Genomic DNA, 57,671 nt, shown 5'->3' on the forward strand with positions numbered 1-57,671 from the left:
TGAGGAAATGTAACATAGCGCACAAATATAGATTTAAAATCTTGTTGATATACAATCAACAAGAGCAAGAATTGAATAATAAATTCCCAAATATTGAGGGTGAGCATGATTAAGAAAATCGGTGTTTTAACAAGTGGCGGTGACGCACCTGGTATGAACGCAGCAGTTCGTGGTGTTGTTCGTACAGCGTTGTCTGCTGGTATCGAAGTTTACGGCATTTACGATGGCTACCTAGGTCTGGTTGAAGATCGTATCCAGAAGCTAGATCGCTCTAGCGTATCTGACGTGATCAACCGTGGTGGTACTTTCTTAGGCTCTGCACGTTTCCCTGAGTTCAAAGAAGTTGAAGTTCGCCAAAAAGGTATCGAAAACCTGAAAAAACACGGCATTGAAGCACTTGTTGTTGTCGGTGGTGACGGTTCTTACATGGGTGCGAAGAAGCTGACTGAAATGGGTTACCCATGTATCGGTCTACCTGGCACAATCGATAACGATATCGCTGGTACTGACTACACAATCGGTTACCTAACTGCACTGAACACAGTTATCGATAACATTGACCGTCTACGTGATACTTCATCTTCACACCAACGTATCTCTATCGTTGAGATCATGGGCCGTCACTGTGGTGACCTAACTCTAATGTCTGCGATTGCTGGCGGTTGTGAATACATCATCACACCTGAAACGGGTCTAGATAAAGAGCAGCTTATCCAAAACATCCAAGACGGTATTGCGAAAGGTAAGAAGCACGCAATCATCGCGCTTACTGAGTTAATGATGGATGCAAATGAGCTAGCGAAAGAGATCGAAGCAGCAACGGGTCGTGAAACTCGTGCAACGGTTCTTGGTCACATCCAACGTGGTGGTCGCCCAACAGCATTCGACCGTGTATTAGCTTCTCGCATGGGTAACTACGCAGTTCACCTACTTCAAGAAGGTCACGGTGGCCGTTGTGTTGGTATCGAAAAAGAGCAGCTTGTTCACCACGATATCATCGACTGTATCGAGAACATGAAAAACCCAGATCGTTCAGACCTATTCAAGGTTGCTGAAGAGCTATTCTAAGCCGATCTTGGTCTAAAAATGTAAAGAGCCGCTGCGTTGTCAGCGGTTTTTTTTATGCCTGAATATTAGAAAGTTAGGCTTGGATGACAGGCAATAAAAAAAGGCCAACCTAAGTTGACCCTTTCTTCAATTTAAACTGAGAAGTCTAAATTAAGCTTTTGCTTTAGCTGCTGCTTTAGCGATAGCTGCGAAACCAGCTGCGTTAAGAGCTGCACCGCCAACTAGAGCACCGTCGATGTCTGGTTGTGCGAAGTAAGCTTCAGCGTTTTCTGGCTTAACAGAACCACCGTATTGGATGATTACTTGCTCAGCTACTGCTGCATCTTTTTCAGCGATCATTGCACGGATAGAAGCGTGGATGCGTTGTGCATCTTCAGCTGTTGCTGCTTTACCAGTACCGATAGCCCAGATTGGTTCGTAAGCGATGATTGCGCCGTTTAGTGCTTCAACGCCGTAAGCGTCGATAACTGCGTTGATTTGACGTGCACATACTGCTTCAGTTTCGCCAGCTTCGTTTTGCGCTTCAGATTCACCGATACAGAAAACTGGCTTCAGGCCGTTCTCTTGTAGGAATTTGAATTTCTTAGCAACGAACTCGTCTGATTCGTTGTGGTATTCACGACGCTCAGAGTGACCGATGATGATGTGAGAAGCACCGAAGTCTTTCAGCATTTCTGGAGACATGTCGCCAGTGAAAGCACCGCTGTTGTTTAGGTCAGTGTTCTGTGCACCTAGGATGATTTTGTTACCGCCTTCTGCGATAAGACGCTCAGCTAGATCGATGTAAAGTGCTGGTGGAGCTACTGCTACGTCTACACCTTCAACGCCTTCAAGTTCAGCGTTAAGACCAGTTAGCAGCTCAGTTACCATTGCTTTGCTACCGTTAAGTTTCCAGTTACCCATCACTACAGGACGACGCATAGGAATATCTCCGTATTTAATCAATTAATGTAAAAAATCTTCGTAAGAATATAACAGATAAAACGCGTTAGATCATGATTGTGGTCATGTCTTTATGGGATCTTATCGATTGGTCAGAGTAGATAATAGACAGATATCAGTGATCCAACAGACAGAATAATAGTGAACTCCTCGGATTTTTCACGGTTAATTGATATTAAAGGACAAACGATTGCGTGAAGAATAGGAAGTAACCATGCCAAATTTAGTTCTTGAGTACTCAAACTCGGTGGATGAGCGAGTGAATGTACAAGGTTTGCTAGAAGATCTCCATCAAGTTGCATTACACTGTGGATTGTTTGATGCGCCTTCTGTCAAATCTCGTTCTCTGCGTTGCCACAATTGGTTGGTAGGGGAAGAGGACGACAGTGTGGACTTTATTCATATCAGCTTCGAGTTACTTTCTGGCCGCACTGATGAGCAGAAAAGAGAACTGTCACGAGCATTGATGGTGGTGCTGCAAGAGCAAGCAAGCCATGTAAGAAGCCTGACAGTGAACATCCGCGATATGGACATCAACAGTTTTCAAAAAGTGATTAATTAAATTTTTGCAGCCCTTTTTGGCCGCATCCCAAATTAGAGTGTATTTAAGATGTCGATGAAAGAGTTACTGTTTTCCTTCCAAGGAAGAATCAGCCGTAAAACCTACTGGATTTGGAACGTATTTTACTACGTTGCGATTACTGGCTTTGCCTCCGGTATCTCTGTGTTGTTCCCAGCATATTCATACATCTTATTGCCAATATTCTTGCTGATGCTGGTGGTTCCTGATCTGGCAGTTACGGCAAAACGCTGGCATGACCGCAATAAATCAAATATGTGGCTGCTGTTGAATGTGCCTTTAGTTTTAGGACGTTTGGCATCACCAATGGCGACACCAACCGCTGAAACTGTATCGCCAATTCATATGGTGGCGACGGTCGCTGCTTTGGTATGTGGCCTGTGGATTTTGGTTGAGTGTGGCTTTTTGAAAGGCACTGAGGGTCGTAATGATTACGGTGACGAACCGCAGTAGCTTGCAGAGATGCATTAAGTTAAAAAGTGTTAGGAAAGAAAAAGGAGGCATATCGCCTCCTTTTTTGTATCAGGTTCCCTAAGGGTTAGTCGGTGTTTCTTGGTTTAAATGCAATGATGGTAGCTTGTGGTGGCTCAGGGTTAGAATCGTTGCCCTGAAGCGCTTCCTGAAATTTACACACCTGACAGCGCAACTCCCGCATTAAGACAACGTTGGTTTGATGAGGGTTTTTACAGCGACTGACCACTAAGTCGATATGGCTCTGTTGAGCGCGCAGCCTGTCCTGCATGATGTGAGAGGCAGAACAAATCATCTGTTCGCACATATCTTGCTTGAGTTGGTTGAACGCATTCGGATCTCGCTGAGCAAGTTCAACCAATTCATCGAAAGGGGGCAGTTTGAGATCGGGTTGAGGATGTCCCATCTTTCTTTCCTTAGTGATGCATCGTGAGTGAGATACTTTAAGCTTAAGAAAGAAATCTGGTTATTTTTTGTTCGGTTTGTGTTCTTCTCAAATTTGAGACAGCAATAGTCGATAGCGCTAAAACGGAATCACAGTGTATGTACAGCGACGTTCACCCGCAATAATGTGTTCGGAACGACTGATATTACAGTCATTTTTAAGCAGTTCGGTAAACACATTTAGCTCTGATTGGCACAAGCTAGGACAGCGTGTTGCGGCTTTACAGATAGGGCAGTGGTTCTCGATCAAGACATAGTGATCGCCTTCGTCGTGCAGCTCGGCCATGTAGCCTTCATCTTCACGCAATTGAGTGAGGGTTTGGAGCTTGCTAAGAAGGTCATCACAATTGACTAAGGCTTGTTGATACTGCTTTAGGGTCGATTGCTCACGCTCTGCAGCGACTTTGGCTAGGCCTTCTTTTCCAAACAGATTCTCAACGGCATCGATAACTTGAATGGTCAACTCGCCATGACGATCAGAGAATTGACTGTGTCCTTGTTGGGTTAGAGACCAGTGACGCGTTGGGCGACCAACTTTTACCTTAACGTCATGAAACGCCAGAATACCATCATCTTCTAGGCTTTGGAGATGCTGCCTTGCACCCATGGTGGTCATGCCAAACTCTTGTGCGAGCTGCTTAGCAGTAACGGCTCCATGGCGCTTAATGGTGTGTAAAATTCTGTCGCTTGTTTTCATACTATCCCTACCTCATGAACACTACTATTATGAGGCAAGGCATTTATAAAGCAAACCATTTACTATAGCCACTTGACAGCATCGTTATAAAAAGAAAAGGCCAGCATTAAAGTGCTGGCCTTGAACAAAGTTTACGTGGTGGTCGTTATTAAAGAATGTGACCGATCACTTCTGGGTCTTTGCGCTCAAGGTAGTGAATCGACTTGATGCGACGAATTGTACGACAGCGGCCACGAATCAGCAGAGTCTCTGTGGTTGCAATGTTGCCTTGGCGAGTGATGCCCTCTAGCAGATCACCTTTAGTGATGCCCGTTGCCGAGAATACGACGTTATCGCTGCGCGCCATGTCTTCCATCTTTAAAACCACACCTGCAGTTACGCCCATTTCAGCACAACGCTCAAGTTCCAGTTCACCGTGCTTACGGTTCTCTTCGTTGTCACCTTTCACTTCATGACGTGGCAGCAAACGACCATGCATGTCGCCATCTAGTGCGCGAATTACTGCTGCTGATACCACACCTTCTGGCGCGCCACCGATGCAGTACATCACGTCCACTTCGCTGTCAGGCATACAAGTTAGAATAGAAGCGGCGACATCACCGTCTGGCACAGCAAACACACGCACGCCCATCGCCTGCATTTCTGCGATCACTTGGTCGTGACGAGGTTTAGCTAGCGTGGTTACCACAAGCGTATCTAGAGATTTGCCCAGTGCTTTAGCGATGTTCTCTAGGTTCTCTTTTAGTGGCTTTTCTAGGTCGATAGCACCTTTAGCTCCAGGGCCAACAACCAGTTTTTCCATGTACATGTCAGGCGCTTTTAAGAAGCTGCCTTTTTCACCCGCTGCTAGTACAGCCAGTGCGTTTGACTGGCCCATAGCCGTCATACGTGTCCCTTCGATTGGGTCAACGGCGATATCAACGGCATCACCACCAACACCGACATTCTCACCGATGTATAGCATCGGAGCATCATCGATTTCGCCTTCACCAATCACGATTTCACCGCTGATTTCGGTTTTGTTGAGCAGGCTGCGCATGACTTCTACTGCGGCACCATCGGCAGCGTTTTTATCACCACGGCCAAGCCATTTATAACCTGCTAGTGCTGCACCTTCAGTGACACGAGAAAATGCCATTGCTAAATCGCGTTTCATGCGGACTCCAAAATTTTCAAAGGGGGAATAGAAATTTCGCGGCGGATTTTACCATAGTTCAAAGGAAACGTTTGCTTTTTTGCTTTTGTGGCTTTGCTTACGATCAAAGCAGAGCTGAAATTTTGAAATATTCACTGAAATAATCAGTTAGGTAATAGTGCTGGCACAATTAACGTCAATATTCGGTAAAAAGCGATGTTTTTTTCATCGAATGGCGCAAAATATCGAAGATATAGAGTGTTTATCCGTGCTCTGCTGAGTAGAATGGGGCAATAAGTGGAGTGAACCTTCAACATCAAATGGATAACTTAAAGGTAGGCCAGAATGTCTTTTGAAGTACTAGAGCAACTAGAAGCAAAAATTCAAACAGCAGTTGATACTATTGCACTTCTGCAAATGGAAGTAGAAGAGCTAAAAGAAGAGAAGCAGCAGCTAGCGACAGAAGCTGGTGAGCTAAAAGCAAGCCGTGAAGAGCTAGAGCAAAAAACTCAGCAAATGCAGCAAGAGCATGCAGCATGGCAAGATCGCATTCGCAGCCTACTAGGCAAGATGGACGAAGTTGAGTAATCCACTTTTGCTGCGATAAACGCTGATGAAAAAAATGCCCGCTCTGTTAGCGGGCATTTTTGTATCAACTATTCGTTTTCATCGTCTTCAGCATCAAGCTCAAACTCTACATCGAGTGGCTCTGGTGACAGAATGATACCGGTGTTATCGGCATAGAGGTAATCTTCAGGTAGGAAGCTAACACTGCCAAAGTTGACTGGAACATCGACTTCACCAACGCCATCTTGTACAGCGCCAACTGGAATAGAAGCAAGGGCTTGAATACCTAGGTTCATATCTTCTAGTTCGTCTACTTCGCGAACGCAGCCATACACCACGATACCTTCCCACTCATTGTCTTCGGCCAACAGTGCTAACTCGGCATCAATCAGCGCTTTACGCAGTGAGCCACCACCATCAATCAACAACACACGACCCAAGCCGTCTTGTTCTAGCACAGAGCGGATCAGCGCGTTGTCCTCGAAACATTTGAGTGTCGTGATCTGTCCAGCAAAGGAGGCTCTTCCACCAAAGTTGCTGAACATCGGCTCTACGACATCCACTTGGTCTAGATAGATGTCGCACAGTGCTGAAGTGTTGTATTCCATTCGCGTACCTTTTGAACAATGAGCTTACTTTGAGTATATCGGTGCTCGATCCCTTTGCAATGATTAGTCTGAATTATGTCAATAGAGTTTGAGCTACAACAACACCAGCAAACAATAAGTTAGTCACCAGAGAGCATTTGACGATAACTGGCATCATAGGTGCGATTTGTGCGGGTTTGTCCGTATCCCAAACCGCCTTACCATGTTTGTAAACGGTGATGATGCTCAGTGAAAACGGCAGGCTAATCCAAGCGGGCTTATCTTGAATAAGCAGGTAGCTAGCGAAAGCAATCACTGCCACGCTCAGGAGGACAAAATGATACTGCTTGGCTTTGCGCTGTCCTAGTCGAACTGCCATGGTGCGTTTACCACACTCACTGTCGTTTTCGATGTCACGCATGTTGTTGATGTTTAGTACGGCCACCGCCATCAAGCCACAGCCCAAAGCGGGTAAGAATAGGCTTGGTTCGATGTGCCCTGTGTGCAGGAAGTAAGTTCCGGATACACCAAGCAGACCAAAGAAGATGAATACTGACAGGTCGCCTAAGCCGATATAACCATAAGGCTTGTTACCGACGGTGTAAGCAATCGCTGCTGCAATCGCCAGCACACCCAGACCGATGAAAGAGAGAATACTCTCAATAGAGGATAGGGCGTGGAAAATTAAGATAAGCCCAGCAATCATGGTAAACACAATGTTTAGGATGATGGCTTGCTTCATTGTTGCGGCTGAGACAGCACCCGACTGCATCGCCCTCATTGGGCCTAGACGTTTATCATTGTCGGTGCCTTTTACCGCGTCGCCATAGTCATTGGCGAGGTTGGAAAGGATCTGCAGTAAGGTCGCGGTGAGAAAAGCCAACAAAGCAATGGAGAGAGAAAACTGATCGCTAGCGAACGCTAAGCTACTTCCTGTAAGAATAGAGACGAGTGCGAGAGGCAGAGTTTTTGGTCGTGCGGCATCAAGCCAAATCAGTAGAGATTGTTTCATCGTAGGTCTATTTGTCGTTGTAAGGACACTGTGTCATACCGTATTTCGAGTATACGCTCATTTTTTAGGTAATAAAAAGCCCACTCGAGAGTGGGCCTTGAAATCGGTTATCAGCTTGCTGTTTCTTTGCGTTAGAGCAACAAGTTGGATATTTTTGTGCTACAGAATGAAGCGGCTTAGGTCTTCGTCTTCAACGAATTCGCCTAGCTTAGACTTCACGTAACCTGCATCAATCACTAGCTTGCTGCCGGCTTTGTCTGTCGCTTCGAATGAAATCTCATCCATTAGACGTTCCATTACCGTGTGTAGACGACGTGCACCGATGTTCTCAGTGGTTTCGTTAACTTGCCATGCTGCTTCTGCGATCTGAGTGATGCCGTCTTCAGTGAACTCAACGTCCACCTCTTCTGTCTTCATTAGAGCGATATACTGCTCAGTCAGAGACGCTTTGGGCTCAGTCAGGATACGTTTGAAGTCGTGGCTTGATAGCGCTTCAAGTTCAACACGGATTGGTAGACGGCCTTGTAGCTCAGGGATCAGATCCGATGGCTTAGCCACTTGGAATGCGCCTGAAGTAACAAACAGGATATGGTCTGTTTTCACCATGCCGTGCTTAGTCGATACTGTGCTACCTTCGATAAGAGGCAGTAGGTCACGCTGAACGCCTTCACGAGACACATCTGGACCCGAGCTATCACCACGCTTACAGATCTTGTCGATCTCATCGATAAACACGATACCGTTGTTCTCAACGTTGTAGATTGCGTTCTCTTTCAGCTCTTCTTGGTTAACAAGCTTTGCCGCTTCTTCTTCAGTCAGTGCCTTGAATGCGTCTTTGATTTTCAGCTTGCGCTTTTTCTTAGTATCACCAGCAAGGTTTTGGAACATGCCTTGTAGCTGGTTGGTCATCTCTTCCATGCCTGGAGGCGCCATGATTTCAACGCCCATCTGCGGTGCCGCAACATCGATTTCGATCTCTTTGTCGTCTAGCTTACCTTCACGCAGTTTTTTGCGGAAAATCTGACGCGTGTTTGATGAGCCTTCATCAGCTTGTTCGTTTTGGCCCCAAGCGTCACGAGCAGGTGGAAGAAGGGCATCAAGGATACGCTCTTCAGCTTGCTCTTCAGCGCGGAATTTTACTTTCTCCATCGCTTGTTGGTGAGTCATCTTGATCGCAACGTCGGTCAGGTCACGGATAATGGTCTCTACTTCTTTACCCACGTAGCCGACTTCAGTGAACTTGGTCGCTTCTACCTTGATGAAAGGTGCGTTTGCAAGTTTCGCTAAGCGGCGAGCAATTTCAGTTTTACCCACACCGGTTGGACCGATCATCAGAATGTTCTTAGGAGAAACCTCAACACGCAGGCTCTCTTCTAGCTGCATACGGCGCCAGCGGTTACGTAGGGCGATAGCCACAGAGCGCTTCGCATTTTCTTGGCCAATGATGTGGCGGTTCAGTTCATGAACAATTTCACGAGGGGTCATTTCAGACATGTCTATTCCTTAATTCTTGAATCACTGTTGGGTGCGATATTGGTTTGAGTCTTATTCCGGCTTCGGTAGCTCAACGGTGCTTTCTAGTTCTTCAACAGTGTGGTGATGGTTGGTGAATACACAGATGTCGCCAGCAATGGTCAGTGACTTCTCTGCGATTTCACGTGCATCTAAATCGGTATTTTCTAGTAGTGCTGTCGCCGCTGCTTGTGCAAAGTTGCCGCCTGAGCCAATTGCGATTAGGTCATGCTCTGGTTGCACTACGTCACCGTTACCAGTGATGATCAGAGATGCTGTCTCATCGGCAACAGCCAATAGGGCTTCTAGTTTGCGCAGAGCGCGATCGCTACGCCAATCCTTCGCCAGCTCAACGGCAGCTTTGGTTAGGTGGCCTTGGTGCATTTGCAGCTTGCTTTCAAATTTTTCGAATAGCGTGAAAGCATCTGCCGTACCGCCAGCGAAACCTGCCAGTACTTTATTATTGTATAGGCGACGTACTTTACGGGCATTGCCCTTCATTACGGTGTTGCCTAGAGATACTTGTCCATCACCCGCGATGACGACTTTATTATTACGACGTACAGATACAATGGTAGTCACGAGTAGGGCCTCTTTATCTTTTTATCTTTGGGTATAAAAACAATATGAGGATGGCCTGCTGAGAATTCAAGTTGCCATGGTAGATGTAGGGCAATTTATACCGATAGGGCAGTAGAAAACGGTGGGGGCTCAAAAAGCAGAAAACCTCCGAAAGCGGAGGTTTTCATTACGGAATCTATTGGTCTTTCCAAATCGCACAAGGTTCGATTTTGGCTCTTTGTAGCTTATGGCGATCACGCTCAGCATCACGCTTAAGTTTGTAAGGGCCAAGTACCACACGGTACCAGCTGCTGCCTTCTTTCTTGCGGATATCGCTTGAGATGCCCTGGAAGGCGATGTCGAGTTTACGCGCTTCAGCTTGAGCGGATGTCTTGTAAGCGCCACATTGCATGATGTATGGCACTTTAGAAACCTCTTGCTCTTTGGCTTTCACTTCAACTTCGCGGCTTGGTAAGGTCTCTACGTAATCCCACTTTTCTTCGGGTGGAGGCGGGATAACCTTAGCTGGCTTAGGTTTTGGTTTGGGCTTAGTCACCACAGTCGGCGGTGGTGGCTCAGGATCATTGCTCAACAGATACAAGCCGTAGCCAAAGCCACCGGCCAGTAAGATCGCCAAAAGACCACTGCGCCATGGTTTTCGGCGAGGGGCAGGTTTTTTAGCCGTGCGTTTATTTCCACGACCGCGCTTTACATAATCTCTATTAGCCACAAGTCTTTCAAATGTTGGTGATTCTGCACCCATGGTAATCCAGAATGCGCGAGGATAATAGTGTAGAAATGGAAGCGGCACATCAAAATGTGCCGCAGATTTATGAGTCTATTTTCAGGGGTTAAATGCGCGGTGGCGCCGTACTTCCACGAACGACCAGTTTCGCTTCAAGCAGACGAGAACCGGCTTGAACATCATTACCTTTGAGCATATCAAGCATCATCAGCATCGCCTGACGTCCAATCTCGTAGCGAGGCTGAGAAATCGTCGTCAACGGTGGATCGCAGTATTGTGCGAATTGAATATCATCGAAGCCGACAATAGATAGATCGTGCGGAACGCGCAGACCTAGCTTCTTCGCTTCTTGAATCGCACCAATTGCCATCGCGTCATTGTGACAGAAGATAGCAGTTGGTTGTTCTGGCAGTGCAAGTAGCTGGCGAACCGCTTGAGTACCCGCTTCAAAGGTAAAGTCACCGACCGTGCTGTAGGCTGGGTTCATGGTTACTCCTGCACGGCGCAGGGCTTGCTGATAGCCTTGTTGGCGGAATTGACAGAGAGTCGCTGATGTTGGGCCTGAGATTTGAGCGATGCGCTTGTGACCCAGCTGAGCAAGGTAGTTTACTGCTTCAAATGCCGAGGTCAGGTTGTCGATGTGTACCGTTGGTAGCTCAAGTTCTGGAGCGAATTCACACGCCATAACCATTGGTGGCAGGTTTTTCTGCTCTGCTTTGCTAACATCGAATGGGTGATCAGTTCCGAGGAGTAGCATACCGTCGGCTTGCTTGGTGAAGACCAAGTTTACAAACGAGCTCTCACGTTTTTTCTGCTGTCCGCTATCACCTAGAAGAACCAAGTAGTCGTTTTCAACGGCAGCGTCTTCAATACCGCGAATGATTTCAGCGAAGTAGGGATCACAGATATCAGGAACGATGGTGATGATGGTTTTAGATTCGTTGCGACGTAAGTTTCTAGCTAAAGTGTTGGGTGAGTATCCAGCTTCGAGTACCGCTGTTTCAACTCGCTTTCGAGTGGTCACCGATACTTTTTCAGGGTTCATTAGCGCTCGTGATACCGTCGCTGTTGAGACACCTGCCAACTGGGCAACATCCTTCATTGTCGCCATAAATTAAACCCTCTCTAATTCCTTTATTGCCTCTGACTAAGGCGTGAATAATTATATAATTGATTGATATTATGAAAGTGTTGCTAACACTTTTTTTATTGCAATATTTTATGTGTTTAGCCGATACAAAGTTACGGCTAGATTAACAAAAATCACATGACTAGTGTGAAGTTGCTCACGATAAATATGAAATTTCCGTGAATAAACCTATCAGTAATTTTAAGCCAGTAAGGTTTAGCTGAGATCTTGCGGCTCAATGTCGAGCGACCAACGTACCTTTTTTGCGAGTGGCAACATGTTTATCGCAGGTTTTGCACTCATGAGTAACTTCTGCATAAGTGAGCGAGTTTGGGTTTGCAAAATCAACTGCCAACGCGACTTTCCTGCACGCTTGGCCAGCGGTGCTGGAGTGGGCCCTAGTGCCATACAGAACTGATCAAACAGTGGGTGCGACTCTAAGGTGTGACGCACCTGTCTTAAGAACTCTTCAACAAGGTGTGGGTCATTGGCTTCCGCGCGGAATAGCGTCATAAAGGTATAGGGCGGTAGCATCGCCTGTTTACGCTCGGCGAGCGCAGTCTGAGCAAAGTGGTTGTAGTCTTTGTGTAGCAACGCCTGCAGCAACCCGTGTTCTGGGTGATGAGTCTGTAGAATCACTTCGCCAGGCTTGCTTGCTCGCCCAGCACGGCCTGCAACTTGAATAAACAGTTGAGCTAGGCGTTCTGAGGCTCGAAAGTCACTGCTGTAGAGCGAACCATCGACGTCGAGCAGTGCTACCAGAGTTACGTCCGGAAAGTGGTGTCCCTTGGCAAGCATCTGTGTGCCAATCAGAATCTGGTACTCACCGCGGCGAATCGATTCTAAGGCATTCTCTAGGCTGCCCTTGCGACGGGTACTGTCGCGGTCAATTCGTATGGTTTTGTATTCAGGGAACAGCTGCCCAAGCTGTGTTTCAAGCTGCTCTGTGCCAACACCTACGGTCACTAGATTAGCCGAGCCACACCCTTGGCAGTTATGAATAATGTGCTGCTGAGAACCACAATGGTGGCAGCGCATCTCATTACTGTATTGGTGATAGGTGTAGTAGGCATCACAGCGCTTACACTCTGCCGTCCAACCGCAGTCATGACACATCAACGCTGGAGAGAAGCCACGACGGTTTAAGAACAGCATCACTTGGTTGCCGGATTTGAGGTGTCTTTGCATCTCAGCAATTAATGATGCCGATAAGCCACTCTCAAGATACTCCCCCTTAACATCCAGAACCTTGTTAGTGGTTGGTACGGCTGCACCCGCACGTGAGCTCAATGTCAGATGGCCATACTTGCCAACTTGCGCGTTGTGTAGGGTTTCAAATGCAGGGGTTGCTGATCCAAGCACAATTGGAATCTGCGCTTTGTGGGCGCGCATGATAGCAACATCACGAGCGTGGTAACGCAGGCTGTCTTGCTGCTTATATGACGCGTCATGTTCCTCGTCGACAATAATGATGCCGAGGTCAGCAAATGGCGTAAACAGAGCCGAGCGAGTGCCGATCACAATGCCTGCGATCTTATCGCGAGCAGATAGCCAAGCGTTTAGGCGCTCAGAGTCATTTAACCCTGAATGCACGACTTCAATCGGCACGTTAAAGCGTTTTTTAAAGCGGTTGATGGTTTGCGGGGTCAGGCCGATTTCAGGAACCAAAACTAAGGCTTGTCTGCCTTGCTCTAGCACCGGCTTAATCATGTTTAGGTAAACTTCTGTTTTGCCCGAACCCGTAACACCCTCTAATAGGAAACAGCCAAAGTCGGTTTGGCTATTGACTGTCGCAATCGCGATAGCTTGCTCTTCGTTGAGCTTTGGCTTGTCTTGGTCGTTTTCAAGATCGCTCGGCCATGCATAACGCGTCGGTTTTTTCTCGCGAGACTCTATCCAGCCTTTCTCTTCAAGGGTTTTGAGTACTGAGCTTGAGATCTCTTGGTCAATAAACTCTTGATGCGGAACAGGGCCATTCTCAAGCAAGTGCATTACTTTGGCCTGTTTGACTGCGCGTCCAAAGCCTTGCATTAACTGATCTTTACCCTGTGGTGTGATTTGCCACTCGACCAGTGTCGCGAAGTCTGCAGGTTTACCTTTACGCAATGCGCTTGGCAGGGCGTTAGCAAAGGTTTCGCCTAATGGGTATTGATAGAACTGGCTGCACCATACCAACAAGGAGTATACCGAGTCAGGCCATACGGGTTGATTGTCGAGTAGGGCTTTAATTGGTTTAAGCTTGTCGAATTCAAACTCAGATTCATTGACCAACGCAGTGACAATGCCTGTCAGAGTTTGGCGGCCAAAAGGAACCGAGACGCGCCCACCAATGATAGGAAACAAATGACCTGGGATTTTGTAGTCAAACTGTCTATCTAGGGGGACTGGCAGAGCCACTCGGGCAATCGTTGGACGCATAAATTCGCTTGTTAATTCTGGAGAGTGCAGGGCGACCAGTCTAAAGGATAAGAACGTTAAATTCGAGAAGCAGTTTGTTTGCTAAAGTCGATGATGGAGTTATGCAAAGCATAAAAAGGTAATAAAAGAAGAAATCATGCAATAGTGGCGAAAAAATCATCCAAACTGGTTGATCCTGCCTCACAGATTCATTACTATACTGCGCCTTAAAGGTATGGCTTCATCACGTTTTCGTGAGATGCGGTGTCTTTAATCTATTTTTTAACAACGTGTGGTGTCCGGCTTAGAATCGGATGGCGACACGGCCTAATTGAGGTTTTCCCATGAAAGTTGGTATCCACCCAGAATACAAAGCTGTAACAGCTACTTGCTCTTGCGGCAACACATTTGAATTCAACTCTACTCTAGGTAAAGATTCTATCCACCTAGACGTATGTGACAAATGTCACCCATTCTACACTGGTAAGCAACGTATCGTTGATACAGGCGGCCGTGTAGATCGCTTCAACAAGCGTTTCGGTGCTCTATCTAGCAAGAAGTAATTCTCGCTTAGTAGACATGAAAAAGGACACTTCGGTGTCCTTTTTTGTTATCTGGCGTTTAGTAATTTCAACTGGGCACTGGTCTTATTAGTAGTGAATTCTCGTTTTTTAATGAGACAGGGGGCTTTACCACCTAGGAACTTTGAAGTACATCCATTAATATAAAATGGATTCCCCCAAATAATAATATTCTAGGAAACCTACACCCATGTCTGATGACACTCTCCAAGCTCAATCTGAAGAACTATCACCTCAAGAACAATTCCGTCAGCAAGCTCTTGATTATCATGAGTTCCCAATTCCTGGCAAAATTGCCGTTGAACTGACAAAGTCTGCAAATTCTGCAGAAGATCTGGCCCTTGCTTACAGCCCAGGTGTGGCTGAGCCAGTTCGTGAAATCGCACAGAACGTGGATAACGTTTATAAGTACACAGGTAAAGGCAACATGGTTGCAGTTATCTCTAACGGTACAGCGATTCTTGGCCTAGGTAACCTAGGTCCTATTGCTTCTAAGCCAGTAATGGAAGGTAAAGCGCTACTGTTTAAGCGTTTTGCAGGTTTAGATTCTATCGATATTGAAGTAAAACACCGCACAATCGATGAGTTCGTTGACACGGTAGCGAACATTGCCGATACATTCGGTGGCATCAACCTAGAAGACATCAAAGCACCAGACTGTTTTGAGATTGAACGCCGTCTAATCGAGCGTTGTGACGTTCCAGTATTCCACGATGACCAACACGGTACGGCGATCGTAACTGCTGCGGGTATGCTGAACGCGATCGAGCTTCAAGGTAAGAAGCTGGAAGAGTGTAAGATTGTTTGTTTGGGTGCAGGTGCAGCGGCAGTTGCGTGTATGGAACTGCTGATCAAGTGTGGCGCGCAGCGTGAGAAGATCTACATGCTAGATCGTAAAGGCGTGATTCACACTCGTCGTGACGATCTGAACGAATACAAGCAGCTGTTCGCGAACAACACGGACAAGCGTACTCTAGAAGATGTCATTGAAGGTGCAGACCTATTCCTAGGTGTATCAGGTCCTAACCTGCTACCAGCAGAATCGCTGAAGCTGATGGCTGACAAGCCGATCGTATTCGCGTGTTCTAACCCAGATCCAGAGATCAAGCCAGAGCTTGCTCACGAAGTTCGTAGCGACCTTATCATGGGTACTGGCCGTAGTGATTACCCGAACCAAGTAAACAACGTTCTGTGTTTCCCATTCATCTTCCGTGGTGCTCTTGATGTTCGTGCAAGCGAGATCAACGATGCAATGAAGCTAGCGGCAGTGGAAGCGATTCGTGAACTTGCGAAAGAAGAAGTACCTGCAGACGTACTAAAAGCAGCAGGTGCTGATGCACTTGAGTTTGGTAAAGGCTACATCATTCCTAAGCCAATGGATCCACGTCTATTGCCTCGCGTGGCAAAAGCAGTTGCACAGGCGGCGGTTGATTCAGGTGTGGCTCGTATTGAGATACCAGCAAACTACATGGCATAGCCATCGTGTAGTAGAGCGAAGAGAATAATAAAAAACCGACTCATCTGGAGTCGGTTTTTTTATGCCAGAAATTCATGCTAGATGATTTCGGCAATCGATATGGTTCAGCTAAAGCGAATCAAATGTTGAAGGTAGTGACTGAGTTATGATTATTCTTCATCAAACGCTTCGAACTCGATACCCATCTCTGTCATCAGCTTTTTCACTTCAGCTGGGATATCGTCTGGGCGGTCTTTACGCAGGTCTTCATCTGTTGGTAGAGGCTGGCCAGTATATGCATGCAGAAAGGCTTCACATAGCAGCTCACTGTTTGTTGCATGGCGTAGGTTGTTAATCTGGCGGCGGGTACGCTCGTCAGTTAGAACCTTTAACACTTTTAGAGGGATAGAAACTGTAATTTTCTTTACTTGTTCGCTTTTCTTTCCATGCTCAGCATATGGGCTTATGTATTCACCATTCCAGTCGGCCATTGCGTACCTTCATCACTTTAGTTGTTAGATTAAATTAATAGGGGTGATTTTAGCGGGATTTACCGCCATAAGCAAAGACATATAGACGTCTAGAAGTGTTGACGTCTCATTCTTATGAAAGTAAAGTGAATAACATATATCTAACACAGCCGCAAAACCCCGACAAGCTGCTGTGATTCTCAGACGCCAAAACCTGTAAGGAAACACCTATGAGCAGCCGGAAACCAGCAACCATCGCCGTACGTACTGGTATCGAGTCAGACACTCAACATCATGCCGTTGTTCCACCAATTTATCTGTCGACTAACTACGGTTTTCCCGCTTTTGGTGAAGTGCCTAAGTATGATTACACTCGCTCAGGTAACCCAAACCGTGGCTTGCTAGAAACAGCCCTGTTTGAGTTGGAGTCTGGTAAGGGGGCAGTTGTGACCAACTGTGGTACTTCTGCATTAAACCTTTGGGTTTCCGCTTTCCTTGGTAGCGATGATCTGATCGTGGCACCACACGACTGCTACGGTGGTACTTATCGTCTTTTCAATACACGCTCACAAAAGGGTGACTTTAAGGTTCTGTTTGTCGATCAATCGGATCAAGCCGCATTCGATGCAGCGATCGCACTCAAGCCTAAATTGATCTTGTTGGAAACGCCATCAAACCCACTGGTACGTGTCGTCGACATTGAAGAAACCTGCCGCAAGGCAAAAGAGGTGGGGGCGCTGGTGGCGGTTGATAACACCTTCTTGACTCCTGTGTTCCAAAAGCCTCTAGAGCTTGGTGCTGACTTTGTTATCCATTCAACGACTAAGTACATCAATGGTCACTCAGATGTGATCGGCGGCGTAGTGATTACTAAAACCGAAGCGCACGCTGAAGAGCTGGCTTGGTGGGGTAACTGTATTGGTGCAACGGGGACACCATTTGATAGCTACATGACGCTGCGTGGTATCCGTACACTAGGTGCGCGTATGCGTGTTCATGAAGAGAGCTCTCGTGAGATTCTAACGGCGCTACAGAAACAACCTTTGGTTGATACCATTTATCACCCGAGCCTGCCTGAGCATCCGGGTCATGAGATTGCTAAGAAGCAGCAGTCTGGTTTTGGGTCTATGCTGAGTTTTGAATTTGCTGGCTCTTTCGAGGCGTTGAAACACTTTGTTGGTGAGTTAGAGCTGTTTTCACTGGCAGAGTCTCTGGGTGGTGTCGAGAGCTTGATTTGTCACCCAGCTTCAATGACACACCGCGCAATGGGCGAAGAAGCTCTGGCGGAAGCGGGTGTGTCTCATCAACTTCTGAGGCTCTCGGTAGGCCTTGAAGACGCAGAAGACCTGATTGCTGACCTTGAACAAGCCTTTGCCAAAGCGCAGCAGTTCATCGATAACGGGGAGAGCAAGTAATGGCTAACTTTCGCCAATTGCATAAATTTGGTGGTAGCAGTTTGGCAAACCCTGAGTGCTATCAACGTGTAGTCAGTATTCTCAAAGAGTACTCTAGTGAAACAGACTTGGTTGTGGTGTCTGCGGCAGGCAAAACCACTAACCGATTGATCGAATTTTTAGAGGCGCTAGATAAAGATGGACGCTTGGCTCATGAGTGTCTGCAATCTCTGCGTCAGTTCCAACTAGAGCTGGTTTCTGAACTATTAGAGGGCGAAGTAGCAGAGCAGTTAACTGCAACCCTACAGCGAGAGTTCACGGCTTTAGGTGAACTAACCGCGCCATTGAATGAGGCGCAAAAAGCGGCGGTATTGGGGCATGGTGAGGTGTGGTCGTCTCGCTTACTAGCGGCACTTCTTTGTCAGAGCGATCTCCAAGCGGTAGCTCAAGATGCACGAGATTTTCTACGTGCAGAAGCGGGCGCTCAACCGGAAGTAGACCGCGCTCGCTCATACGCATTGATTAAAGAGTCTCTTGCTCAACACTCGCATTGTCGTGTAGTGATTACCGGTTTTATGGCGCAAAACAGTGTCGGTGAAACCGTACTACTAGGTCGCAATGGTTCAGATTACTCAGCGACAGTGATTGGTGCATTAGCAGAAGTCGATCGTGTGACTATCTGGAGTGATGTTGCTGGTGTTTACAGTGCCGATCCAAGATTGGTTTCTGATGCTTGTCTGCTGCCTTTACTGCGTCTCGATGAAGCAAGTGAGCTAGCGCGTCTGGCGGCGCCTGTGCTCCACAGTCGCACTTTACAGCCCGTCGCTCAGAGTGCTATGGATCTCAGCTTACGCTGCAGCTATCAGCCGGAGTCAGGTTCAACACAGATTGAGCGTGTATTAGCGTCGGGTCGCGGCGCTAAGATCATCACTTCTCTAGATGATGTATTACTTATTCAACTGACTTTTGGTCACGGTCATGACTTTGAGCGCCTTGAGACTGAAGTGCTTGAAGGGCTTAAGCGTGCTCAACTTGAACCATTGGCTTATGAGCTACAAGCGGACCAAAACTGTTTGCGTCTCGCCTACACTGAAGAGATCGCGGGTGGAGCGCTTGAATATCTCCAAGACCACGCGATTGAAGCGGAAATCAAACTTAAAGAGGGTTACTCACTGGTTGCTGCTGTAGGGGCTGGTGTAACTAAGAACCCGAATCACTGCTACGGTTTCTACCAACAACTTAAGAGCGCACCGGTTGAGTTTATCTCAGAGTCTCAATCACGTTTAAGCTTGGTGGCCGTCGTTCGTAAGTCGGAAACTGAAACCTTAGTGAAAGGTATTCACTCTCAATTGTTTCAAGCTCAGAAGCGCGTTGCGATTGCGCTGTGTGGTAAGGGTAACATCGGCTCAAGCTGGCTATCACTGTTCGCTGAGCAAAAGGTTGAGCTAGAAAAGCGTCGCGGCATGAACTTTGAGTTGGTTGCGGTGGTGGATAGTCAAACTTATTGGTACGACGAACAAGGTATCGATGCTCGTGCAGTCGTCGATCGCTTTGGTGACGAGGCAGTCGAGTATTCGGACGGCGAGTGGTTAACCAAGTTAGGTTCAATTCAAGGCTATGATGAAGTGGTGGTATTGGATGTAACGGCGAGCAAGGTACTGGCTGACAAGTATTTGGACATCGCTCAACAAGGTATCCACCTAATTTCTGCCAACAAAGTCGCGGGCTCTGCATCGAGTGATTACTACCATCAGGTACAAGACGCGTTCGCGAAGATCAGCCGCCATTGGTTGTACAACGCGACAGTAGGTGCAGGCTTACCGATCAACCATACTGTTCGCGACTTGCGTGAGAGTGGTGATGACATCATTGCGCTGTCAGGCATCTTCTCTGGCACTCTATCTTGGTTGTTCCAACAATTTGATGGCTCAGTACCATTTAGCGAATTGGTGGACCTAGCGTGGCAACAAGGCTTAACTGAGCCAGACCCTCGCTCTGACCTTGATGGTTCGGATGTGATGCGTAAGCTGGTTATTCTGGCGCGTGAATCTGGTCTAGATATTGAACCTGAGAACGTCAAAGTGGAATCTTTGGTACCTGAAGAGCTGCAAGATCTCTCTGTCGATGACTTCTTTGATAAAGCATCAGTATTGAGCGAAGTGCTGGCTGAGCGTCTAGAGAAGGCTCAGTCACAGCATAAGGTACTACGTTATGTTGCACGCCTTGAGAAGAATGGTAAGGCAACGGTAGGTGTAGAAGCGCTATCGAAAGAGCACGCCCTGGCGAACCTGTTGCCATGTGACAACATCTTTGCGATTGAGAGTAAGTGGTACAAAGATAACCCATTGGTGATTCGCGGTCCTGGTGCAGGACGTGAGGTAACGGCCGGTGCGATTCAGTCTGATTTGAATAGAATGTCGAGCTTGTTCTAAGACTAAGAACGATTATTCTAAAGCTCGGATCGATGGTTTGTTAGCGTAAATAGCATACTATCCACTAAGATAAATAAGGCTGAAAGCACAATGTGTTTTTCAGCCTTTTTTGTACGTTATTATTGCTTTGTGACCCACTTATCGACTTGAAGATTCCTCACGATCAACTTGAGAAAAATTCATAATGGATCTGTTGACATTAAATCGTATTCAATACATTCTGTGGACATATAGACGTCTAAACGTCGGTTTGAAGGTTTGAGATTTTAGTGGTTGAGTTGGCCACAGGGAGAGTAAGATGGGATACACGCACGCAAGTCATATAGACGCTTTGAATCAGAACATTGCTGAGCTTTCTGACAACATCAATGTGTCATTTGAGTTTTTTCCGCCAAGCAATGAGAAGATGGAAGAGACACTGTGGAACTCTGTACACCGTCTGAAAACACTACAGCCTAAGTTTGTATCGGTGACTTACGGTGCTAACTCTGGTGAGCGTGACCGCACCCACTCAATCATCAAAGAGATTAAAGACCAGACGGGCCTTGTTGCAGCGCCACACCTAACGTGTATTGATGCAAGCCGTGAAGAGTTGATTCAGATCGCTGACGATTACTGGGCGAATGGTATTCAAAGTATCGTTGCACTGCGTGGTGATATTCCTCCAGGTGGTGGTGCGCCAGAAATGTATGCCTCAGACCTTGTTAAACTGCTTAAAACTCGTCATGACTTCGATATCTCAGTTGCCGCTTTCCCTGAAGTTCACCCTGAAGCGAAGAGCGCACAAGCCGATCTGCTTAACCTAAAACGTAAAGTTGATGCAGGTGCTAACCGTGCGATTACTCAGTTCTTTTTTGATGTAGAGAGCTATCTGCGTTTCCGTGACCGCTGTGTGGCTGCAGGCATCGATGTAGAGATCGTTCCGGGCATTCTACCTGTATCTAACTTTAAGCAAGCGTCTCGCTTTGCGGCGATGAACAATGTGAAAGTACCGGGTTGGATGGCGAAGCAATTTGAAGGCTTAGACGATGACCCAACAACGCGTCAGCTAGTAGGTGCGAGCCAAGCGATTGATATGGTTAGAACGCTAAGCCGTGAAGGGGTGAAGGATTTCCACTTTTATACACTGAACCGTGCTGAGATGACTTACGCACTTTGCCACACTCTAGGTGTGCGCCCTCAGGTTGCAGCACTGTAAGCTTCAACTCTATACAGCAGATACAAAAAAGGCTTGAATACTCAGTATTCAAGCCTTTTGCTTATCTAGTCTCTGGTGAAATCACCAGTGTCAAACTTACGCTAACGTTTCAAGCTCTAGTAGAACTTCTTCAGCCCACATGATCCAAGCTTCACGGATCAGTAGGTTACGACGCAGTGTTAGTCGCTCTAGACGTGCTTGCTTATCTAGTGTTGACGGCGTTGCGTAGTAAGCTGCTTCAATCTCTTTGTAGTGAGAAACCAGCTTGCGTGATTCTTCAACTAGCTCAGAAAGTTGTACTTGGTATGCAGCAGATGGTTGAACGGCACAAGCCATCAATTTTGCTGAGAATTCATCACGTACAGTTGGGTGAGCAGTTGGCTGTTCAAACCACTCGCCTAGTGCGCGACGGCCAGCGTCTGTGATTGAGTAAACTTTACGGTCAGGTTTGCCTTCTTGAGGTTCTAGTACGCAAGTTACCTGTTCATTTTGAGCCATTTTGTTGAGCTCGCGGTAAACTTGTTGGTGGCTAGCTTTCCAGAAGTATCCAATGCTTGCTGAGAATTCTTTAGTGATATCGTAACCAGTAGCATCGCGTGTACTTAAAACGGTTAGAATTACGTGTGGTAATGACATGTCTTCAATCCAAATGGTCAATAAACAGTAAACAAAAACTTAAACATCAAGTGTGCTTCTTGCGGCACGATATATTGGGTTATGTCTAAGTTGCACCAACACTCTTTGTTGTTGGTTGTGTCACCTTATAAAGCCGTTTATCACCTAGTCGGACTAGCTTGCCTAGTCCAATGCTACGAAATATTTTGATTGGAGTGTTCTCGCAGCGGAGCAGTAGTATATCTAAATAATAAGCATAAAGTAGAATACATGGACAAAATAACCCAAAAAACTGATAAAAGACTCAATAGTGTTTTCTGAGTAAAATAAAAAGGTCGCCATGGGCGACCTTTTGTTCTTTATTTAGAATATTATTCTGCTTAACCAGTGTTGCGCATGCCTGCTGCAATGCCTGCAATCGTCACCATAAGCGCTTCTTCTAGCTCTGCTGGTGGCGTTTCACTCTGACGAGTACGGTATAGCAGCTCAGCTTGAAGCATGTTCAACGGCTCAACGTAGATGTTACGTAGGCGGATAGACTCTTGTCCCCAAGGGTCGCTCTGCATTAGGTTTTCATTGTTCTCTACATTTAGCACCGCTTTGATGTCTTTTTGCAGTTGTTCGCGAAGCTTCTCACCTAGTGGCAATAGTTCTTCGTCTACCAAACGCTGGTCGTAGTACTTAGCGATCTCCATATTACACTTCGAGTAAACCATCTCAAGCATACCTAAGCGAGTCGAGAAGAATGGCCACTCGCGACACATCTCTTCGAGCAGGGCTTGATGGCCTTGATCAACCGAGTATTGAATCGCTTCACCAGCACCTAACCATGCAGGTAGTACTAGACGGTTTTGGCTCCAAGAGAAGATCCAAGGGATAGCACGTAGGCTTTCTACGCCACCATTTGGATTACGTTTAGCTGGACGAGAGCCTAGAGGCAGTTTACCAAGCTCTAGCTCTGGGGTTGCTTGACGGAAGTAAGGAACGAATTTTTCTTCGCCACGAACTACGTTGCGGTAAGCTTCACAAGAAACCTGTGATAGTACTTCCATCAGATCGCGCCACTCTTGCTTCGGCTCTGGTGGTGGAAGTAGGTTAGCTTCTAGGATTGCGCTTGCGTATAGGTTAAAGCTGTTCACTGCGACATCTGGTAAGCCAAGCTTAAAGCGAATCATCTCGCCTTGCTCAGTTACACGCAGACCACCTTTCAAGCTCTTTGGTGGCTGAGAAAGTAGTGCGGCGTGTGCAGGAGCGCCACCACGACCTACGGTACCACCACGGCCGTGGAATAGAGTCAGCTCAATGCCTTCCTCTTCACACGCTTTAACAAGCTTATCCATTGCATCGTATTGCGCCCAACCTGCAGACATTACGCCAGCATCTTTTGCTGAGTCAGAATAGCCGATCATGACCATTTGGTGGTTCTGGATAAAGCCACGGTAAAGGTCGATGCTCATTAGCTGCTTCATTACCGCTTCAGAGTTGTTCAAGTCGTCTAGCGTTTCGAACAACGGACATACGTCCATGCGGTACGGACAGCCTGATTCTTGAAGTAGTAAGTGAACTGCAAGCACGTCTGACGCTGTGCGAGCCATTGAGATAACGTAAGCACCAAAGGCTTCACGAGGTTGTGCAGCAATCACCTTACAGGTGTCTAAAACCTCTTTGACTGGCTCCGATGGCTCCCAATCGCGCGGAAGTAGTGGACGCTTAGAGCTTAGCTCGTTGGTTAGGAACGCAATCTTGTCTTGCTCGCTCCACTGATCGTAGTCACCGATACCTAGGTAGCGAGTTAGCTCAGAAAGAACGTCTGAGTGACGTGTGCTCTCTTGGCGGATATCAAGACGAACTAGGTGTACGCCAAATGCTTTGATACGGCGCAGTGTATCTAACAGTGAACCGTCTGCGATGACGCCCATGCCGCACTCATGTAGCGATTGGTAACATGCGTAAAGCGGTGTCCACAGTTGGTCGATATTCTGTAGTGTGGTCTTCTTCGGTACTTCTGCGTCGTGCAGTTTTGCGTCAAGTACTTCGAGCGTGTCCGTAAGCAGCGTACGTAGGCTCTTAAGGATCGCTCGGTAGGCTTCGTGCTCGTCGCCAGCCAGTTCTCGTACAGTGTCGTTGCACTTCGTCATCGACAGTTCAGTGATCAGCTCGTTGATGTCACCTAGGTAAAGATCAGCGGCTTTCCAGCGAGATAGGCGCAGTACTTCTTTAGTGATTGAGTGCGTAACAAACGGGTTACCGTCACGGTCACCACCCATCCAAGATGAGAAGTGAACCGGGCGAGCATCGATAGGTAGGCCTTCGCCAAGGAAACCTTTTAGGCGACCATCCATTTCACGTAGGAAATCTGGTACGGCTTCCCAAAGAGAATTTTCTACGACTGCAAAGCCCCATTTCGCTTCATCAAGCGGAGTTGGGCGCTGTTGGCGAATCACGTCTGAGTGCCAGCCTTGAGCGATCAGTTGCTCTAGACGACGTTCAGTTTTCACGCGCTCTTTGTTTGATAGGTCGCTCAGCTCAAGCTTTGATAGACACTCGTTGATCTTAACTAGCTTGTTGATCATGGTGCGACGAGTGATTTCAGTTGGGTGAGCGGTCAGTACTAACTCGATATTCAGGTCGCGAACGGCTTGAGCAGCATCGAGTTTGCTGATGTCATTTTGGTTTAGCTTAGAGAACAGAGATTGAAGTACGTCTGGTTCACAAACGTGCTCTTCACAGTGGCGAGAAATGGTGTGGTATTGCTCCGCCATGTTGGTGAGGTTTAGAAATTGGTTGAAAGCACGAGCGACAGGGGTGAGTTGCTCGTTCGGTAAATTTTTGATCTCTTCAACTAGGCTGTCGCGGTCAGCTTGGTTGCCTGCTCGAGCTGACTTGGAAAGTTTACGGATAGTTTCCACTTTCTCTAGGATTACGTCGCCATGCGCGTCTTGAATAGTGTTACCTAGCAAGCGTCCTAGCATGCTCACGTTACTCTTGAGAGCGGCGTATTTCTCGTTCATTGTCATCCTGCCTCGTAAAAAAATTACATCCATTGTTCCTTGTTAGGTACACAATCTAGCGAAAACTGCTGTATCTAGTCAAATAAAGCATCCTAAGTTTGCAATTATTGGTTATATAAATGGCGAAGCGATAAATTTTCTTTTCTGAGAGAACGAAGGTGAAATTTAATTACAAATTCACGATGATGATATCAAAACAGCACAAAAGCGACCTTTCGAGGTCGCTTTTGTTCGATACTGCGAGCGATATTGAGTTATCGCGCAATAGCTAGAAACAATATTTATAGATCGACTTACTCAAAATATTGATGGTTGGATCGATGAAGTCAAAGCTCAAGAATTCATCTGGCTGGTGTGCTTGGTCGATAGAACCCGGTCCTAGCACCAGAGTTGGACATAGCTGCTGCAAGAAAGGTGCTTCAGTACAGTAGTTCACGGTTTGTGACTCGGTTTCACATACCGACTCCATGCCACCAATAAATGGATGATCATGCTGACACTCATAACCCGGAATCGGCTCGTGCAGCGGAGTGATCTCAATTCTTCCCGGCCACTTAGCCTCTACTTCTTTAAGCGCATTGCGCAGCATGTTGTCCAAACCATCCAAACTAATGCCTGGAAGAGGACGCACATCGTAGTGCAGTTCACAACAGCCACAAATACGGTTGGCACTGTCGCCACCGTGGATGTGACCAAGATTGAGTGTCGGGCTAGGAATCGCGAATCCTGGGTGGTGATACTCTTTGATGAGCTTGTCGCGAAGTTGCATCAGAGCAAACAGCACTTCATGCATGATCTCAATGGCGTTCACGCCGAGCGCTGGGTCAGAAGAGTGGCCGGATTTACCGGTTACTCGTACCGCATTCGCTACATGGCCTTTATGACCACGAATCGGCACTAGGCTAGTCGGTTCACCAATGATGCAGTAATCCGGTTTAAAAGGGGCATTATCGGTGAAGTGACGAGCACCGAGCATAGTGGTCTCTTCGTCACAAGTCGCCAGTACATAGAGAGGCTTGGTCTGCTTACTCCAGTCAATCTTCTTTACCGCTTCATAAATAAACGCGAAGAAGCCTTTCATGTCTGCTGTGCCCAATCCGTAGAAGCGATTGTTGTGTTCTGTCAGTGCATGAGGGTTGAAGTTCCAACGCCCTTCATCAAACGGAACCGTATCACTGTGACCTGCGAGCAGTAAGCCACCTTCGCCAGAGCCCATCTTTGCCACCATATTATGCTTGCCGGGCTCGACCTCCACGACTTCAACATTAAAGCCTAAGTCTTTAAACCATTGAGCCATCTTCTCGATGACCTTCTCGTTACCGTGATCCCAACTTGGATCGGTTGAGCTGATCGAATCGGTGGAAATTAGGCCCTGGTAGACCTCAAGAAAACTGGGTAATTGCATAATATCTTCACTTCTACTATTGACAGAAAAACCATAAGGCGGTAAAACACATATTAAATCATATTTAGTGAATAAAAAATCAAATAAAACCAAAAATTAAGTATGATTAGTCAAATTTGAACTATAACTTACCTCAAGAATGGATGTGTGAGAATGTTGAAAACCACGATCATTGGCGCAAGCGGCTACACAGGAGCAGAACTGGCTCTGATGGTAAACAGACACCCTGAGTTAACGCTATCAGGTTTGTTTGTCTCCGCCAACAGTGTAGATGCGGGTAAACCGATTTCTAGCCTGCACGGAAAATTGGCAGGTCTAATCGATATGCCAGTCGAGCCATTAGTCGACCCAGTTAGTGTAGCTAAAGAGGCGGATGTGGTTTTCCTAGCGACAGCACACGAGGTTAGTCATGACCTTGCGCCGATTTTTCTAGAGAACGGTTGCCAAGTTTTCGACTTATCAGGCGCGTTCAGAGTTAAGGGTGAAAACTTCTATCAAGATTTTTACGGCTTTGAGCATCAGCATGAGCAGTGGCTAGATAGCGCTGCCTATGGACTGGCTGAGTGGAATGAAGCTGAAATTAAAGAAGCACAATTGGTTGCTGTCGCAGGTTGTTACCCAACAGCTTCTCAACTGGCAATTAAGCCTTTGGTAGAAAGCAAGCTGCTAGATGAGAACCAATGGCCTGTGATTAACGCAACCAGTGGTGTAAGTGGCGCAGGTCGCAAGGCAAGCATGGTCAATAGCTTCTGTGAAGTGAGCTTACAGCCTTACGGTGTATTCAATCACCGTCACCAACCTGAAATTGCAGCGCACTTGGGCTGCGATGTTATTTTTACGCCGCACCTAGGAAACTTTAAGCGTGGCATTTTAGCGACCATCACCATGAAGTTGGCAGATGGCGTGACTGAAGAGCAAGTACAGCAGGTGTTTGCCACTGCTTACCAAGATAAGCCAGCAGTGAGATTGCTCGAAGAAACACTGCCAAGAATTCAAGACGTTGAACATACTCCTTTCTGTGATTTGGGATGGAAGGTTCAGGGTCAACACATCATCGTTGTTTCAGCGATTGATAACTTATTGAAGGGTGCATCTAGCCAAGCGATGCAGTGTTTAAATTTACGGTATGGCTTTGCGCCATTAACTGCGCTAGTGTAAGGAATTCTCTAATGAGCCAAAATAATCAACCATTAATCATAAAGTTAGGTGGCGCTGCACTGTCTTGTAGCGAAACGTTGAGCAAGCTTTTCGGGGCAATTTCACAATACAAACAGCAAGCGCAGCGACCTATCGTCATCGTTCATGGCGGTGGCTACCTGGTTGATGAGCTGATGGGCAAGCTCAATCTAGAGACCGTAAAAAAGCAGGGCCTACGTGTGACGCCTTATGATCAGATTCCTGTGATTGCTGGCGCACTAGCAGGAACAGCAAATAAGCTTCTTCAAGGCCAAGCGATCAAAGATGGTCTCAATGCTGTAGGTCTAAGCCTTGCTGATGGCGGCCTATGTCAAATAAGCGAGTTAGATCCTGAATTGGGCGCAGTAGGTAAAGCAGCACCGGGTAATTCTCAGGTTCTGCAAGCCATCCTTGATACGGGCGCACTGCCAATCATCAGCTCGATCGGTCTGACAGACCAAGGGCAACTGATGAACGTCAATGCAGACCAAGCTGCTGTTGCTGTCGCGGGGGCATTGGATGCAGAGCTGGTACTGTTATCAGATGTGAGCGGCGTTCTTGATGGAAAAGGTCACCTTATTCCGAGCTTAAGCCAACAACAAGCGGATGAGCTGATTGAAGGCAAAGTCATCACCGACGGCATGATCGTTAAAGTACAAGCGGCACTTGAAGCAGCCAATGACCTTGGCCGTCCGATTGAAGTCGCGACCTGGCGCTACCCAGACAAGCTAGCACAACTATTTTCAGGTGAAAGCATCGGTACTCAGTTTTTACCTCAGTAACATGTTTTTATCTCAGTAGCTTCTGAACTCAGAAAGTGAAGTTAAAGAATTAATTAAGTCGAATGGATAAACCCCGAGGAGCTGACCGCCAAAGTGCAGGCCCGGGAATTTAGGAGAAACTCAAATGAGCAAGGTTAAAGTTAATAAAGTTGTTGTAGCCTATTCTGGCGGTCTAGATACTTCGGTAATCATTCCGTGGTTAAAAGAGAACTACGACTGTGAGGTTGTGGCGTTCGTGGCCGATGTTGGTCAAGGCGCAGAAGAGCTAGAAGGCATTGAAGAGAAAGCAAAAGCGTCTGGTGCGTCTGAGTGTTACATCGCAGACCTAAAAGAAGAGATGGTTGCAGACTACATCTTCCCAACGCTAAAAACCGGTGCTTACTACGAAGGTAAATACCTTCTAGGTACTTCGATGGCTCGTCCAATTATTGCTAAAGCGCAGGTTGAAGTTGCACGTAAAGTGGGTGCAGACGCACTATGTCACGGCTGTACGGGTAAAGGTAACGACCAAGTTCGTTTCGAAGGCGCATTTGCTGCACTAGCACCAGATCTACACGTAATTGCACCATGGCGTGAGTGGGATCTTGTGAGCCGTGAAGAGTGTCTAGACTACCTAGCAGAGCGTAACATCCCTTGTACTGCTTCTCTAACTAAGATCTACTCGCGTGACGCGAACGCGTGGCACATCTCTACAGAGGGTGGCGTACTAGAAGATACATGGAATGCACCAAACGAAGATTGCTGGGCGTGGACAGTAGATCCAGAGCAAGCACCAAACGAATCTGAAACAGTAACGCTGAAAGTTGAAAAGGGTGAAGTGGTTGCAGTAGACGGCGAAGCAATGACGCCATACAACGCACTGGTTTACCTAAATGAAAAAGGCGCGAAGCACGGTGTTGGTCGTATCGATATCGTAGAAAACCGTCTTGTAGGTATGAAGTCTCGTGGTTGTTACGAAACTCCAGGGGGCACGATCATCATGGAAGCGCTGCGTGCGGTTGAGCAACTTGTGCTAGACAAAGCAGCATTCGAATTCCGTGAAGAGCTAGGTGTTAAGGCTTCTCACCTTGTATACGATGGTCGTTGGTTCACTCCGCTATGTAAGTCAATCCTAGCGGCAACAGAAGAGCTAGCACAAGACGTGAATGGTGAAGTGGTTGTTAAGCTATACAAAGGCCACGCAACGGTGACTCAGAAGCGTTCTGACAACAGCCTATACTCAGAAGAGTTCGCAACCTTTGGTGAAGATGAAGTTTACGACCAAAGTCATGCAGAAGGCTTCATCCGCCTTTACTCTCTATCAAGCCGTATCCGTGCTCTAAACAGCCAAAAGTAACAAATATAGTTACTTAAGATACTAGAAATTGTTCAAAGCCCACTCGCTATTGGTTTAGCGAGTGGGCTTTTTGTTGGGTGATTGAGCATCGGTTTTTAAGTTTGGATGGCATATAATCGGCCCATTATGGCTATTAGTCGCATCAGTATGGTGATGAAAAATCGTTTTTATCAGCTACCGGTGAATAAATATGTAAAAATAATGAATTTATACTTTATTTTTAATCTGATTTGCCGTAAGTTTAAACCATTAGAAAAAGACTGAATTTCTATCAGACTTATTATTTGCAAAACACAGTGAGCACTGGGCAATTAGGAGATACGCAATGGCATTATGGGGCGGGAGATTTACCCAAGCAGCAGATACACGGTTTAAAGATTTTAACGATTCACTTCGTTTTGACTACCGCTTGGCTGAGCAAGACATTGTGGGCTCTATTGCCTGGTCAAAAGCTCTACTATCAGTCAACGTTCTAACTGCAGAAGAGCAGCAAAAGCTTGAGCTTGCGTTGAATGAGCTGAAGTTAGAGGTGATGGAAGATCCTGAGCAAATCCTACGTTCAGACGCAGAAGATATTCACAGCTGGGTTGAACAACAGCTGATCGGTAAGGTTGGTGACCTTGGTAAGAAGCTACACACTGGCCGTTCTCGTAACGACCAAGTGGCGACCGACCTGAAACTTTGGTGTCGTCAGCAAGGTCAACAACTGTTGATTGCGCTTGATCGCCTTCAAAGCCAAATGGTGAATGTGGCTGCGCAGCATCAAGGAACCGTGCTACCGGGATATACCCATCTTCAACGTGCACAGCCTGTCACCTTCGCTCACTGGTGTCTGGCATACGTTGAGATGTTCGAACGTGATTACTCGCGCTTGAATGATGCAATTAAGCGTCTTGATACTTGTCCTCTGGGTTCTGGTGCGCTTGCGGGTACTGCATACCCAATGGACCGTGAAGCGCTGGCGCATAACTTAGGTTTCCGTCGTGCAACACGTAACTCTCTAGATTCAGTGTCTGACCGTGACCATGTGATGGAGCTGATGTCGATTGCTTCTATCTCTATGCTTCATCTGTCGCGTCTTGCTGAAGATATGATTTTCTACAACTCTGGTGAATCAAACTTCATCGAGTTAGCTGATACAGTGACATCTGGTTCATCTCTGATGCCACAGAAGAAAAACCCAGATGCGCTTGAGCTTATCCGTGGTAAAACCGGCCGTGTATACGGTTCACTTGCTGGCATGATGATGACAGTTAAAGCTCTACCTTTGGCTTACAACAAAGACATGCAGGAAGACAAAGAGGGTCTATTTGATGCTCTAGATACTTGGAACGACTGTATGGAGATGGCGGCGCTTTGTTTCGACGGCATCAAAGTCAACGGTGAGCGTACACTAGAAGCAGCGAAGCAAGGTTACGCAAACTCAACTGAGCTGGCTGATTATCTTGTAGCGAAGGGTATTCCTTTCCGTGAAGCGCACCATATTGTTGGTGTAACTGTTGTCGCAGCGATTGCCAAAGGCTGCGCTCTGGAAGAGCTGTCTATCGCAGAGATGAAAGAATTCTCTGAGGTGATTGAAGAGGATGTGTATGACATCCTGACGATTGAATCGTGTCTTGAGAAGCGTAGTGCTCTGGGTGGCGTATCACCAAAACAGGTGGCTTTTGCTGTCGACCAAGCCGAGAAGCGTCTCGCGCAGCGTGATACCTCTATTGTTAAGGTGCGTCCTGCGCGCTTGACTGATGTTGAAGCGCTGGAAGGCATGGTTGCTTACTGGGCGAATATGGGCGAGAACCTGCCACGCTCACGCAATGAACTCGTGCGCGATATTGGCTCATTTGCGGTAGCTGAGCATCATGGTGAAGTGACAGGTTGCGCATCGCTTTATGTTTATGACTCTGGTCTAGCGGAGATTCGCTCTCTGGGTGTCGAAGCGGGTTGGCAAGGTCAGGGACAAGGTTCAGCGATTGTTCAACATCTTGTAGAGAAAGCGCGCCAAATGGCAATCAAGAAAGTCTTTGTTCTGACACGTACTCCAGAGTTCTTTATGAAGCATGACTTCTTGCCAACATCGAAGTCGTTACTGCCTGAGAAAGTACTTAAAGATTGTGACCAGTGTCCTCGTCAGCATGCTTGTGATGAAGTTGCACTGGAAGTAAATCTAGTCGAACAAGTGATTGCTAAGACAAACGTTGCATAACGTGTTGATTTTAAAGTTCTTAGAAAAAAGATAAAAAAAGATCGTTTTTCTGGGAACAAATTAAGGGAAGCACGGTCTATTAAAGTACCACTGCTTTTTCTTAGAATTTTCTAAGAAAGCCCTGAAACCGATTGGCTTCAGGGCTTTTTTTATGCCTGCGATTTGCTCCGAGCTATTTTCTAATTATTGAGCCTAGTATCGGCCTTGTTTATCTTGTCGACGATCTTTTTCGCTTGCTTCTTCTTGGTAGGATCAACCACTTCATGATCCAATGGATCATAAGCAAGCCACTAAAGGCGCTGGCGGCCATCAAAAGAGCGATAGCATTAATGCTCTTGGGTTGGTCTGAGAAAAATAGCCACCAAGTTCCCCAACTTAAAATCGACAACACCATGAGCTGATTCATGCAGCGCTGACATCGTCCGAGCTTATCGCGGATTTTTTCGCTTTTATTGCAATGCTTACATGTCATCTTGGGTTGAATTCGCGTTATCCTAATGGTCTTTGATAATAACACGTCACCCTATGGTTAATCACGGTGACACCGAGAGAGAAAGTGATGATTGAACGTCAAGAAACCAAACAACGTATGAGCCGTATCGTAAAGCACAACGGTACGATTTACCTATGTGGTCAAGTGTGTGCAGACGCAACTCAAGGTATTAAAGAGCAAACTCAAACTATGTTAGACAAGGTTGAGACTCTGCTTGAGCAAGCGGGCAGTGACAAAGAGCACATGCTGTCAGCAACGATCTACCTAAAAACAATGGACGACTTCCAAGAGATGAACGCAGTATGGGACGCATGGGTTCCAGAAGGTCACGCACCAGCTCGCGCTTGTGTAACGGCTGATATGGCTCGTGAAGCGCTATTGGTTGAGATCTCTGTGATTGCTGCAGAGAAGAACAGCAGCTGCTGTTAATCTTTCGAGCAACGCAAGAGATCCCAGACATCTCGTTCCTCGATTCTGGAATGACGGGTTAAAGCTTGATGAGCTGATGCGCTGTTCTTATAGGTCTTCGGGTTTGCTATGTAATAAAAGCAACGTCATTCCCGATAGTGACGAAGGAACGTGGTCGGGAATCTCTGTTTATGTGTGACGAGAGATTCCAGATACCTCGTCCCTCGGTTCTGGAATGACGGCTTAAGCCTTGGTTTAGTTGCTTAATTAAATCACGTCATTCCCGATAGTGACGAAGGAGCGCAGTCGGGAATCTGTTATTTGCTCGCTGCCAAAAACAAAAAGGAAAGCCATTGGCTTTCCTTTTTAGTATCTAGTGTTTTCTATCTGTTTTAATTAACAGCAATTAACAACCTGGACCACAGTCTAGACAGTGTTTCACCATCTCTGGGCCTAAGTGCAGTTTCGCATTCAGATCACGCAGTGCAGTTCGAACGCCTTCTTCAATCACTGGGTGGTAGAACGGCATGTCCAGCATTTCTGAAACTGTCATCTTGTTCTGGTGTGCCCATGCTAACAAGTGCGCCAAGTGTTCTGCGTTTGGTCCCATCATCTCAGCACCAAGGAACCTACCTGTACCTTGCTCGCCGTAGACGTGCAGAATACCTTTGTTGCGTAGCATCACTCGTGATCGGCCTTGGTTCTCGAAAGAGACTTCACCGGTTGCGAAACAGCCACATGTGCCTAAACGCGTGGTGATCTCTTTGTAGGTTTCGCCAACCATCGCGATTTGCGGGTCAGAGAATACAGCTGAGATTTTAGAGCGGCGTAGCCCTGCTCGAATCTCTGGGAAACGACCTGCATTGTCACCGGCGATGCGTGCTTGGTCTGCTGCTTCATGTAGCAGAGGTAGTTGGTTACTTGCATCACCCGCAATAAATATTGATGGTAGCGATGTTTGAAGCGTGTAATGGTCTGCAACTGGCACACCACGTTCATCAAGCTCAAGAGAGGTGTTCTCTAGACCAAGTTTATCAGTATTAGGACGACGACCTGTTGCTGCTAGCACGTACTCAACGATGTTGGTTTCTAGTTCACCTTGTTGATTGATGAATTGGATTTCGACACGTGGCTCACCGGATTCAGTGGTAATACGCTTCATGCTTTCGATTTTTACGTCAGCATCTAGGTAAAACTCTTCGTTGAAGGCCTTATCGGCGTAAGCCATGATCTCTGGGTCAGTTACTGGACCAACTTGACCACCCAAACCAAACAGTTTGGTCTTAACACCTAATCGATGTAGCGACTGACCAAGCTCTAGGCCAATAACACCAGGGCCAAATACGGCAACGGACTCTGGTAAATCATCCCAGCTGAATACGTCGTCGTTAATGATTAGGCGGTCGCCTAGTTCATTCCAAACGGCAGGGTATGCAGGGCGAGAGCCAGTTGCTATCACAATGCGTTTCGCATTCACGATCGTATGCTCATCCACTTGAAGCGTGTTGTCGTTTAGGAACTTGGCATAGCCAACGATTTTGTCTTGCTCTGGGATTTCATCCACGCCTTCTAAAACAAAACCAACAAAACGGTCACGTTCGCGTTTCACTCGGTCCATCACTTCGCGGCCATTGATGACAATTTCACCTTGCGGATGCACACCAAATGCCGGTGCTTTTTCGATTTGGTGAACACTTTCCGCTGCTGCAATCAGCAACTTAGAAGGCATACACCCAACTCGAGCACAAGTGGTGCCGTATGGGCCACCCTCAATCATCACTACACTGTCAGTGTGTGCTTTTGCAGCACGGTACGAACCTAGACCAGCTGTACCGCCCCCGATAACTGCGACATCTACATTGACTTGTTTCATAATAATTTCCCGCAATGATTAAATTAAACGTAAACGAATCCCTCCAACTCCGATGATGTATTAAGAGTCAGGATGGTGACGTTTTGTGGTTTGTTTTATTAGGTTTAGCTTGTGACTGTGGATAATGCGAGCCACAAGCTTGATTCAACCCGATAGGGTTAGCCAACCCACAAGTGAGCGGGTTGGCCGTTTAGCAGTGATTAGCCTAGGAAAGCTTCTAGCTCTTCGCTACCACCGATGTGTTTACCACCGATGAAGACTTGAGGAACCGTAGAGCGACCAGAGATAGCACGTAGACTTACTGTTGTTGCATCTTTACCTAGTACCACTTCTTCGTAGTTTAGGCCTTTGTCGATAAGGTTCTGTTTTGCTTTCATACAGAATGGGCAACCTGGTTTAGTGAATACAGTGATTGATTCTTGCTCTTTGTGCTCAGGTGCAATGTAGTTAAGCATAGTGTCAGCATCAGAAACCTTGAACGGGTCGCCTGGTACGTCTTCTTCGATGAACATTTTCTCTACCACGCCGTTTTTAACCAGCATGCTGTAGCGCCATGAACGTTTGCCAAAGCCAATATCGTTCTTCTCAACTAGCATGCCCATGCCGTCTGTGAAGTCACCGTTACCGTCTGGAATGAAGGTGATGTTTTCAGCTTCTTGGTCTGCTTTCCAAGCGTTCATTACGAAAGTGTCATTCACTGATACACACAGAATGTCATCAACACCATTTTCTTTAAATACCGAGTAAAGCTCGTTGTAACGCGGTAGGTGGCTTGAAGAACAAGTTGGTGTGAACGCACCCGGTAAGCTAAATACGATAACCGTCTTGTCTTTGAATAGCTCTTCTGTTGTAACGTTTACCCAAGCATCACCTTGGCGAGTAGGGAATGTTACTTGAGGAATTGATTGACCTTCTTTAGATGCAAACATAATGGTTTCCTTAGAGATTACTTTTAATTTGGTTCGTATAGAGCTTAGCGTTTTTCTGCGCTCTGTTTCGTTTTGTTGAGCCCATTATTAGATAAATCCTTTGATAGCTCTAATCGTTTGATGTTATGGTTTTGATAGGTATTTTCTATTAAGAGCTTTCTTTTACAGGAAGTGCATTTTTTACACCTTAGGTAAGAGACCAATCATGAACATTCGTGACTTTGAATACTTGGTGGCTTTAGCCGAGCATAAACATTTTCGAAAAGCCGCAGAGGCGTGCTTTGTTAGTCAGCCTACTTTAAGCGGTCAGATCCGTAAGCTTGAAGAGGAGATTGGATTACAACTGACTGAACGCAGCCCAAGGAAGGTGATTTTTACTGAGTCTGGTTTGCAGCTGGTGGAGCAGGCGAAGCGTATCTTGAATGAGGTGAAGACCTTTAAAGATATGGCGAGTGGTCATGGCGATGCGATGACAGGGCCTATGCATATCGGCTTCATTCCGACAGTGGGTCCATACATATTGCCTAAGATTGTTCCTCACCTAAAAGAGCAGTTCCCAGAACTTGAGCTGTTTCTTCACGAAGCACAAACACACCAACTCGTGAGTCAGCTAGAGGATGGCAAGCTCGATTGTCTGGTGTTAGCTGCGGTAGATGAGACAGCTATTTTTAAAGAGATCGATGTTTACGATGAGCCATTAAGTGTTGCGGTTCCATGTGACCATGAATGGGCGGAACAAGATAGCGTCGATATGCTCCAGCTTAATGGTAAAACCGTACTCGCACTGGGTGATGGCCACTGTCTGCGCGACCAAGCATTGGGTTTCTGTTTCGCGGCAGGAGCAAGAGACGATGAGCGCTTTAAAGCGACCAGCCTAGAGACCCTGCGTAACATGGTTGCAGCGGGGGCGGGTATTACACTACTGCCAGAGCTTTCTCTGCCAGCTGAGAAGAAAAAGGATGGAGTATGTTACGTACCTGCGGTTAATCCAACGCCTTCTCGCCGTATTGTTGTGGCATACCGACCGGGTTCACCACTGCGTGGTCGATTCGAACAGCTTGCAGAAGCGATTCGCACACAACTTGAAAAATAACATCTGAGAGCTTAAAGCTATAGATAAAAAGAGGGCTGATACTTATTAGGTATCAGCCCTCTTTAATTGGTGCTTAGTGTTGGATTAGAACAGTTCTTCTTCCGCTTCACCCGATGATGAGTAGATATCATCACCAAAGCGCTCGCTGATGTACTCAGTAGGCTCAGTGCCTTTTACGAAGTACTCAAACATCGAAGAACCATCTGACTTGTTGGTCAGGAGACCAGTATCTCTATCGATACGCACACGCACAATATCTTCTGGGATATCTTTGCGCTGTGCTGGCACATCTTTCAGAGCTAAGCCCATAAAGTCGACCCAAGCTGGTTGAGCGGTTTTAGCGCCTGCTTCTGCACCTGTGATTTGGTTCTTACCTAGATTGCTGTTGTTCTTAGTGCGACCTAAGTTACGGTTATGGTTATCAAAACCAACCCATACTGTCGCGACAATGCCAGGGCCGTAACCACTGTACCATGTGTCTTTTGAGTCGTTGGTAGTACCGGTTTTTCCACCGATGTCTCGACGTTTTAGTGGTTGTGCACGCCAGCCTGTACCGTTCCAACCCGTACCTTCACGCCAGTTACCACCACCCCAGATGTTGCTGTACAGCATCTCACGAACTAGGAATGCATTCTGTTCAGAGATAACTTGCGGTGCATATTGGGTTTCTGCATCCACGTCTTGCTCTGCGAACTCGTCAGCAATTGGATCCGTTTCTAGAGTCGTTTCGCAATCTTGGTGACAAACCACTTTTGGTGATGCTTCAAACTCTACCTCACCAAATGGGCTTTCAACGCGGCTGATGTAGAAAGGTTCAACATAGTAACCGCCATTAGCAAATACCGAGTAACCCTGTGCAACTTTCATTGGCGTTAAGCTACCAGCACCGAGTGCGATGGTTTCAGAACGAGGTACTTCATCAATATCAAAACCAAAGCGAGTCAGATAGTTACGAGTATCATCTAAGCCCACTTCGCGCAGTACACGTACCGCCATTACGTTTTTCGATTGCGCTAAACCAATACGAAGACGAGTTGGACCTACATACGTTGGTGGAGAGTTCTTTGGACGCCATGCAGTACCTTGGCTCTTGTCCCATTGGTTAATTGGCGCGTCGTTAATCAGTGATGCCAGTGTTAAGCCTTTGTCGATAGCCGCTGAGTAGATGAAAGGTTTGATACCTGAGCCCACTTGACGGATTGATTGAGTCGCGCGGTTAAACTTGTTGTGAACAAAGTTAAAGCCACCCACCATAGATAGCACAGCACCATTGTCTGGGTTCATCGCAACAAACGCGGTGTTTGCGTTTGGCACTTGGCTTAGACGCCAGTTAGTTGGTGCCGCTTTAGCGATTTCAGTGGCTTCTTCACTCTCTTCGGCTGTCGCTTCTTTACCTGAGATCGCTTCGCTGCGTACCCAGATCTGCTCACCAACAGCTAAGATCTCTTTTGCGTTTGATGGGGCAGGGCCTTGGCGGTCGTCAGTTAGGAACTTACGAGCCCAGTTCATGCCTTGCCACTCAATCACGCCTTCGCCTTGGTTTTTAACCCAAACGTGAGCGCTTTGAGCATCTACTTTGGTTACGACTGCAGGCGTTAGATCACCATAGGTTGGTTGTGATCTTAGGTGTTTAACAATTTGTTCTTGTTCCCAAGCCGCTTGTTCGGTTTGCCACAGTACTTTTTCTGCACCACGATAGCCGTGTCGCTCATCGTAGTTAAGAAGGTTCGTAATAGCGGCGCGGTTTGCTGCATCTTGTAGAGTTGAATCAACTGTCGTGTAGACCTTCATACCCGATGTATAAGCGTCTTCACCGTAGCGCTCTACCATCCAAGCACGAGCGACTTCTGCGACATAAGGTGCGCTCAATTCGATCTCTGCACCGTGGTATTTTGATACTAACTCTTCAGCACGCGCTTCATCATACTCTTCCTGAGTAATGTACTTCTCATCCAGCATTCGGCCTAAAACTACATTACGGCGATTGGTCGCACGCTCTAGTGAGTAGATAGGGTTCATCGTCGATGGTGCTTTTGGCATACCAGCCAGCGTTGCGATTTCACTTAGGGTTAGATCCGGAAGATCTTTACCAAAATAAACGCGTGCAGCAGCACCGAAGCCATAAGAGCGGTGACCCAAGAAGATCTTGTTCACGTACAGTTCCATGATTTCTTCTTTGCTGAGTAGCTGCTCAATGTGGATCGCAATGAAGATCTCTTTAATCTTACGCATGATCTTTTTCTCATTCGATAAGAAGAAGTTACGCGCAAGCTGTTGGGTAATGGTACTAGCCCCTTGCTTTGCTGAGCCTGACATAGCAACAACAATCGCAGCACGAGTAATGCCAATCGGGTCGATACCTGGGTGGTCGTAGAAGCGGCTATCTTCGGTAGCGATGAGTGCTTCAACTAGATGACGAGGGATTTCGTCGTAGCTGACAGGGTTGCGTCGCTTTTCACCAAATTGAGAGATCAATTTGCCGTCTTGACTGAAGACCTGCATTGGCGTTTGAAGCTCAACATCGCGTAGCGTCGCGACATCTGGCAATTCTGGTTTTACGTAATAGTAAAAACCAAAAATTGTACTGACTCCAAGAATCATGCAAACCAATGTAAATATGAATAATCGCTTTATGAACTTCACCGGATAATCCCTGATTAGTTAAGGCTGATAAGCAGCAAACCCTTGTACTCTAGACTAAAAACTTAGCTTTCGTTTATTAACGCTTATTTAACCAATAATCACAACCCCTATATAAGCAACGAAATGCTTGGCATGTCAGGAGCTGGTATGGGTTCGTCATTAGTTACAGGTATAGATATAAACAATCACAGCATCAAAGCTGTGGTATTAAAGCCCGTTGGAGAGTTATATGCCGTAGTGGGATACAAAGAACTGCCTATTACGGACGACATTTTCACAGATAACCACACCTTGGAGTATCAGAAAACTGTAAAGAAACTCAAAGAACTTAGGAAAGGCTTACCCTTTGGCTGCCGTCACGCTGCTATTTCAGTCCCAGATAATACCGTGATTAGCAAAGTATTGCAGATAGAAAGTGACCTAGAAGACCGAGAAAAAGAGTTTTCTATTTATCAAACTTTTGCCCACCAATCACCTTTTCCGATTGAGGAGCTGAGCCTAGATTTCATTAAACTGGACGATAAGCGATTTGGAAATGGCTCAACCACCAGTTATCAGGTTTATGCAACGCGCAAAGAAGTGGTGGAGAGTCGCTCCCAAGCGCTGACTAAAGCTGGTTTTCGTCCGATTATGGTAGATACCCAAGCTCATGGACTACTTCACATCTGGCAGTTGGCAACCCGGCTTTATCCAGAGAAGCAGAGCTGGATAATGATCGATATTGGGGTCAATCAAACCTCACTTGGTCTCATTCCGCAAAGCGGGATTCCATTTTTCAAAGATATAGCCTTTGGTACTCAAGCGCTTTATCAGGCAGGCCACATTGGGGAGCACATGACTCCCTTTACCTCTGCAGAGCAGACTCAAGCCTTTACCGTGAACTTGATCGAAAAGCTCAAACGCCAGTTTCAGCTCTACGCATCGGCCAACTCTCTTCAAGCACTGAAAGGAATCTGGCTGATGGGAGAGGGAGCGGAAACCCCGATGCTTGCAGAGCAGTTGGAACGCCATTTTCAGCTCGCGTGTGAAACGCTTAATCCCTTAGCGCTCTTTGAGAATAAAGCCTCTAACAAACGCTACAAGAGCATGGACCGTCATGCCTTTGGTATTGCGGCTGGCATTGCAGTGAGTGGTGTGAAGTGGCAAGGAGTGAAGCATGTTGCATCAAATTAACCTTCTTCCTTGGCGTGATGAGCTAAGAGCACAGCACAAGAAACGCTTCATTCAATTGGTGATCTTAGGAACCTTAGTTGCGGTTATGGGGCAGTGGGCCATCGGGCATTACTTCCAACAAGAGAAAGCTCGTCAGCAAGCACGTCTTATCTATCTTGAGCAATATATCGACCAGCTAGATAAACAGATTCGTTCTTTGAAAGTGGCGGAGCGTGAGCACAAAGCCATTTTAACTCGCCTAGATGTCGTTGAATCACTTCAGTCTGGTCGCAACAAAACCACCCACTTTATGAACCTGATGCCCGAACTTATTCCGGAAGGAGTTTACGTCGATAAGATTAAGATGAATGGGCAAGAGATAGAGATGTCGGGTATCAGTGACAGCACAGCACGGCTCGCCACTATGCTCGATAACCTAGAACGTTCCGCCTCCCTCAGCAATGTTGAAATGCACTCAATTGTGCACAATCGCAAGCGCTTTAATAAAGAATTTCAAACCTTTAAGGTCTCATTTGGCTTTGTCTCGCCCTCTATAAAACAGACGCGAATACGAAGCAAAGCTCAAGAGGCGTCGCATGGTTAACTTTCAAGATCTCGATGTTGACGAAATCACTGAGTGGCCACTGCTACCACAGATGTTGGTGATTGTTTTGTTGATGCTGGTTATTCAAGGTTTCGGCGCTTGGTTCTATGTGATGCCACTCAATGACGAACTTGATCAGATGAAGCAGCAAGAACAGACCTTAAAGACCACCCTCAGGATCAAAGCCAATAAAGTGGCCACCTTGCCTGCGTTACAGAACCAACTTGATGAATTGACCAGTCGCTACGACTACCTACTTGAACAGCTGCCAGTTCAAAAAGAGTTAGCGAGTATGTTGGCCTCGGTGAATGAGCTCGGCTTAGACAACAACCTCACTTTTACTCGTATTGACTGGGGGGCGAAAGAGAACAAGGCCTTTCTGTATCGACTACCACTGAATATTGAGCTGACGGGTGACTACCATGAAATCGGTGATTTTTCTGCCGCTATCGCCAAGCTACCGCGCATTATCAGTTTTGATGATGTGACTTGGCAAAGAGTTAGCCAAGAGAGCAGTACTTTGCATTTCCGTGTTCGTGCATACACCTACCAATTCAAGGCAGAGGTCAAAGATGAGTCTCGTTAGATCGCTGCTGGTGCTGTTGATTGTTTCTACCGTCGTCGGGTGTAAGGCAAACCAAGACTCTCTAGAGGAGTTTGTTGTCCAGGTCGAGGCAAGAGCACGCAAAGACGTCGAGCAGCTAAGTCCTACTTCTGAGTTCATTGCCGCGCAATATCAGCAAAGGACGCATCGTCCACCATTTGAACTGCCCAAAGAGGCGCTGGTACTGACTCAGCCCAAAGCGAAAAAAGATTGTTGGCAGCCAACTCGACGCAGTCGCACGGGCAAGTTAGAAAAGTATCCGCTAGAGCAGTTGCGGCTCAAGGGAGTCATGGGCAGCGGCAGTCAAATCTCTGGTCTTGTTCAAACTCCCAAAGGGAGCGTCGTCAAGGTTCAGAAAGGCCAATTCATCGGCTTGAACAGTGGGCGTATTACCAAAGTCACCAGTCAGTACGTATTGATTAATGAAACCCTTCCAGATGGTCTAGGTTGTTGGCATCGACGCAGTGTCCGCTTAGCTCTCAAATAAACCAACCACATGCCGTGGATAGAGATGTAGATATGATTAAAGGATTAAGTCGGTTATTGAGCCGGATGCACCAAGCTGTTTTCGTTGTGTTGCTATGTTGCGTCACGGTTGGGGTCAAAGCACAAACGCAACCCAATGAACTAAAGAGTATCGATTTTAGAGTTAATCAAGCTCGTGAAGCTGTGATTGTTATTCAGTTGGCCACAAGTAGTACGGTCGTCGACGTGCAGAAAGCTCAAGAGGGACTCAGTATTGAGCTACTTAATACCCAAGTCGCAGATGACAAACTCTACCTTTTAGATGTGAAGGACTTTTCAACCTTGGTGGAAGAGATTGAGGTATTTAGAGAAACACCGAGTACCCGTTTATTCGCAAGCATCAATGCTGATTACGACTATGAGTATCAGATTAACGGGCGTGAAATCGAGGTGGTGATCAGCGCCCCTACAATAGCTGAGGATGAACCTAAGAAGAGTATTCTTGACAGAGAGGGCAAGCTCATCTCGATTAACTTCCAAGATATCCCTGTGCGGAACGTATTGCAGCTTATCGCTGACTATAACGATTTTAACTTGGTGGTGTCTGATTCTGTATCTGGCAACCTCACACTGCGCCTTGATGGTGTGCCATGGCAGCAAGTGCTGGACATCATTCTTCAGGTCAAAGGGCTCGATAAGCGAGTTGATGGTAATGTGATACTGGTAGCTCCGAGAGCCGAACTCGATCTACGAGAACAGCAAGCCCTTGAAAAATCAAGACTAGAGCAAGAGCTAGGGGAGTTGAAGTCAGAGATCATTAAAATTAACTTTGCCAAAGCCACAGATATTGCCGATATGATTGGTGGTGATGGAACCGTTAGCATGCTCTCTGATAGAGGCAGCATTACCATTGATGAACGCACTAACTCTTTGTTGATTCGAGAGCTCGCTGAGAACATTTCGGTGATCCGAGAAATTATCGAGTCACTCGATATTCCAGTAAAACAGGTTCAGATTGAGGCGAGAATCGTTACCGTCACCGAAGGGAATCTAGATGAGCTTGGTGTGCGTTGGGGCGTTTCATCAACCAATGGCAGCTTTAAAGTCGGAGGCTCGATTGAAGGTAATTATCCGACAATCCAGCCCTATAATGGTGGCGATAGCGGTGATGATTCCAGCGCGCTCGATAACTATCTCAACGTCAACCTTGGCGCAACCTCCCCGAATGCATCGAGCATTGCTTTTCAAGTGGCCAAGCTGGGCTCAGACACCTTGCTTGATTTGGAATTATCGGCACTTCAACAAGAGTCAAAAGCGGAGATCATCTCCAGTCCTCGTTTAATCACCACTAATAAGAAACCTGCCTATATTGAGCAGGGAACAGAAATCCCTTACTTAGAATCGTCTTCGAGTGGTGCGACATCGGTATCATTCAAGAAGGCAGTATTGAGCCTTAAGGTGACGCCACAGATAACCCCAGATAACCGCTTGGTGCTGGATCTCAGCGTGACCCAAGATAGGCCCGGACAAGTAGTGAAAACCGGTACAGGCGAAGCGGTGGCAATAGATACTCAGAGAATTGGCACACAGGTTTTGGTCAACAACGGAGAAACCGTAGTGTTGGGAGGGATTTTTCAACATAGTGTGAGTAATACCGTTGATAAGGTGCCAGTTCTTGGTGATTTACCGCTTTTAGGCGCATTATTTCGCCGAAGTTATGAAAATGTAGGGAAAAGTGAGCTGTTGATCTTTGTTACACCTAAAGTTGTGATTCAGTAACGGACAATTAGATCAAAAATAAAGTTGCATTAGTGGCACCTAACCTTGATAATTTCGGGTCTTATCACGAATTATCTGTGAGGAATCGGTGCCACGGGCCTTTTAATTTCAGTATTACTACTGACCTACCTTGTGGCGATGTCATTGAATTAACGTTGTAAATTACTGCTAAACATGGCTGAGAAACGCAATATTTTTCTTGTTGGCCCAATGGGCGCCGGCAAAAGTACAATTGGTAGACACCTAGCTTCCCAACTGCACATGGAGTTTCTAGACTCTGATACTGTGATCGAAGAGCGCACTGGCGCAGACATCGCTTGGGTATTTGATGTAGAAGGTGAAGAAGGTTTCCGTAAACGCGAAGAATCTGTAATCAACGATCTGACAGAAGAGCAAGGTATTGTTCTTGCGACAGGCGGTGGTTCAGTAATGAGCAAAGAAAATCGCAATCGTCTATCTGCACGAGGTATTGTTGTTTACCTTGAAACAACAATTGAAAAGCAACTTGCGCGCACAAACCGCGATAAGAAGCGCCCTCTACTTCAAACGGATAACCCGCGTGATGTGCTAGAAGATCTAGCAATGACTCGCAACGCACTATACGAAGAAGTGGCGGACTACACAGTTCGTACTGACGATCAAAGTGCAAAAGTGGTAGCCAACCAGATCGTAAAAATGCTAGAAGAACGTTAAGTTCAATTTTTTCGGAGAGCAAACCATGGAACGGATTACGGTCAATCTAGCTGAGCGTAGCTACCCAATCTCTATCGGCGCCGGGTTATTTGAAGACCCGGCGTACCTTTCTTTTTTATCTGGCAAACAAAAAGTCGTTGTGATCAGTAATGTCACAGTTGCGCCTTTGTATGCGGATAAAATCTTATCGCTTTTAAGTGATGTTGGCTGTCAAGCATCTCTGCTAGAGCTGCCTGATGGCGAGCAATACAAGACGCTTGAAACCTTTAACACCGTAATGAGCTACATGCTTGAAGGAAATTACAGCCGCGATGTGGTCGTGATTGCTTTAGGTGGCGGTGTGATTGGTGACCTTGTTGGCTTTGCGGCGGCTTGTTACCAGCGCGGTATTGATTTCGTTCAGATTCCAACAACTCTGCTTTCACAGGTTGACTCGTCGGTAGGTGGTAAAACTGCGGTTAACCACCCTATGGGTAAAAACATGATCGGTGCTTTCTATCAACCGAAGTCAGTGATCATTGATACCAACTGTTTATCGACTCTACCTGAGCGCGAGTTTGCAGCGGGTATTGCTGAAGTAATCAAGTACGGCATCATTTATGATGAAGCCTTCTTTAGCTGGCTTGAAGAGAATCTTGATAAGCTGTATCAACTTGACGAGCAAGCACTAACTACAGCGATTGCTCGTTGTTGTGCGATTAAAGCTGAAGTTGTGGCGCAAGATGAGAAAGAGTCAGGAATCCGTGCGTTATTGAACCTAGGTCATACATTTGGTCATGCGATTGAAGCAGAACTAGGCTATGGTAATTGGCTACACGGTGAAGCGGTTTCATCCGGCACGGTTATGGCTGCGAAAACAGCACAGCTGCAGGGTTTGATTACCGAGCAGCAACTTGAGCGCATTATTTCTATACTCAAGAGTGCGAAGTTGCCGATTCATACGCCAGAAAGCATGTCTTTTGAAGATTTCATGAAGCACATGATGCGCGATAAAAAAGTGCTCTCTGGTCAGCTCCGCCTCGTTCTACCAACCAGCATTGGTACAGCCGATGTGGTTGCCGATGTACCTCAGGACATCATCAAACAAGCGATTGATTTCTGTCGTACGCTTTAAGCAAGAAGCAACGTTACTCTGAGCTATTGTGGCTCAGAGTGACAATCTCGATGTTTGGTTGATTTGTCAGTAGGGAAGCCTAATGAGTTTGGCTCATGAATTAAGAGTATTGGAGTTAGAGTCTCAGGTTGAGCTGCTAGAGCGGTTACAACTACTCACCAATTTTGGTTCAAACTTAGTAACTGTAGCGGGTAAGCCCGGTTCAGGAAAAACATGGTTAGCGCAACGCTACCTTGAAGCTTGGGCGACTGATAAAAATCAATGCCTACTGTTTTGTCATCCCAATCAAGACGACCAACAACACCGTGCGCTCATTCTGAGCCAAATCGTTTCCGATCCTCTTTTTAATCAACATGACTCCCTAAGCGATAGCCTAACGCGAATCCTTGATGGTGATTCGTGCGATGTGGTGATCGTGGTTGATAATGCCCATCGATTATCGGAAGTGTTGGTGTCGGAGCTGTGGTTGTTGGTACTCGAAGCGCAAAATAACCCTCAATGGACGATTAATGTTGTTCTGTTTTCAGAAGCGGGACATTTAGATTCTCTCTTAACTCGCTTGAGTTACGGGCAAGAGCATAAGCCCATTGACCTTGAAATTGAGCCTCTATCGGAGCAAGAGGCACTGCAGTTTTTTGAGTCGTTGGTGGTGCGTTATGTGGAAGACGATATGGAAAATCGGGTACGAAGCGCATTTAGGAAAGCTGCGCCTCTGCCGGGTGAGTTAATGGCTCTAGGAGAGTTAAAAGTGGAAAAAAGGATTATTATTCGCTCAATTATTGGCTCACCAACCAACATCGCAATTTTGGTCGCCTTGTTATTGGTTGTGATTGGTGGTGGTTACTGGTGGATGCTTAGTCAGCCAACCCCCGACGATAAAGCAGAATCTCTGATTGCCCCAATTGAGCAGACCGCGATTCCTACCTTTGAAACCAAAGAAAGTGAGAGTGACGAAAATTTGGAAGACGTGACTGCGCCTGAATCTGATGGTGGTAATAGCTATGTCGGTGCAGAAGATGATACCTCCTCTCTACCACCTGTTGTGGTTGAAGAGACAGTAAGCGTAGGGGCAGAGCAAGATACTCAGCAACGTGTGGTTATTACTTCTGATGTTGTTGATGCGCTTCTGGAAGGCAAACCAGAGACGGTCGATACCCAGAATATTGATGATGTTATTGAGGCAAACAGCTCTCCAAGTACTGAAGTTACGGCGCCATCACAAGCGGCGCTTGAAGCCTCCAGTAATGATGAAGGTGCTGCTCGTGAACAAGCAGAACTGGCAGCCCAAGAGGCAGCACAAGCTCCAGTGAAAACCATCACCTTCTCGTTTGCCAGAGATGAACTCAAAGCCTTGTCGCCACGAGCTTATACTCTTCAGCTAGGCGCTATGACAGAGCTTGAAGATGTTCAATCTTTCATTGAGCAGTACGACATTGCTGATGACGTTCGTATCTACCCGACAGTTCGTAATGATATCGAGTGGTTCATTGTCACTTACCAAGATTACCCAACCATTCAAGTGGCTCGAGATGCGGTAGAATCGCTACCAAAAGAGTTACAAGCACTGGAACCTTGGGCAAAATCGATGAATCAAGTACATCGAGAGATAGAACGTGCGAAATAACGCTGAGCTTCGCCTCAAAATATGTTACATTCCGCAGCCTTATTTTTGAGTTGATAGATAGAGCAGTAAATGAAAAAGCAGCGTGCCTTTCTAAAATGGGCTGGTGGTAAATATGGCCTAGTAGAAGATATCCAACGCCACTTGCCGCCTGCTCGTAAATTGGTGGAGCCATTTGTTGGTGCCGGTTCAGTGTTTCTGAACACGGATTATGACCAATACTTATTGGCTGACATCAATCCTGATCTGATCAACCTATACAATCTCCTCAAGACCGATCCTGAGACCTATATTACGGAAGCCAAACGCTGGTTTTGCCCTGAAAACAACCGTAAAGAAGCGTACTTAGATATCCGTGCACAGTTCAACGATACAGATAACGTGATGTACCGTTCGTTGGCATTTTTATACATGAACCGCTTTGGTTTTAATGGCTTATGTCGTTATAACAAAAAAGGTGGCTTTAACGTGCCGTTCGGTTCTTATAAGAAGCCTTACTTCCCTGAAGCTGAGCTAGAGTTCTTTGCTGAGAAAGCTAAGAAAGCGACGTTTGTTTGCGAAGGTTATAGCGAAACCTTTAGCCGCGCTCGTAAAGGTTGTGTAGTGTATTGCGATCCTCCTTATGCACCGCTTTCTACTACTGCTAATTTTACCTCTTACGCAGGTAATGGTTTTTCACTAGATGACCAAGCTGCACTCGCTGACATCGCTGAGAAAACAGCAATAGAGCGTGGCATTCCTGTGTTGATCTCTAACCACGACACCACTTTGACACGCCGCTTGTATCACGGTGCTGACCTTAACGTTGTGAAAGTGAAACGTACTATTAGTCGTAACGGAGCTGGGCGCAATAAAGTCGATGAGCTACTGGCGCTGTTCCGTGCAGAGAAGAACCAACAAGCTGCAGAGTAGAGAAGGTTTAGTGAGCCAATCAACCAATTACATTGCTAGATCCGTTGACTTGGCACTTTGATAAACAATTCCCTTGAACTGCTAGGATCTCTTTCATCGGTTAGGTAGAATTGCGCACCAGATAGTCTTGGGTTTGAGCCTTGTATTTGTGTATGAGATGCCACCAAGGCGGTGATATTCGCATTTTTACTCACTCTTAAGAGGTCTGGTATGAAAGATTTTCTAATCGCTCCATCTATTTTGTCTGCAGATTTTGCTCGTCTTGGTGAAGACGTAGAACGCGTACTTGCAGCGGGTGCTGACGTTGTGCACTTTGATGTGATGGATAACCACTACGTACCAAACCTGACTTTTGGTGCACCTATCTGTAAAGCGCTTCGTGATTACGGTATTACAGCACCGATCGACGTTCACCTAATGGTTAAGCCAGTTGATAACATCGTGCCTGATTTCGCTAAAGCGGGTGCATCGATGATCACGTTCCACGTTGAAGCCTCTGAACACATTGACCGCACACTGCAGCTTATTAAAGAGCACGGCTGTAAAGCGGGTGTAGTATTAAACCCAGCGACACCGCTTTCTTGCCTAGATTACATCATGGACAAGGTTGACTTGATTCTACTGATGTCGGTAAACCCAGGCTTTGGTGGTCAATCTTTCATTCCTCACACTTTAGATAAGTTGCGCGCTGTTCGTAAGATGATCGATGAATCAGGCCGCGATATCCGTCTTGAGATTGATGGCGGTGTAAAAGTGGATAACATTCGCGAAATCGCAGAAGCGGGCGCAGACATGTTTGTTGCGGGTTCTGCAATTTTCAACCAGCCAGATTACAAAGAAGTCATTGATGAGATGCGTGCAGAGCTTGCAAAAGTTAACGCATAAAAGTAGAACTAGGGTCTGTTGACCTAAACTAAAGAATTTAGATAAAGGGGCTGATTGGCCCCTTTTTTACGTCTTATTGCTCAACTCATAAGGCGAATACAAAAATAGGAAAGTAAGATGTCATTAAGCTCAATAAAACTGATTGCCTTTGATTTGGATGGAACCTTGTTGGACAGCGTGCCAGATCTTGCTGTTGCAGCGGACCAAGCGTGTCAGGCGATGGGATTTTCTGCGGTAAGCGAAGAGGAAGTGCGTGATTACGTAGGTAACGGCGCAGATGTTCTGATCGGACGTTCCCTGAGTCGTAGCCTCACGGTCGACCCTCAGCTAGATCCTGAGTTACTAAAGAAAGCTCGTGTGATGTTTGATGACTTCTATGAGCAAGGTGGCCACAAGCTAAGCCACTTGTATCCATCAGTAAAAGAGACACTGGCTGAGCTGCATAAAGCTGGCTTCACTATGGCATTGGTAACTAACAAGCCATCGAAGTTTGTGCCAGATGTGTTAGCGCAGCACGGGATCGATAAGTACTTTGTTGATGTGCTAGGTGGTGATTCGTTCCCAGAAAAGAAACCCAACCCAGTCGCTTTGAACTGGCTGCTAGAGAAGCACAATGTAAAAGCGGACGAAATGCTGATGGTCGGTGATTCAAGCAATGACATTAAAGCGGCGAAGAATGCGGGCTGTTACTCGTTTGGTCTGACTTACGGTTACAACCATGGTGAGCCTATTTCAGCATCAAAACCTGACTACGTGGCAGATAGCGTTGCTCAATTACTAGATGTCGTTCTCGTTTCAGCATAATGCGGACAAAAGTTAGCTAACCTACTAGCAAAATACTTGTCAATGAGTACACTGGATGAGCCGTACAGAAAGAGCTGTGCGGCTTTTCTATATTTAAGTTAAGAAGCTAGTCTGTAAGACGCAACGTTAAACGATTTGAGTTCAAAACTAGCGAACAAGCAAAGGAATTAAAACCATGAGCAAGCCCATCGTATTGAGTGGTGTTCAACCATCAGGTGAACTAAGTATCGGTAACTACTTGGGTGCTCTACGTCAATGGCAACAGATGCAAGATGACTACGATTGCCAATACTGTGTTGTAGACCTTCACGCGGTTACGGTTCGTCAAGATCCTAAAGCTCTGCATGAAGCGACTCTAGACGCACTAGCTATCTGTCTTGCTGTCGGTGTTGATCCAAAGAAGAGCACGCTATTTGTTCAGTCACACGTACCAGAGCATGCTCAACTTGGTTGGCTTCTTAACTGTTACACGCAGATGGGCGAACTGAGCCGTATGACTCAATTCAAAGACAAGTCTGCGCGTCACTCGAACGACGTAAACGTAGGTCTGTTTGATTACCCAGTGCTGATGGCGGCAGATATTCTGCTTTACGGTGCTCACCAAGTACCAGTAGGCAGCGACCAGAAGCAACACCTAGAGTTAGCGCGTGATATCGCGACTCGCTTCAATAACATCTACTCTCCTGAACAGCCAATCTTCGAAGTGCCAGAACCGTACATTCCAACCGTGAATGCACGTGTAATGAGCCTACAAGATGCAACGAAGAAGATGTCTAAGTCTGACGACAACCGTAAGAACGTGATTACACTTCTGGAAGAGCCTAAGTCGATCATCAAGAAGATCAACAAAGCGCAAACCGATGCTGAGATGCCACCGCGCATTGCTCATGATTGGGAAAACAAAGCGGGTATCTCGAACCTGATGGGTCTGTACTCTGCAGCAACGGGTAAAACGTTTGAAGAGATTGAAGCGCAATACCAAGGCGTAGAGATGTACGGTCCATTTAAGAAAGACGTTGGCGCAGCAATCGTTGAGATGCTAGAGCCAATCCAAGCTGAATACCGCCGCATTCGTGAAGATCGTGCCTACATGGACGCAGTAATGAAAGCGGGCGCAGAAAAAGCTTCAGAACGCGCAGCAGTTACCCTGAAGAAAGCTTACGAAGCCGTAGGTTTTGTAACTCGCCCATAGCTGAACTACTTAAGTTAATCGCCAAAAGCCCCTGCGTCTTGCAGGGGCTTTTTGTTTCTGTTGATTTTATTTTATAAAGAGGTTTATTCACCATCTCAATATATAACGCCAGTAATTAATATATATATTTGTAAGCGCGCGTAATCAAAATCACCTTAATTGTTATATTATACCAATTTTCTAAACTATAAAATCAAGCCTTATTAATAATTCACTTAACACCAAATTAATTAACTTTCTGAGATGTAGGGCAATATTTTGAAGATTTAGATGAAATGCTCTATCACACATCACCCATTCTGTTGAATTTATAATCAACGCCGTAATATCAGCGACATAAATGTGAAATAAACCTCATTTATGGTGTTTATCGCTTTATCTAATTACATAAAAGTAAGAGATTACACAGGTTTAATATAACTAAGTAAGCTTGGCTACATTCAGAATCACCCTTGTGAATCTGTGCTTTTTTACGCGTAAATTTCAATCGAAACCATATTTATAAAATAAATGGTTGGAACTTCTGCGCGCTAATTGGCTTTGGAACGATATTCCATTACGAGTGTTGAATTTAAGGAAATAAGTGATGTTAAAAAGAAATGCAGTGGCGCTAGCTATTTCTTCTTTGTTTATGGCATCGGCTGTAAATGCCGTAACTATTTATGAAGATGAGAATGGTGACTTCGTAAAACTCTATGGTGAGGTCGGCGTTGGTGGTCATATTGGCGCTAACTACGAATACGGTGAGTTTTACGCAGACCAAACTTTCATTGATGACTCATTCGCAACCATGGGTGTGAAAGGTAAACAAGACAAGATGCACTATCGCTTAGAGCTGGACTATGAGCGTGAGAACTGGGAATACGGTTCAGGTGATATGGTTCTGGCTATCGATAAGGTCTTTATTGGATACGACCTGTACAAGAGCAAGAATCAAGAACACTACGTAGAGGTAGGTCTAACCGATACTGCATTTGATGATTACGACAAGTGGGGTGACTTCACTTTTGATACCACGGTTGAAACGGGTGAAGCTGGCGACCAAGACATGACCGCAAAGTATGAAGGTAAATACTTTGGCGCAATCAAAGTTGGCGCTTCGTACACCAACCGCGCTGAGTCATCTTCTGGCTCTGAGCTTGGCGAAATCGTGAATGGTTACATTGGTTACTTTGGCGATCGCTTCTCTGTCGTAGCTGGTGCGGAAGGCCGCGGTGGCTCTGATGGTAAATCGAAGTATGGTGAGCAGCGTCTACTAGGTGCGGGCGCGCGCCTTGCTGTGACGGAAACTTTCCACCTTGGTGTTAATGCGTTCTTCGAAGAAGAAGATATTGCACAGTCAAGAACACTGGTTTCAGTTGATCCCGTTACTGGTGAGAAAACATACGTAAACAATGATTTTCAAACTCTAGAGAACAAAGGTTACCTGGCTTCAGCGAAGTACCAGTTTACTGATAATTGGGAGTTCACTGCTTCATACAACTACGAAGAATATGAGCAATGGGCGATTGACAATCGCAATGAGCAAGCAGCAAGTGGCAACGACAAGCACAGCTGGGGTGATGAGCGCGTATGGGGCACATTGGGTGTCAACTACCGTCCAACACGTTCTAGTGTGATTGCACTTGAGTGGAACACTGGTGAAGCAGCTCAAGACGCTTACGCTTACGCTCGCGTTTACTTCTAATTAAATCAGAGAGATATCGAAATGAATAAAAAAATGACTCTACTTGCTGGTGCGATTAGTAGTGTGCTTAGCGGCGCAGCACTGGCTGACATCAATAATATTCTGATTACAGAGTATGTAGAATCGAGCGTTGATAGTTACGCAATCAACAGTGCAATCGAGATCACCAACACAGGTACTACGCCATTTACCTTTACCGACCATGCACTGTATTACAGCAGCTACAAAAACAAAGTTTTAAAGCCGGATGATGCAACCCCAGTACTGAAAGATGTCACTATTGCTGCTGGAGAAAGCATCGTAGTGGTTGGCGACAATGCGACTGCTGATCTGAAAAACGCAGTTGCAGCAAATGGTGCGACGATCGTTTACTCGGGCAGCTACGGCGGCATTGGCCATGACGCACTGAACTTTAATGGTGATGATCCAGTTTGGATTGGTGCGGATAGCAACCCAGATACTATCCACGACATTATTGGTGTTAGCGGTTCAACTTGGGGTAAAGAAGTTACTCTGCGCCGTACAAAAGACGCGACAACTCCAGACAGCTCTTATGTAGAACTACACTGGGCTAACGTAGGTACAGATGTTTACGATGATCTTGGAAAACTAACGCTAGAAGAGCCACCAACACCTCCGCCGCCACCGGTTGAAGTAACTATTGCTGAAGTACAAGGCACAGGTAAGTTTTCTCCACTAGTAGAAGCGGAATTCGGTACGTCTTTAAAAGAAGACAAGTTCTATGAGACAGAAGCATCATACAAGTTAACTGCTTATGTGGGCTACGTACTGCCGAGTGCAGCTAGCGGTCTTTCTAAAGGCTTCTTCCTATACGATCACGATGGTAACCCACTGACTTCAGATGGTCTGTTTGTATATTCAAGCACTCAACCAGCGGTGGGTACAGAAATCACTGTAGTTGGTACTGTCCGCGAATACTTCGGTCAGACACAGTTTAATATGTCAGGTAACTGGGTAGAAACTGGCAATACTGTTACTCCTCCAGGGCCAGTTGAACTAAAACGCCTACCGGAAGACGGTGCTTCTTTTGCGAATACGCTTGAGCGTCACGAAGGTATGTTCGTTAAGCTTGTTGAAGACATGGACGACACTAAGACAGGCAATCAAGATATGCGCGTAACTCGTGCATTTGCCTTCGACTTCGAGCTTTACCACAAAGGTCAGTTCCGTAATAACTTAGCTCTAGCTTATGAAGAGCCTAACTTTCACCCGAACCAAGAGTACGTAGCAGGCAGCTTCGAGTCGATTGCTAAGATCGAACAAAACCGCGATGCGACTCTATTCCTTGATAGTGAAAAAGCACCAAGTAACGGCAAAATCCCGTACTACGCAGACTTTAGTTACGACAACCCAATTCGTATCAATGATGGTATTAAGAACGTAGAAGGTGTTATCGCCTATACCTACGATGAATACCGTCTGGTCGTGAAAGATCCGGCTGCTGGTGGTTATCAGATGACAAGTGCGGATATTACGCCAAATACGCCACGACCAGTTTCAAGTAATGGTGAGTATGACATCGTTAATGAAGATTACGATGCAGGCTTTACGATTAAGGTTGCAACACAAAACGTATTAAACCTGTTCAACTCGCCTTACGGTGGCAGTGCAAACCAGCATGGTGACAACCGTGGTGCAGAGTCGGAAGAAGAGTACGAGCTACAGAAAGCGAAAATCGTTGAAGCTATTTATGGTCTAGACGCAGATATTCTTGGCTTGATGGAAATCGAGAACAACGGTTTTGGTGACTTTGGTGCAATCAAGACGCTTCTTGCTTCTGTTAACGCAAAATACAATGAAGAAGATTACGCTAAGCGCGGTGACCAAGACTCAATCCACAATCGCTACGTTTTTGTTGGCTTCGATAGCAATGGCGACACCATCCTAGATGAAAACGACACGATTGGTACCGATGCAATTACATCAGGTGTAATTTACCGCCCATCGAAAGTCTCTCTTACATCAGGTCGTATTATTCAAATGCCTGAGCAGCATGCTCCGCTAGTTGAGTACCCGGAAGGTGGTGCGATTATTGACGGCGATGGTGCTGTTCGTGAAAGTGGTGACAACTACCAGCGTAATACCGTTGCAGCGACATTTAATGTTCTTAATACAGGTAAGAGTCTAACTGTTGCAATTAACCACTTGAAATCGAAAGGTTCAACTTGTCATGAAGACTGGGTTGGCTGGGAGACTTGGGCTGATTTTGATCCAGTGAACGATGACGTTCGCAACGATGACTACCAAGGTTCTTGTGAAAACTTCCGTGTATCAGCTGCATACCAGCTAGGTACAGAAATGGCGAAAATTGGTGGCGACCAAGTTGTATTGGGTGACATGAACTCATACACCTACGAAGACCCAATGCTTGTTCTTACCGATAACCCAACGGGTAAAGAGATTTACGCATCAAGCTACACCTTTGTTGGCGATGAAGTGTTTGAAAAGAATGGCCAAAAGATCACGACAACATTTGGTTACCTAAATGCAGTTGATTTGAAAACACCTGCTGGCAAAACAGCTTGGAGTTACTCATACAACAACGAAATTGGTTCTTTGGACCACCTTCTAATCACACCTTCACTGAAAGATCGTTTGGTTGATGCTGCTGACTGGCATATCAATGCAGCTGAATCTTCATTGAATGATTACAGCAACTATAAGAAAGCATCTGATGAGGTTTCTAACCCATTCGGCAGAGAAACACCAATCCGTTCTTCTGACCACGATCCAGCAATGGTATCGCTAGGCTACAAGTACGGTGAAGCGGGTGAGTCGAATGTGAACATTGCTGTGAAGAGTGGCCGTGCTGACATCGCATTCCCAGTATCAGCTGATGCGAGATCTGGTGATGTTGCTGAAATCTCTATCTCTCCACAACCACAAAATGTCTCTTTGCCGAAAGTGACGTTGAGTCAAGACGGCGCACAAACAGTAATGTTTGACGTGGTTGGTCTGGATACGGGTACTTACACGATTTCGATGAAGCTGATGGGAGACCGTGTCGCTGCACAAAATGCTGGGGCATCTTCGTCTCAAGTTATTGAGTCGATGACAATGGCAACCAACATTAGCAAGCAAGATTCAAGCAATGTGTCGCCAGTGACACCTGAATACGATGGTTCAGGTGGTAGCTTTGGCTTCGGTGCTCTGTTGTCACTGATTGGCCTTGGTTTCCTACGCCGCCGCCGTCAGTAATTGATAAAAGGGTTAGTAATTTTTACTAACCCTTTCTTTTGAGTAAAGCCGAGGAAACACAGCGTTACCTTGGCTGATATGGATATAAATTTGTTTACCTTTGAGGTTCAAACATGAAAAAAAGTTTAATAGCAATTGCTGTTGGTGCGGTTATCGCGCCTATGGCAAATGCGAATATTGTTATTTCAGAAGTCGTCGAAGGCTCAAGTAACAACAAAGCGATTGAAGTCGCAAACGTTGGTTCATCTTCAGTACAGCTGTCAGGCTATAGCCTTTTTATTGAGTCTAACGGTAGTGGTAACTGGTCAAATGAATACGACCTGTCAGAGGTTACACTGGGATCAGGTGAAACACATGTGGTTACTCACGCTCAAGCAACTGACGATTTGCTAGCGAAAGGTGATGCGACAGGTACGATTACTTACTTCAATGGCGATGACTCTATTTCGTTGCAAAAAGATGGAAATATTGTCGATATCTTGGGATACGTTAACGATACGGACTACAACAAAGATGTCACGCTAAAGCGTATCGATATGACGCCAAGTACAAGCTATGACCCAGCAAAGTTTGAAGTTCTTGAAAAAGATAATTGGGAAGATATCGGCAAAGTTGAGCTAGGCGGCGGTGGTGCCGGTGAAGTTGTCATTACTGAATACGTAGAAGGCAGCTCAAACAATAAGGCAATTGAACTCTATAACAATGGCTCTGAAGATATTGATTTAACAGACTATAAATTAGTTCGTTATAAAGATGGTGACGAGACACCATTGGATATGGTGAGCCTTGATGGACAAACATTACCTGCGAAGTCGGTACTGGTTGTTCTACATGACTCAGCAACTATCACTCTAGATGATGGCGTAAGCTCTATTACCGGTGGCTTATATCATAATGGTGGCGATGCAGTCGGTCTTTTCAACGGTGATACACTTGTCGATGTAGTAGGCGCGGTCCCGACAGCGAGTGGTTGGGGTAAAGATGTTACATTGCAAAGAAATGGCACATCACCGTCAGCGACTTACAATGAATCAGACTGGACAGAACTAGCCAAAGATACATTTGACGGCCTAGGTAAAGTGAACGGTTCAGTTGACCCAGACCCTGATCCAGATCCGGACCCAGATCCATCACCGGATACACTGATCAGTCAGCTTCAAGGTGACTCTTGGGCTTCTCCATACACAGATCCAGCCAATGGTAAATTCATCTCTGACGAAACCTTTACCGTTGAAGGCGTGATCACCGCGATTCAGAGCGAAGCGCTTGATGGTGATGTTGCTGTCGGTTTCTACATGCAAGATGAAACGCCAGATAGCGATCCGAAAACCTCTGACGGTATCTTTGTTGTTGGTGATGTAACAGGCTTAAGTGTGGGTGATAAGGTTCAGGTAACTGGTCCGGTTCAAGAAAACTTTGGTTGGACTCAAATCCCTGCAACAGCCATTAAAGCGGTCGGCACTGGCTCTGTATCGGCTGTTAACCTTGAGCAAATTGCTTCAGACTCTGAGTTCGATTTCACCTTAGAACGTCATGAAGGCATGCTGGTTAACCTGACTTCAACCGTTGATATGCGCGTTTCACGCAGCTACAGCTTG

48 protein-coding genes and 1 pseudogene (1 of these 49 only partly in view) are annotated in these 57,671 nt (G+C 46.3%); 30 read left to right on the top strand and 19 right to left on the bottom strand.

All coding sequences use genetic code 11. The features are described 5' to 3' along the window. The first annotated feature begins 105 nt into the window (after positions 1-105). Complete coding sequence (pfkA, locus tag AC6R05_RS04710; RefSeq protein ID WP_032549962.1) at positions 106-1,068, top strand: 6-phosphofructokinase; 963 nt, start codon at positions 106-108, stop codon at positions 1,066-1,068. 150 nt (positions 1,069-1,218) lie between these two features. Here the strand turns inward: pfkA and tpiA are convergent, their stop codons facing one another. Next, positions 1,219-1,989, bottom strand: coding sequence for a triose-phosphate isomerase (gene tpiA / locus AC6R05_RS04715; protein WP_032549963.1), 771 nt, complete (start codon positions 1,987-1,989; stop codon positions 1,219-1,221). Between the two features lie 235 nt (positions 1,990-2,224). On the opposite strand from tpiA, the gene AC6R05_RS04720 reads away from it, so the two are divergent. Then, on the top strand, positions 2,225-2,572 hold the full coding sequence (locus tag AC6R05_RS04720; protein ID WP_032549965.1) for a 5-carboxymethyl-2-hydroxymuconate Delta-isomerase: 348 nt from the start codon (positions 2,225-2,227) through the stop codon (positions 2,570-2,572). Between the two features lie 48 nt (positions 2,573-2,620). Further along, positions 2,621-3,043 carry a DUF805 domain-containing protein gene (locus AC6R05_RS04725; protein ID WP_152469398.1) on the top strand — a complete coding sequence of 141 codons (423 nt, stop codon included), beginning with the start codon at positions 2,621-2,623 and terminating at the stop codon, positions 3,041-3,043. A gap of 85 nt (positions 3,044-3,128) precedes the next feature. Here the strand turns inward: AC6R05_RS04725 and AC6R05_RS04730 are convergent, their stop codons facing one another. The 3 genes from AC6R05_RS04730 to glpX all read right to left on the bottom strand — a co-directional run bounded on the left by AC6R05_RS04730 (position 3,129) and on the right by glpX (position 5,358). Continuing rightward, positions 3,129-3,467, bottom strand: a complete 339-nt coding sequence (locus AC6R05_RS04730) for a DUF3135 domain-containing protein (RefSeq protein ID WP_152469397.1) — start codon at positions 3,465-3,467, stop codon at positions 3,129-3,131. A gap of 117 nt (positions 3,468-3,584) precedes the next feature. Beyond that, positions 3,585-4,202: a helix-turn-helix transcriptional regulator gene (locus AC6R05_RS04735; protein WP_239841938.1), complete on the bottom strand. Its 618-nt coding sequence runs from the start codon at positions 4,200-4,202 to the stop codon at positions 3,585-3,587. 148 nt (positions 4,203-4,350) lie between these two features. Then, positions 4,351-5,358, bottom strand: a complete 1,008-nt coding sequence (glpX, locus tag AC6R05_RS04740) for a class II fructose-bisphosphatase (RefSeq protein ID WP_032549969.1) — start codon at positions 5,356-5,358, stop codon at positions 4,351-4,353. Between the two features lie 324 nt (positions 5,359-5,682). On the opposite strand from glpX, the gene zapB reads away from it, so the two are divergent. After that, positions 5,683-5,925 carry a cell division protein ZapB gene (gene zapB / locus AC6R05_RS04745; RefSeq protein ID WP_032549970.1) on the top strand — a complete coding sequence of 81 codons (243 nt, stop codon included), beginning with the start codon at positions 5,683-5,685 and terminating at the stop codon, positions 5,923-5,925. Positions 5,926-5,993: 68 nt separating this feature from the next. On the opposite strand, the gene rraA is transcribed toward zapB, so the two are convergent. The 7 genes from rraA to priA all read right to left on the bottom strand — a co-directional run bounded on the left by rraA (position 5,994) and on the right by priA (position 13,868). Then, entirely contained in the window at positions 5,994-6,512 is a 519-nt protein-coding gene (rraA, locus tag AC6R05_RS04750) for a ribonuclease E activity regulator RraA (RefSeq protein WP_032549971.1), read from the bottom strand. Positions 6,513-6,585: 73 nt separating this feature from the next. Beyond that, positions 6,586-7,503: a 1,4-dihydroxy-2-naphthoate polyprenyltransferase gene (locus AC6R05_RS04755; RefSeq protein ID WP_032549972.1), complete on the bottom strand. Its 918-nt coding sequence runs from the start codon at positions 7,501-7,503 to the stop codon at positions 6,586-6,588. A 159-nt stretch (positions 7,504-7,662) separates the two neighbouring features. Continuing rightward, entirely contained in the window at positions 7,663-8,997 is a 1,335-nt protein-coding gene (hslU, locus tag AC6R05_RS04760; protein WP_032549974.1) for an ATP-dependent protease ATPase subunit HslU, read from the bottom strand. A 51-nt stretch (positions 8,998-9,048) separates the two neighbouring features. Continuing rightward, the gene (gene hslV / locus AC6R05_RS04765; protein ID WP_150893224.1) at positions 9,049-9,597 is read right to left on the bottom strand and encodes an ATP-dependent protease subunit HslV; all 549 of its coding nucleotides are present in this window, start codon (positions 9,595-9,597) and stop codon (positions 9,049-9,051) included. Positions 9,598-9,772: 175 nt separating this feature from the next. After that, positions 9,773-10,306, bottom strand: a complete 534-nt coding sequence (locus AC6R05_RS04770; protein ID WP_032550059.1) for an SPOR domain-containing protein — start codon at positions 10,304-10,306, stop codon at positions 9,773-9,775. A 121-nt stretch (positions 10,307-10,427) separates the two neighbouring features. Further along, positions 10,428-11,432 carry a DNA-binding transcriptional regulator CytR gene (cytR, locus tag AC6R05_RS04775; protein ID WP_500646707.1) on the bottom strand — a complete coding sequence of 335 codons (1,005 nt, stop codon included), beginning with the start codon at positions 11,430-11,432 and terminating at the stop codon, positions 10,428-10,430. A 234-nt stretch (positions 11,433-11,666) separates the two neighbouring features. Continuing rightward, positions 11,667-13,868 carry a primosomal protein N' gene (priA, locus tag AC6R05_RS04780; RefSeq protein ID WP_500646708.1) on the bottom strand — a complete coding sequence of 734 codons (2,202 nt, stop codon included), beginning with the start codon at positions 13,866-13,868 and terminating at the stop codon, positions 11,667-11,669. A 323-nt stretch (positions 13,869-14,191) separates the two neighbouring features. Here priA and rpmE point away from each other — a divergent pair, with 323 nt between their 5' ends. Then, the gene (rpmE, locus tag AC6R05_RS04785) at positions 14,192-14,410 is read left to right on the top strand and encodes a 50S ribosomal protein L31 (RefSeq protein ID WP_032549979.1); all 219 of its coding nucleotides are present in this window, start codon (positions 14,192-14,194) and stop codon (positions 14,408-14,410) included. 208 nt (positions 14,411-14,618) lie between these two features. After that, on the top strand, positions 14,619-15,905 hold the full coding sequence (locus tag AC6R05_RS04790; RefSeq protein WP_500646709.1) for a malic enzyme-like NAD(P)-binding protein: 1,287 nt from the start codon (positions 14,619-14,621) through the stop codon (positions 15,903-15,905). 149 nt (positions 15,906-16,054) lie between these two features. Here AC6R05_RS04790 and metJ read toward each other — a convergent pair whose 3' ends face one another. Then, the gene (metJ, locus tag AC6R05_RS04795; RefSeq protein WP_004415993.1) at positions 16,055-16,375 is read right to left on the bottom strand and encodes a met regulon transcriptional regulator MetJ; all 321 of its coding nucleotides are present in this window, start codon (positions 16,373-16,375) and stop codon (positions 16,055-16,057) included. A 209-nt stretch (positions 16,376-16,584) separates the two neighbouring features. On the opposite strand from metJ, the gene AC6R05_RS04800 reads away from it, so the two are divergent. From AC6R05_RS04800 to metF, 3 genes are all read left to right on the top strand, one after another. Continuing rightward, positions 16,585-17,769, top strand: a complete 1,185-nt coding sequence (locus tag AC6R05_RS04800; RefSeq protein WP_500646710.1) for an O-succinylhomoserine (thiol)-lyase — start codon at positions 16,585-16,587, stop codon at positions 17,767-17,769. Further along, positions 17,769-20,180: a bifunctional aspartate kinase/homoserine dehydrogenase II gene (locus tag AC6R05_RS04805; protein ID WP_500646711.1), complete on the top strand. Its 2,412-nt coding sequence runs from the start codon at positions 17,769-17,771 to the stop codon at positions 20,178-20,180. Before AC6R05_RS04800 ends, AC6R05_RS04805 begins: the two co-directional genes overlap by 1 nt. Before the next feature lie 298 nt (positions 20,181-20,478). Further along, positions 20,479-21,378 (top strand): methylenetetrahydrofolate reductase, encoded by a 900-nt coding sequence (gene metF / locus AC6R05_RS04810; RefSeq protein ID WP_500646712.1) that lies wholly within the window; start codon positions 20,479-20,481, stop codon positions 21,376-21,378. A gap of 96 nt (positions 21,379-21,474) precedes the next feature. On the opposite strand, the gene AC6R05_RS04815 is transcribed toward metF, so the two are convergent. The 3 genes from AC6R05_RS04815 to argE form a co-directional block, all read right to left on the bottom strand. After that, positions 21,475-22,014: a PadR family transcriptional regulator gene (locus AC6R05_RS04815; RefSeq protein WP_032549984.1), complete on the bottom strand. Its 540-nt coding sequence runs from the start codon at positions 22,012-22,014 to the stop codon at positions 21,475-21,477. A gap of 359 nt (positions 22,015-22,373) precedes the next feature. Beyond that, complete coding sequence (gene ppc, locus AC6R05_RS04820; RefSeq protein ID WP_172974251.1) at positions 22,374-25,010, bottom strand: phosphoenolpyruvate carboxylase; 2,637 nt, start codon at positions 25,008-25,010, stop codon at positions 22,374-22,376. Between the two features lie 262 nt (positions 25,011-25,272). Further along, the gene (gene argE / locus AC6R05_RS04825; RefSeq protein ID WP_500646713.1) at positions 25,273-26,409 is read right to left on the bottom strand and encodes an acetylornithine deacetylase; all 1,137 of its coding nucleotides are present in this window, start codon (positions 26,407-26,409) and stop codon (positions 25,273-25,275) included. Between the two features lie 153 nt (positions 26,410-26,562). On the opposite strand from argE, the gene argC reads away from it, so the two are divergent. From argC to argH, 4 genes are all read left to right on the top strand, one after another. Continuing rightward, the gene (gene argC / locus AC6R05_RS04830) at positions 26,563-27,567 is read left to right on the top strand and encodes an N-acetyl-gamma-glutamyl-phosphate reductase (protein WP_500646714.1); all 1,005 of its coding nucleotides are present in this window, start codon (positions 26,563-26,565) and stop codon (positions 27,565-27,567) included. A gap of 11 nt (positions 27,568-27,578) precedes the next feature. Further along, a complete protein-coding gene (gene argB, locus AC6R05_RS04835) occupies positions 27,579-28,367 on the top strand; it encodes an acetylglutamate kinase (protein WP_390520805.1) in 789 nt (262 codons plus the stop codon). 124 nt (positions 28,368-28,491) lie between these two features. Further along, on the top strand, positions 28,492-29,703 hold the full coding sequence (locus AC6R05_RS04840; RefSeq protein ID WP_032549988.1) for an argininosuccinate synthase: 1,212 nt from the start codon (positions 28,492-28,494) through the stop codon (positions 29,701-29,703). 325 nt (positions 29,704-30,028) lie between these two features. Further along, the gene (argH, locus tag AC6R05_RS04845) at positions 30,029-31,903 is read left to right on the top strand and encodes an argininosuccinate lyase (RefSeq protein WP_032549990.1); all 1,875 of its coding nucleotides are present in this window, start codon (positions 30,029-30,031) and stop codon (positions 31,901-31,903) included. A 208-nt stretch (positions 31,904-32,111) separates the two neighbouring features. Here the strand turns inward: argH and AC6R05_RS04850 are convergent, their stop codons facing one another. Continuing rightward, a complete protein-coding gene (locus tag AC6R05_RS04850) occupies positions 32,112-32,375 on the bottom strand; it encodes a DUF3624 domain-containing protein (RefSeq protein WP_500646715.1) in 264 nt (87 codons plus the stop codon). A gap of 87 nt (positions 32,376-32,462) precedes the next feature. Between AC6R05_RS04850 and AC6R05_RS04855 the strand changes: the two genes are divergently transcribed. Continuing rightward, entirely contained in the window at positions 32,463-32,825 is a 363-nt protein-coding gene (locus AC6R05_RS04855) for a RidA family protein (protein WP_032549991.1), read from the top strand. A gap of 385 nt (positions 32,826-33,210) precedes the next feature. On the opposite strand, the gene AC6R05_RS04860 is transcribed toward AC6R05_RS04855, so the two are convergent. Both AC6R05_RS04860 and AC6R05_RS04865 read right to left on the bottom strand, forming a co-directional pair. Next, positions 33,211-34,677 (bottom strand): dihydrolipoyl dehydrogenase, encoded by a 1,467-nt coding sequence (locus AC6R05_RS04860; protein ID WP_500646716.1) that lies wholly within the window; start codon positions 34,675-34,677, stop codon positions 33,211-33,213. 200 nt (positions 34,678-34,877) lie between these two features. Then, positions 34,878-35,606 carry a glutathione peroxidase gene (locus AC6R05_RS04865; RefSeq protein WP_032549993.1) on the bottom strand — a complete coding sequence of 243 codons (729 nt, stop codon included), beginning with the start codon at positions 35,604-35,606 and terminating at the stop codon, positions 34,878-34,880. A gap of 205 nt (positions 35,607-35,811) precedes the next feature. Here AC6R05_RS04865 and oxyR point away from each other — a divergent pair, with 205 nt between their 5' ends. Continuing rightward, the gene (gene oxyR / locus AC6R05_RS04870; RefSeq protein WP_500646717.1) at positions 35,812-36,699 is read left to right on the top strand and encodes a DNA-binding transcriptional regulator OxyR; all 888 of its coding nucleotides are present in this window, start codon (positions 35,812-35,814) and stop codon (positions 36,697-36,699) included. Positions 36,700-36,783: 84 nt separating this feature from the next. Here the strand turns inward: oxyR and AC6R05_RS04875 are convergent, their stop codons facing one another. Next, entirely contained in the window at positions 36,784-39,342 is a 2,559-nt protein-coding gene (locus tag AC6R05_RS04875; RefSeq protein WP_500646718.1) for a penicillin-binding protein 1A, read from the bottom strand. A gap of 147 nt (positions 39,343-39,489) precedes the next feature. On the opposite strand from AC6R05_RS04875, the gene pilM reads away from it, so the two are divergent. The 15 genes and pseudogenes from pilM to AC6R05_RS04950 form a co-directional block, all read left to right on the top strand. Beyond that, entirely contained in the window at positions 39,490-40,515 is a 1,026-nt protein-coding gene (gene pilM, locus AC6R05_RS04880; RefSeq protein ID WP_500646719.1) for a type IV pilus assembly protein PilM, read from the top strand. Further along, on the top strand, positions 40,499-41,098 hold the full coding sequence (locus AC6R05_RS04885) for a PilN domain-containing protein (RefSeq protein WP_500646720.1): 600 nt from the start codon (positions 40,499-40,501) through the stop codon (positions 41,096-41,098). The genes pilM and AC6R05_RS04885 overlap by 17 nt, the downstream gene beginning before the upstream one ends. Continuing rightward, on the top strand, positions 41,091-41,684 hold the full coding sequence (locus AC6R05_RS04890; RefSeq protein WP_500646721.1) for a type IV pilus inner membrane component PilO: 594 nt from the start codon (positions 41,091-41,093) through the stop codon (positions 41,682-41,684). Before AC6R05_RS04885 ends, AC6R05_RS04890 begins: the two co-directional genes overlap by 8 nt. Further along, a complete protein-coding gene (locus tag AC6R05_RS04895; RefSeq protein WP_500646722.1) occupies positions 41,671-42,189 on the top strand; it encodes a pilus assembly protein PilP in 519 nt (172 codons plus the stop codon). The genes AC6R05_RS04890 and AC6R05_RS04895 overlap by 14 nt, the downstream gene beginning before the upstream one ends. A 125-nt stretch (positions 42,190-42,314) precedes the next feature. Further along, positions 42,315-43,946, top strand: a pseudogene (locus tag AC6R05_RS04900) (type IV pilus secretin PilQ); the annotation flags it as partial. Between the two features lie 174 nt (positions 43,947-44,120). Then, positions 44,121-44,639, top strand: coding sequence for a shikimate kinase AroK (gene aroK, locus AC6R05_RS04905; RefSeq protein WP_032550005.1), 519 nt, complete (start codon positions 44,121-44,123; stop codon positions 44,637-44,639). A gap of 25 nt (positions 44,640-44,664) precedes the next feature. Next, positions 44,665-45,753 carry a 3-dehydroquinate synthase gene (aroB, locus tag AC6R05_RS04910; protein WP_032550007.1) on the top strand — a complete coding sequence of 363 codons (1,089 nt, stop codon included), beginning with the start codon at positions 44,665-44,667 and terminating at the stop codon, positions 45,751-45,753. Between the two features lie 82 nt (positions 45,754-45,835). After that, positions 45,836-47,377 (top strand): SPOR domain-containing protein, encoded by a 1,542-nt coding sequence (locus tag AC6R05_RS04915; RefSeq protein ID WP_500646723.1) that lies wholly within the window; start codon positions 45,836-45,838, stop codon positions 47,375-47,377. Between the two features lie 69 nt (positions 47,378-47,446). Beyond that, on the top strand, positions 47,447-48,286 hold the full coding sequence (locus AC6R05_RS04920) for a Dam family site-specific DNA-(adenine-N6)-methyltransferase (RefSeq protein WP_500646724.1): 840 nt from the start codon (positions 47,447-47,449) through the stop codon (positions 48,284-48,286). Positions 48,287-48,496: 210 nt separating this feature from the next. Beyond that, positions 48,497-49,171: a ribulose-phosphate 3-epimerase gene (gene rpe / locus AC6R05_RS04925; RefSeq protein WP_032550011.1), complete on the top strand. Its 675-nt coding sequence runs from the start codon at positions 48,497-48,499 to the stop codon at positions 49,169-49,171. A 117-nt stretch (positions 49,172-49,288) separates the two neighbouring features. Further along, positions 49,289-49,975, top strand: coding sequence for a phosphoglycolate phosphatase (locus AC6R05_RS04930; protein ID WP_500646725.1), 687 nt, complete (start codon positions 49,289-49,291; stop codon positions 49,973-49,975). A gap of 175 nt (positions 49,976-50,150) precedes the next feature. Further along, the gene (gene trpS, locus AC6R05_RS04935) at positions 50,151-51,167 is read left to right on the top strand and encodes a tryptophan--tRNA ligase (RefSeq protein ID WP_032550015.1); all 1,017 of its coding nucleotides are present in this window, start codon (positions 50,151-50,153) and stop codon (positions 51,165-51,167) included. 586 nt (positions 51,168-51,753) lie between these two features. Beyond that, positions 51,754-52,854 (top strand): porin, encoded by a 1,101-nt coding sequence (locus AC6R05_RS04940; RefSeq protein ID WP_032550016.1) that lies wholly within the window; start codon positions 51,754-51,756, stop codon positions 52,852-52,854. A 21-nt stretch (positions 52,855-52,875) separates the two neighbouring features. Then, positions 52,876-56,073 carry an ExeM/NucH family extracellular endonuclease gene (locus AC6R05_RS04945; protein ID WP_500646726.1) on the top strand — a complete coding sequence of 1,066 codons (3,198 nt, stop codon included), beginning with the start codon at positions 52,876-52,878 and terminating at the stop codon, positions 56,071-56,073. A 113-nt stretch (positions 56,074-56,186) separates the two neighbouring features. After that, positions 56,187-57,671, top strand: partial view of an ExeM/NucH family extracellular endonuclease gene (locus tag AC6R05_RS04950; protein ID WP_500646727.1) — the start only. It continues 1,902 nt past the right edge of the window; only the first 1,485 of its 3,387 coding nucleotides appear in the window; its start codon is at positions 56,187-56,189; the stop codon falls past the right edge of the window.

The organism is Vibrio sp. R11-SG3-ISO9 (assembly GCF_059834255.1).

Excerpts from the sequence above, each read along its gene's own strand:
- pfkA (WP_032549962.1), top strand. The coding sequence starts at position 106 with ATGATTAAGAAAATCGGTGTTTTAACAAGTGGCGGTGACGCACCTGGT.
- tpiA (WP_032549963.1), bottom strand. The coding sequence starts at position 1,989 with ATGCGTCGTCCTGTAGTGATGGGTAACTGGAAACTTAACGGTAGCAAA.
- AC6R05_RS04720 (WP_032549965.1), top strand. The coding sequence starts at position 2,225 with ATGCCAAATTTAGTTCTTGAGTACTCAAACTCGGTGGATGAGCGAGTG.
- AC6R05_RS04725 (WP_152469398.1), top strand. The coding sequence starts at position 2,621 with ATGTCGATGAAAGAGTTACTGTTTTCCTTCCAAGGAAGAATCAGCCGT.
- AC6R05_RS04730 (WP_152469397.1), bottom strand. The coding sequence starts at position 3,467 with ATGGGACATCCTCAACCCGATCTCAAACTGCCCCCTTTCGATGAATTG.
- AC6R05_RS04735 (WP_239841938.1), bottom strand. The coding sequence starts at position 4,202 with ATGAAAACAAGCGACAGAATTTTACACACCATTAAGCGCCATGGAGCC.
- glpX (WP_032549969.1), bottom strand. The coding sequence starts at position 5,358 with ATGAAACGCGATTTAGCAATGGCATTTTCTCGTGTCACTGAAGGTGCA.
- zapB (WP_032549970.1), top strand. The coding sequence starts at position 5,683 with ATGTCTTTTGAAGTACTAGAGCAACTAGAAGCAAAAATTCAAACAGCA.
- rraA (WP_032549971.1), bottom strand. The coding sequence starts at position 6,512 with ATGGAATACAACACTTCAGCACTGTGCGACATCTATCTAGACCAAGTG.
- AC6R05_RS04755 (WP_032549972.1), bottom strand. The coding sequence starts at position 7,503 with ATGAAACAATCTCTACTGATTTGGCTTGATGCCGCACGACCAAAAACT.
- hslU (WP_032549974.1), bottom strand. The coding sequence starts at position 8,997 with ATGTCTGAAATGACCCCTCGTGAAATTGTTCATGAACTGAACCGCCAC.
- cytR (WP_500646707.1), bottom strand. The coding sequence starts at position 11,432 with ATGGCGACAATGAAGGATGTTGCCCAGTTGGCAGGTGTCTCAACAGCG.
- priA (WP_500646708.1), bottom strand. The coding sequence starts at position 13,868 with ATGCGTCCAACGATTGCCCGAGTGGCTCTGCCAGTCCCCCTAGATAGA.
- rpmE (WP_032549979.1), top strand. The coding sequence starts at position 14,192 with ATGAAAGTTGGTATCCACCCAGAATACAAAGCTGTAACAGCTACTTGC.
- AC6R05_RS04790 (WP_500646709.1), top strand. The coding sequence starts at position 14,619 with ATGTCTGATGACACTCTCCAAGCTCAATCTGAAGAACTATCACCTCAA.
- metJ (WP_004415993.1), bottom strand. The coding sequence starts at position 16,375 with ATGGCCGACTGGAATGGTGAATACATAAGCCCATATGCTGAGCATGGA.
- AC6R05_RS04800 (WP_500646710.1), top strand. The coding sequence starts at position 16,585 with ATGAGCAGCCGGAAACCAGCAACCATCGCCGTACGTACTGGTATCGAG.
- AC6R05_RS04805 (WP_500646711.1), top strand. The coding sequence starts at position 17,769 with ATGGCTAACTTTCGCCAATTGCATAAATTTGGTGGTAGCAGTTTGGCA.
- metF (WP_500646712.1), top strand. The coding sequence starts at position 20,479 with ATGGGATACACGCACGCAAGTCATATAGACGCTTTGAATCAGAACATT.
- AC6R05_RS04815 (WP_032549984.1), bottom strand. The coding sequence starts at position 22,014 with ATGTCATTACCACACGTAATTCTAACCGTTTTAAGTACACGCGATGCT.
- ppc (WP_172974251.1), bottom strand. The coding sequence starts at position 25,010 with ATGACAATGAACGAGAAATACGCCGCTCTCAAGAGTAACGTGAGCATG.
- argE (WP_500646713.1), bottom strand. The coding sequence starts at position 26,409 with ATGCAATTACCCAGTTTTCTTGAGGTCTACCAGGGCCTAATTTCCACC.
- argC (WP_500646714.1), top strand. The coding sequence starts at position 26,563 with ATGTTGAAAACCACGATCATTGGCGCAAGCGGCTACACAGGAGCAGAA.
- argB (WP_390520805.1), top strand. The coding sequence starts at position 27,579 with ATGAGCCAAAATAATCAACCATTAATCATAAAGTTAGGTGGCGCTGCA.
- AC6R05_RS04840 (WP_032549988.1), top strand. The coding sequence starts at position 28,492 with ATGAGCAAGGTTAAAGTTAATAAAGTTGTTGTAGCCTATTCTGGCGGT.
- argH (WP_032549990.1), top strand. The coding sequence starts at position 30,029 with ATGGCATTATGGGGCGGGAGATTTACCCAAGCAGCAGATACACGGTTT.
- AC6R05_RS04850 (WP_500646715.1), bottom strand. The coding sequence starts at position 32,375 with ATGACATGTAAGCATTGCAATAAAAGCGAAAAAATCCGCGATAAGCTC.
- AC6R05_RS04855 (WP_032549991.1), top strand. The coding sequence starts at position 32,463 with ATGATTGAACGTCAAGAAACCAAACAACGTATGAGCCGTATCGTAAAG.
- AC6R05_RS04860 (WP_500646716.1), bottom strand. The coding sequence starts at position 34,677 with ATGAAACAAGTCAATGTAGATGTCGCAGTTATCGGGGGCGGTACAGCT.
- AC6R05_RS04865 (WP_032549993.1), bottom strand. The coding sequence starts at position 35,606 with ATGTTTGCATCTAAAGAAGGTCAATCAATTCCTCAAGTAACATTCCCT.
- oxyR (WP_500646717.1), top strand. The coding sequence starts at position 35,812 with ATGAACATTCGTGACTTTGAATACTTGGTGGCTTTAGCCGAGCATAAA.
- pilM (WP_500646719.1), top strand. The coding sequence starts at position 39,490 with ATGGGTTCGTCATTAGTTACAGGTATAGATATAAACAATCACAGCATC.
- AC6R05_RS04885 (WP_500646720.1), top strand. The coding sequence starts at position 40,499 with ATGTTGCATCAAATTAACCTTCTTCCTTGGCGTGATGAGCTAAGAGCA.
- AC6R05_RS04890 (WP_500646721.1), top strand. The coding sequence starts at position 41,091 with ATGGTTAACTTTCAAGATCTCGATGTTGACGAAATCACTGAGTGGCCA.
- AC6R05_RS04895 (WP_500646722.1), top strand. The coding sequence starts at position 41,671 with ATGAGTCTCGTTAGATCGCTGCTGGTGCTGTTGATTGTTTCTACCGTC.
- aroK (WP_032550005.1), top strand. The coding sequence starts at position 44,121 with ATGGCTGAGAAACGCAATATTTTTCTTGTTGGCCCAATGGGCGCCGGC.
- aroB (WP_032550007.1), top strand. The coding sequence starts at position 44,665 with ATGGAACGGATTACGGTCAATCTAGCTGAGCGTAGCTACCCAATCTCT.
- AC6R05_RS04915 (WP_500646723.1), top strand. The coding sequence starts at position 45,836 with ATGAGTTTGGCTCATGAATTAAGAGTATTGGAGTTAGAGTCTCAGGTT.
- AC6R05_RS04920 (WP_500646724.1), top strand. The coding sequence starts at position 47,447 with ATGAAAAAGCAGCGTGCCTTTCTAAAATGGGCTGGTGGTAAATATGGC.
- rpe (WP_032550011.1), top strand. The coding sequence starts at position 48,497 with ATGAAAGATTTTCTAATCGCTCCATCTATTTTGTCTGCAGATTTTGCT.
- AC6R05_RS04930 (WP_500646725.1), top strand. The coding sequence starts at position 49,289 with ATGTCATTAAGCTCAATAAAACTGATTGCCTTTGATTTGGATGGAACC.
- trpS (WP_032550015.1), top strand. The coding sequence starts at position 50,151 with ATGAGCAAGCCCATCGTATTGAGTGGTGTTCAACCATCAGGTGAACTA.
- AC6R05_RS04940 (WP_032550016.1), top strand. The coding sequence starts at position 51,754 with ATGTTAAAAAGAAATGCAGTGGCGCTAGCTATTTCTTCTTTGTTTATG.
- AC6R05_RS04945 (WP_500646726.1), top strand. The coding sequence starts at position 52,876 with ATGAATAAAAAAATGACTCTACTTGCTGGTGCGATTAGTAGTGTGCTT.